Consider the following 57,671-nt stretch of genomic DNA (forward strand, 5'->3'; position numbering starts at 1 on the left):
TTAAAATTTGAGGATAGTATATATATGCAGCAGCCCTTTTCCTCTCTTCAAGGAGAGGATTGAGGTGAGGTGACTTGAAATGGATTATATCGAATTGACCCAATGAACAAAAAATACCTCATTCTATCTTTCTTCCCGATTAATCGGGACAGGCTCTTAAGGAGAAAAGAACACGTGATGTAAAAAAATAGAAATGCATTAGTACAATATAATTAAATTGCCTGAAGGGCATACATCATTCTAGCCCAGGGCAAGGGAGAGAATGCGACCGCCGCCCTGGGTTAATAGCACCGCCATGAAATCGTCGCAACTGCAAATCTTAATAGATCTGGAATAATAACTGCGACGAAATAAAATTGGGATTTAATTTGTCCTCACGCTAAAAAAACACTTCCGCCTTTACCCTTCTCCTTAGTTTGAAAACACTAATGCCTCGCATAGTTGCGAATGGATGTATTTATCTGATAAACAAGCAAAATTAAAATATTACACACGCTTTATTTGGAAATAAAAGAAATAATTCTCTAAATTTATCTAACAATTCAACCAAGTAAGTGCAAGAGTAACAAATACCAAGCAGAGATTGCTCTGCTTCAATCACAAAATACGAGTAAGACCATCTGGTCGAAGTATTTTACATTTGCTGAATGACTCCCTCGATTCCGTTTTGCATCGGAACTTCGCTGTTAGCAATATTTAAGCTCCTATTTATTGGACCTGCATGATCTGCACATTGGTGTAAATGCGCAAGAAATGGAAGAATAAACTTCCAGAGAGCAGGAAAACCAAAAATTATTAGAGGTAAACCCTTTCAGAATGGAAATAGATCCTCCGAGAACAGAAATAGATCCAACGTAAATGGAAATAGACTGTACGGAAATGAAAATAAATCGATCCAGAATGAAAGAAAATCGATTCAGAATGAAGAAAAATTGTTCCAGAATAGAAGATAATCGTTTCAGAATGAAGGAAAATCATTCCAGAATGGAAGAAAATTGATTCTGAATGAAGGAAATTCAATTCAGAACGGAAGGAAATCGATACAGAATGGAAACAAATCCATTCCGATCCTTGGAAAATGGAAGAAGTCAGCTGCTGATTCGAAAAATGTGTAAGGAATTAAAAACGAAATGATAGACTGTTGTTTAATTTGGAGTAAACTACTTAAACTTTATAAAAATGAACAGAGCCAGTAATTTAAAATTAGATTCTTATTTGCAAACACAAGAGGCTTTGAGCCAGAATGTGAGCATTTATGAAAGCAATGTGAACATCAAAGGCCAGGTAGATCAATTTACTTTTGATTTACAAGGCTTGTTGAAATTGAAAGAGGAAGCAGATCAGTCCATAAAGTGGTTGATTGATGAAAAAAATACCATTAAGAAAGCTTTGGAGCTGAAACTCTATTCTTTTTCCAATGCCTTGGTCTGTTATGCCAACTCGGTATGCGATAGCGAGATATTGGAAAAGACATATGTTTCGAAAAAACACCTAATGTGGCTCAGCGAATTGGATCTGATTGATTATTACACGCAGAGTATCGATATAGCCAAAGAGCATGTTACATCTTTGGAATCCTTTGGCATTAACAAAGCAATAATTACAGATGTAGAGAAGGATTGCAAAGCCTTTGAGCAAAAGCGGTTCAAGCTGCTTGCATTAAAAAAGGAGAAGGCCAATGCAAAGAATGAATACAGAATACTACAGAAGAAGATCAATCAGCTTTTGAACAGCAAGCTGGACCATAGCATAGAAAATTTGCGCTCTCTCCATCCCGATTTTGTGAAATACTATTTTGCGACCCGACAAAAGAGCAAAGAGATACAACATCATTTCGATGTGTTGGGCTACTTAAAAGACAAAGCCACCGGCCAACCCATTGCCCTGGGCAAGGTATGGGTGGAAGGTTTGGACCTATCTACCCACATTACCGCAAAAGGAAGCTTTAGATTCAAAGATTTTCCCGAGGGAGAGCACCAACTGATTGTAGAAAATATCAATTACAAAAGCTTGTGCGTGCCCATTCGCCGCTACAAATCGGAACAAAGCAAAATGTATTTGGAAATGGAAGCCATTCCCTTAGAAGCTGAAACTTCGGTATAATCAGCATGCAAATATAGTAGGTGTTTTATCTTCTACTAAGCTTCGATTTGTACCTAAAAGAGAGCAAACAAAGCCAAGTTGTGACAATAGTGCCAAAACTGGGTTGATATTCCATCATAATTATGTAGATTGATTCTAATTTTCTTCCTGAATAGTGCGCAAATACCAGCTTATGGGTAAAATAGATAATTCTCTTAAAATTTGTTACTGTAAAATATTTGCTTTGAAAATGATTGTTTATAAATTTGATTTTCACTACACATGAAAATGATGTGAAAAGAACAGAGAACCGGTTTGCCTGATGTGCAAATGAGTATGAGACATGAAGCTAGTAATGCAACTGAGCGTTATACTCATGTTGCAAAAAGCGAAATTTCAAAGTTTAAAAAACCAATGGGTAATATTTTTAATAACTATACCTAAAGGTTGGGTTAGCCACCCAAACTTAATAGATAAACAAAATGATATAATCAAAATAAACCAACTAGGTTGGGTTAGCCCAACGTTGGGTAGCATACCTTCCTAACAAGAACATCTAGTAAAAAACATGAATTTCGAAATAAAAAAGAATACAGAATTCACCACTATTAATATTAAAAGGGACAAGGTTATATTAGGACTTGTTGCTTTTATTTCTTTATTATTTTTAGGACTTGTTTATATCATTGCTAGAATAGGATTCGAATTGATTTATGCAGAAATCAATCCTATTTTATTGACAATAATAGGAGTTTTCCTATGGGCTGCGTATTATAATTTTTTCAACATTTCTTATCTTCTCATTGGGACTGAAAATATTGAAATACATTCAAATTACATAAAACACACAAAAGTCGTTTGGCTATTTAGACAATCAAAAAAGTATCTAAAAAAAGAAATAATTAATATTGGAATTGGTGATTCATCTAAAGGATTTGGATCAATTGGACTTGATTTTTTGGGTTTATCAACTATAAAAGTTGTTGTGAACCTAAGAAAAAAGAAAAGAATGATTGGAAAACAAATCAACACAGACCAAGCCAAAAGGATAATAAGTGAAATTAATAGTAAAATGTACGCTACCCAACACGCTGGTATAAAGCATGGCTCGGTTAGCTCGTCCTGACACCTTAGTCTACCGTCTTAGTCCCCCTATCGGGTGACACGACACCACGACTAACGCGCCACGACTTCATCCAGCAAACGTTAGGCAACATTAAAGATCAATAAGCAAAATATTAAACCTTATGAGTATAAAAGATAGTAACAATATATTTCTTTCATTTACAGACACATTAGACGATAATGAAAAAAAGAAAAAGATAAAAGAATCCACAAAAAAAGTTTCTTGAAAAGTATCTTGAACTTCAAAATAATATTAAAATAGAATTACCTAAATCTAATAATATAAGTAAACAACAATCGAGTAGGAACATCTATGAAGCTTATCAAAATGATAAACTAGTATTAGTTATTGGTGCTGGAGTATCTATTGAGTTTGGGATTCCTAACTGGAACGATTTACTTCAAAAGATAATGGTGCAAACCATACAAAAAGATAATGATGTATCGGAAGTTCTTTCATCTATGTTTAACAAGATTTTTTCACCAAATCCTTTGATTTCGGGTAGATACCTACAGAGTTATTTCGAAAATAAAAAAGAATCTTTTGAATCTGTTGTAAAAGAAACATTATATACTGGGGTAGACAAGACTAAAGAATCAATTTTGTTTAATGAAATTGTGAAGCTTTGCGTAGCACCCGGTAAAAGCCCCAATTTAGATTCAATTATATCATACAATTTTGATGATATTTTAGAATTCAAACTAGACAATACAAATCTAGATATTCCTTACAAAAGTGTTTATGGTGTGGGCACCGAAATAAAAATTGACGAATTGCCCATATATCATGTACATGGATTTTTAGCCGAAAATAAAAAGAACAATCCTGACGAAAAAATAACCTTTGGTGAAAATAATTATCATCAGCAATATTCAGATTTGTATAGTTGGAATAATATAGTTCAAATAAACAAGTTCAGAGATAACACATGTTTGTTTATTGGAAGTTCTCTAAGTGACCCAAATATTAGACGATTATTAGATATTTCTCTTAAACAAAAAGGTAATAAAAGAAAGCATCATTACATATTTAAAAAGAGAGTATCGACTGACTTTTTAAGAGAAAAAATTAACAATCTATTAGAAAACTCAGAGCTATTAACTCAAAAAAACAATGCAAATCTAAACTTTGACGAAACACTAAAGTTTTTAAGAGATGTACATGAACGTTTTGAGGAAAATGATTCTGCTTCATTAGGTGTTCAAACAATTTGGATTGAGGAATGGAATGAAATACCGAAATTTCTGAAAAAGATGAGGGAAAACGTTGCCTAACAAACCCAGATAGCGCGAGCTTTGCAGCTCGTGCTTTGCGAAAGCAAAAGCTAGCAATTACAACCAAAAATTGTAAACATGAGAACCATATCACAACTCCTACTCCTATTGATGCTAAGTTCATTATTCTCTTGTCAGAATAAAGCTAGTCAGGAAAATGAAGCAGAACCCATGCCTAAATTAATTGACTTTCAGCTTGACAAGTATGAGGGTATCATTGATGAAAAAGTTAGTCAGTATAACGGGCAATCAAGGGTTAAAGAAAATCCATTGATTGTGTTGGATGGTAAGCCGTATCGATATGATGATTTGAAGAAAGAAAAGACACTTAAAGTGTACGCAGATACGATAGTAAGCATTGGTTCTTTGCCATGGGAAACGGGTAAGGCTTTGTATGGTAATCGTGCTGAAGATGGGGTGATCATCATATCGACAACAAGATGACAATTGAATGTGTATTACACACGGTAGCTATATGCTAAGCATGTTTATGGTTTCGATAAGTGGCAACACTTGATGCTCTCACTCAAAGTGAGGGTATCAATATATAATGAATGAGAGCCTCACTTAAAGTGAGACCCTCATGTTACATGCAAGATAAATTCCTCTGCAGATGCGGTAGCAGGGTAAAGGAAGTAATGTTTTGCATTGGGTAAGGACCGACTTGCAGACACGAACCAGCTATGAGAGCATATAAAAACAAATACTAAACCTGATTGAATGACTAAAATAAAAACCATGAAATTAATCTCATTGATATTAATTGCCTTTATTCTTTTTTCTTTTACTCAAGACAAGGAGGAAAAACTAGAAATCAACGTTAAAAATCTTTGTGGTGCTTATGGTGGAGACGAAGAAACAGAAAATGCACATTTTGGAATTTATGAAGATGTGATTTACTATCCTGATGCTGACCTGGAACTAAAATATGAATTAAGAAAGGATACTATAATCACAATTGACAGCGAGAAAAATATAGGAAAGTGGTTAATTTTAAAATTAACAACAGATTCATTGGTATTCTACGATATCAATTATGACCTAAAAACATCATTAAATAGAAGAAAAAAATAGAAAAATCCCGCTGGTGCTCGATTCTATCGCGTTCCATTTTTTTAATAGAACTACAATAGAGGACTCGTGCGGCAGTGATGACAAAATGAATGAAGTTATGGATAGCGAAAAAATAGCCTTGTTTGATATGGACGGAACCATTTGTGACTATGTTGGTTCGATGAAATTGGAGTTGGAAAAATTGAGAGCACCCAATGAGCCAATTGTAGATCCGTTTATGGTGGGTGATGCACCCGAATATCAGTACCTATGGGACAGGATGGAGTTGATCAAATCGGATGAGAAGTGGTGGGCCAATCTACCGAAATATCAACTGGGCTTTGATATTTTTAAGCTGACCAAAGAGTTGGGCTATCACAATGAAATCTTGACCCAGGCACCAAAGAAGAATCCGGCAGCCCTGGCGGGTAAGCTACAATGGATCATCAACAACATAGATGGAGAAATAGAGTTTACCATGACCCGAAACAAAAGCAGGCATTATGGAAAAATATTGGTGGATGATTATCCTGGTTACATCATGCCATGGCTAAAGCACCGCCCAAGAGGTTTGGTTGTAATGCCTTTGAATGAGTACAACAAGGGATTTACCCATGAGAATGTGGTGGTGTATGATGGCAGCAATATTGATGAGGTGAAGGAGATCATCTTGGAGCGAATTGGTTGATTATTACCTGGAAATGAATAAAAATTACATATGAGAAGAATTATTGCTTTTAGCATCTTACTGCTTACATCTTGCTTTGTGAAAGCACAACATGTTGATGTACCTGCATCGTTCAAATATTTGAAATACATAGAGGTTGATGATGGAATGGGGAGCTGTGGTTGGGATCATAACCCAATGGTATTTTATAATGAGAATATAACTACGCTAATACAAAAAACGATTCAAAAAGGGCACCCTTTATACTTTATTGAATCGGAATATTTCGACATCATTGATGTTGCAAGAACTAAAATAGATTATAAAAAGGAGGAGTATTTCAGAATTGTATATGATGGAGGTCCTAGTTGTGATCCAATGTATTCCATCTATAAGGAAGCGGGTGATAGTTTGATTAGAATGGGAACTATTGAATGTTTGGATTTATTTGTTCCTGGCAATGGATATCTGTATACTCGAGGTCATGCCAATACAACATATGACAAGCGAAAGAAATACAAGCTGGTAGGCGATCAGCTGGTAGAGGTAAAACAGCCTTATTATCATGTGGGGATTCGTAGTGAGATCATAGAAAGTATTGTTTTGTATACGGATAAAACACTTGAGGAAGAATTGGCAAAATTGCCCAAGGGAGCAAAGATTGAAGTGCTTTTGAATGAGGATGAAATGTTCCTGTTGAAAACTTCATTTGGTTTGGTTGGCTGGTGGAAACCTGAATCTCTTTATCCTAAAAGTCCGGTGCCTGGTTTGTATTTTCGTGGGGATTAGGAATCTGGCAAATTAAAATCGGCAAAGCGGAATAAAAATTCAAGAGTAATAACTGAATGAGTAGAAGTTTAGAAAATATATTAAGAAAGAATCTGGTTAAAGGAAGAGTTTCGAAGGGGAATAAAAAGCTTGATAACATTATTGTATTCCTATTTATTCTGGGGATAGCTCTGCTGACTTGTGAAATATACATTTACAGAAAGACATTGATTGAATTGAAAATTCCTTTGATGATTTGGTTAACGCCTGGAATTGTTCTAACACCTATTTTTTACAACAAGCTGAATGATATCGATGGAATGAAGGCACATTGGAGTCTTCACTATATTTTACATAGCTGTATGACAGGTGCGTTTGTATTATTTAGCTTTATGGCAGTGAACTATTTTTTTGCCGATAATGAAGTTGTAAGCAAGGAGTTTAAGGTGCAAGAAACAGGGAGCTTGGCTGGTGGAAAAAGAAATAGAAACAAAAGATCACCTTATGTAGTCATAAATTATGAAGGAATGGAAAAGCAACTTGTTTTTTCAAATTCGCAGATGGATAAGGTAATGAACTCAAAGTCGGCAGTGCTCAAAGTAAGGAAAGGAAGGTTAGGGTTTGATGTGTTGGAAAACTACACGGTGAAATAGGCTTATCCAGAATGTATAACTCCTAAGGAGTACCAAGTAGGCGGTTTAAACCTGTCTCACATGAAGACATTATAAATAGATTTGCACATTTAATAACTCATAAAATAGATTTTTAAGAGGTCCTTTTCTGTCCCATAAACTTAAAGCAGACTTCATACTAAGCAAACATTGCAAGAGAAAAGAAAAACCATATTTGCAATGTACTTATGTCTGATTAAAAACAGATGAATCATTAGTTAGGTTATTGTTGTTGCGTGAGCTCTCAAGCGAGAGCTCTTTTTTATGAAAGTTACCAATACCTGAATAAAACAGATAACGGTACTCTGTACCTTTATTATTTGTTAAATTGAAGTATCTACAAATATTACGGTGCCCTGCACCTAGGCATTATACAATTCATAATCATTAGAAAAGCAGCAGAGCTGTGCAGGATTTGTAGTTTAATTATTAACAAGTCAAGCTAGGTGCAGAGCACCGTAACTTTCATTTGTATAGTATCTACCTTATTATCATGAATGTTTTAATATAAAGTCCAATAGTAGAAAAATAAAAAAGTGGAATGGTCTAAATAGGGGAATGATTGAAGAGTTTGGGAGGGAGTGTGCGAATCTGTGTTGAAATGTAAAGAGTGCTGAAAATCGTACAGTTTAGTGTTCGAAGACGAACAGGTTATGAACAGAAATACAATGACTTTATTTTACAATTTGTTGATATTTAATGCTAAGTGAATGCTGGTGTGGTATTTGATACGGCTTACAAATCAAAACCCAAACTTATGATACGAAACTATTTCCTGATTGCCTGGCGCAATTTGTTAAAGAACCGTGTGTTTACCTTGGTAAATATACTTGGACTTGCCATTGGTATAGCCGCTTGTTTGTTTATTTCCTTGTATGTGAATTATCACAACAGTTACGACAATTTTTATGATGATGTAAATGATATTTACCGTGTGAGATGGGAACGACACTCTCAAAAAGGAGATGAGATTCGTTTTGCATCAGCTTGTCCTGCAGTAGGAGAAGCGTTTAAAGAATCATTTCCAGAGGTTGAAGCCCTTGCTCATTGTTACAATGCCCATGGTGTTTTTAGATATGAGGATAAGGTTTTTCAGGAAGACAGAGCTTATTGGGTAAACAATGAGTATTTAAACATGTTTTCCTTCGAGTTTGTGAAAGGAGATCGAGCGACTGCATTGATTGCAGAAAATTCAGTAGTAATTTCGGAAAGTATAGCTCGAAAGTATTTCCAAAATGAAGAGCCTGTTGGTAAATTTCTGAAGATGAATAAGGATTTGGTTTTGGAAGTGAAAGGGGTTTTTAAGGATAGACCTGCGAATGTACACTGTAAAACAGATGTTTTGCTCTCTTACAAAACTTTGGCTCGTCTTTATGGGCCCAGGGTAATGAAATCGTGGCTGTACAGTGGTTTTTATACTTACGTAAGATTAAAAAAAGGAAGCGATCCCAAGCAGGTTGAGGCCAAGGTTCCTGCTTTGCTCGAGAATCAAATCAGTGAGGTGCTAAAGAAATTCCAATTGGAAATGTTTTTCTACTTGCAACCCGTTAAGGATATTCATCTGAGTTCTCACTATATGCAGGAATTGGAAACCAACGGCGATAAAAAAACAGTAAGCTTTCTATACATCATTGCTTACTTTATCATTCTGATTGCCTGGGTTAACTTCCTAAATTTGTCTACCATATCATACATTGGAAGAGCCAAGGAAGTAGGTTTAAGAAAAGTAGTGGGAGCTTCAAGAACCAAAGTGATATTGCAGTTTTTGATGGAGTCTTTGCTCATCAATCTGATCGCTGTTGGTCTGGCTATGATATTCATTGAGCTGTTCATGTCTGGATTTAAAAGCCTGACTGCCATTCCTGTAGAATACAGCATTTGGCATCAGAATTGGTTTTACTGGAATTTACTTGCCATGCTCTTTATTGGGGTATTCATATCAGGAATGTATCCGGTTTGGGGATTGAACTTTACGGATATGAATAAAATGCTGAAAGGAGAATACCAGGGAAGTAAGGCGGGATTGGTACTTCGAAAAGGTCTGGTACTGTTGCAATTTGTCATTTCGATTGTATTGATTGCAGGAACCTTAAGTGTGATGATGCAGTTGAACCATATGCACAAGTTGGATCCGGGTTTTAACAAGAATGATATCATTGTGTTGAGTACGCCAATGGTGGGCGATTCTACTTTAATTCACCGAAGAGATGCCTTTAGGGAAGAGCTTGAACGCCACCCGCAAATTAAATCGGTTTCCTATTCTTCTTATGTGCCGGGAGAGGATATCAAATCGAATTTGGGAAGTATTTACCGCGAAGGCGATGAACCCACAGCCAGTAAAAATTACAGGTTGATCCAGGTAAACGAGGAGTTCTTGGATTTGTACGAAATGCAAATGTTAAAAGGAAGAAATTTCTCTAAGCTTCATCTTTCGGATAGCAAGGCTGTGGTAATAAATGAGAAAGCAGCTTACCATTTGGGTTATAATAATCCATCCGATGCAGTCGGAGATAATATATTTCTGAGTAGGGAAAAGAAAAAAGTGATTGGTGTGATCAGGGACTATGCACATCAAACTCCAAAGGAAGAACATGAGCCGATTATTTTTCTTACTCAACCTGGTGTTTTGGGCAGTCTGTCTGTAAAACTAGAGGCTCCTGTTTCCAAGAAGTTGATCCATTTTATTGAGGATCAATATCAGACTTTGTTTGAGGGAAATCCTTTTAACTATTATGTATTGAATGAGGCTTACGAAGCACAATATCAGGATGATATCAGATTTGGAAAAGTGTTTGGAATATTTGCCTTATTGGGGATTATCATCACCACTCTGGGCTTGTTGAGTTTGTCAGCTTTTACAGCTAATCAGCGCAAAAAAGAAATCGGAGTTCGTAAGGTTTTGGGAGCAAGTGTTAAAACCATATTACTGATGCTCTCAAAGGAATATTTTAGACTTTTAATTATTGCAACAGTCGTAATGTTACCATTGTTCTACTTTGGCATTCACTATTGGTTGAATGGTTTTGCTTCACAAATGGAAATATCAGTATTGCTGTTTATTGTGCCTGTGTTTGTAGTGGGAATCGTTGCCATTTTAACGGTAAGTTACCAGTCCTACAAAACTGCCAATTTAAACCCTGTGGATTCGATAAAATATGAATAAAAGGAACAAAGGTTGAAAAGCAAAATGGTAGAATAGTAGAAAGGTAATGTGATGCAGAGACCGGCCTCAACCACGCAGGTGGGGTCCCATTGGTAGAGAATGTTTTGAAACGGGATTTTCCAGGCATGGGAAGATCAAGCTGCTTATACATAGAAAACTTTCTAGTAAGACGGGGAAGCTTCGAAGAATTGAGAAGATCGTTAGTTTGTATACTATAGATCATTAAGATTTAGATAATAGGAATTCACATTTAATCACCCCATTCACTCCTAAAATACAAATAGAAAGCACAGAAGTTTGCACGATTATTATTGTTTTGTACTTTTGAGGTCTGAAATGAGTATATTCTCATTTAGTAGTACTTAATCAAAAGAAAATAAAACAAATATGAAAATTGCAGTACCAGTTACCAGTAATAAACAAGTTGATGGACATTTCGGACATTGTGAATTTTATAATATCTATACAATTTCAGAGCAGAACGAGATTGTAGGAAGTGAAATCATGGATTCGCCGCAAGGTTGTGGTTGTAAGTCGAACATTGCTCCATTATTGGCAGAAGCTGGCGTAAAAGTAATGCTTGCAGGAGGAATTGGTCAAGGTGCCATTAATGTGCTTTACAGTAATGGTATTCAGGTGGTTCGCGGATGTTCTGGAAGTGCTGATGAATTGGTTCAACAATTTATTGCAGGAATGGTAGAAGATAGCGGAGAAACATGTAATCATCAACATGGAACTGATGGACACTCATGCAATCACTAAAAAAAGAAAAAGCCAAATTTGATGTGTTAATTTGTTTAAATCGAATAGAGGATACATCAAAAAAATTGTATTGTGATTCTCTTTTTTTATTGATTTTGGATGAGAAAATATCAGCGCAAAGCTTTGCGAAAAATAAGTTTGGAGTAATAAAATTGAATTGAAGCTAACATTTTCAGAAAAAACCTATAAAAATAATAAATACAGAAAATCAGCTAGTTATGAATTTTATTTAGAATTAATTTTTCGTAAAAACAGGAATTGGGAATCGTAGGATTTGGAAAAAAAAGATTTTTTCACATACATTTGTCGCATAGATTTGTCAGCGTAATCAGATCGAAAGTGATTGTAAATGTTCGTTGACAAAATTAAAAACAAACAAAAAAAATTACAACATGCGTTTAAGCACAGTCATTATTATTAACGTCATTATTCTTGTCCTTCTAGGACACAGAACGGGGCTTTGCATGTTTAAGTAAACGAATTTAATTGTTACAAAATATCTAAAGCCTCTTCAAAACGAAGGGGCTTTTTTTTGATCTGGTTATTGTATGTTATCATTTAACGTAATCATTATTGTCATTATTATTTCTATCGTCATTATTAGAATGAGGATCAGGGAAGACGTGCATATACAATAACTTCGAAGCAAACGAATTTATGAGCGCTCTTCCCAAAAGGAAGGGCGCTTTTTTTGATCTGTAAGTGAGAACAAACACAAGATAAACGATTTAACTATTAACCGAAATGTATAAGAAACCGTTACGAAGTAATCAAACCACACAGGGCCGAAGAATGGCGGGAGCCAGAAGCCTTTGGCGTGCCAACGGAATGAAGGAAGAGATGTTTGGCAAACCTGTAATTGCTGTAGTAAACTCTTTTACGCAATTTGTACCCGGACACGTTCATTTAAAGGATGTTGGCCAGATGGTAAAGCAGGAGATTGAGAAGTCGGGCTGCTTTGCTGCCGAGTTCAATACCATAGCCGTAGACGATGGGATTGCCATGGGACATGACGGCATGTTGTATTCACTTCCATCAAGAGAAGTAATTGCTGATAGTGTGGAGTATGTGTGTAATGCACACAAGGTAGATGCCATGATCTGTATCTCGAATTGTGATAAAATAACGCCTGGAATGATGATGGCGGCAATGAGGCTGAATATTCCAACTGTATTTGTATCAGGAGGTCCGATGGAGGCTGGAGAATCGAAAGGTGAAAAGCTGGATTTGGTAGATGCCATGGTAAAAGCTGGAGACGACAGTGTAAGTGATGAAAGATTGCAAGAGATTGAAGAATCTGCTTGTCCAACTTGCGGATCGTGTTCAGGAATGTTCACAGCCAATTCGATGAACTGTTTGAATGAAGCATTGGGATTGGCATTGCCAGGAAATGGTACTGTTTTGGCAACTCATGCCAATCGCAAGCGCCTGTTTATGGATGCTGCAAACTGCATTGTCGAGATTACCAATGCTTACTACAAGGATGGGGATGAGAGTGTTTTGCCTAGATCAATTGCAACATTCGAAGCCTTTAAGAATGCAATGACTTTGGATATTGCAATGGGTGGATCGACCAATACTGTACTGCATCTTTTGGCAATTGCAAGTGAGGCAGAGGTTGATTTTACCATGAAGCACATGGATGAGCTATCACGCAAGACACCAAACCTTTGTAAGGTAGCACCAAACTCAGATAAGTACTACATCGAAGATGTGAATCGTGCTGGTGGAATCATGAGTATTCTTGGAGAGTTGGCAGCTGGCGGATTGTTGAATACCAATGTTGGTAGAGTGGATTACTCTACATTGCAGGAAGCCTTGAACGATTACAATCTAAACTCGAAGACGGTAAGCGATAAAGCTTTGTCTACTTACCATTCAAGCCCAGGTAAAAAGGGAAGAAACTTGAGTTTTGCATCTCAGAATGAAGTATATGCCGATTTGGATGCAGATCGTGAAAATGGATGTATCCGAAGCATGGAAAATGCTTACACCAAAGATGGTGGACTGGCTGTATTGTTTGGAAATATTGCACCTGATGGTTGTGTTGTGAAGACAGCAGGAGTTGCCGAAGAGGTATTCAATTTCACGGGCAAGGCAAAAGTTTTTCAATCACAACGTGATGCTTGTGAAGCCATCCTTACCAAAAAAATAGAAGCAGGTGATGTAGTGGTGATTCGTTATGAGGGACCATCGGGAGGACCAGGCATGCAAGAGATGCTGTACCCAACTTCCTATTTGAAATCCATGGGCCTTGGAGCCAAATGTGCACTCATTACCGATGGAAGATTTTCAGGAGGAACCTCAGGCTTATCCATTGGGCATGTTTCTCCGGAAGCAGCAGCGGGAGGATCTATCGCACTCATTAAAGATGGAGATCAAATTGAAATCAGTATCCCAAACAGAAGTATCAATGTTTGTATTTCGGATGAGGAACTACAGGAAAGAAAAGCCGAAGAGGAAGCATTCGGAAAAGAGGCATATCAGCCAAGAGGCCGAGGTCGAGTTGTTTCGAAAGCACTGCAGGCTTATTCAAAACTAGTCTCCTCGGCAGACAAAGGAGCGATACGACAATTGTAATGGAACAGCAAAAAACGAACAAAATGGAAACAGCAACAAAAGCAGAAAATATCAAGGAGATGAATAATACAGGTGAAACCTTATCCGGGGCAGAAATATTGGTTCGTAGTTTAATACAAGAAGGTGTTGATACCATGTTTGGATACATAGGTGGTGCCATTATGCCTGTTTACGATGCTTTGTATGATTATCAGAAAGAACTAAAACATTATATGTCGCGTCATGAGCAAGGTGCAACTCACAGTGCTCAGGCTTATGCCAGATTGACCAAAAAACCAGGCGTTTGCTTTACCACTTCGGGACCAGGAGCTACCAATCTAATAACTGGTTTGGCGGATGCTTATTTGGATTCGACTCCTATGGTTGTAATTACAGGACAGGTTCCTAGTGGTTTATTGGGATCAGATGCCTTTCAGGAAACAAATATGGTTGGACTTTCGATGCCGGTTACCAAATGGAACTTCCAAATCACGAAAGCAGAAGAGATTGCAGAGGTAATGGCGAAGGCATTTTACATTGCTCGCACAGGACGCCCAGGACCTGTATTGATTGATATCACAAAGGATGCACAGGTTCAAAAAGCTGAATACAAGTATGAAAGATGTAAAGGGATTCGTTCGTATCAGCCGGTACCAAAGCTAAATATGGATGAGATATCCGCAGCAGCTGAGCTCATTAATTCTGCCAAGAAACCTATGATACTTGCCGGTCAGGGAATCTTATTGTCGGGAGCAGAGCAGGAGTTGATGGAGTTTGCGGAAAAGACAAATACACCAGTTGCTTGTACTTTATTGGGCTTGTCTTCATTCCCTACTGATCATCCATTGTATGTTGGAATGTTGGGAATGCATGGAAACTATGGTCCTAATATGAACACCAACCAATGTGATGTTTTGATCGCTATTGGGATGCGTTTCGATGATCGTGTAACTGGGGATACATCGAAATATGCCAAGCAAGCAAAAATCATTCACATCGATATTGATAGATCTGAGCATAACAAAAATATTAGAGTTGATGTTCCGGTATTGGCAGATGCCAAGCAGGCATTAACAGAACTGAATAAAGTGGTAAGTGGTTCTGAACGTGAAGAGTGGATGCAGTCTTTCAAAGATTATTACCGATTGGAGTATGAAAAGGTGATTGAAAAACAAACGCACTCATCTCGTGAGAGAATTAATATGGCGGAGGTAATTGATTGTCTGTCGGAAAAAACAAATGGTGAGGCAGTACTTTGTACAGATGTAGGGCAGCACCAAATGACAAGTGCAAGATATTACAAGTTCAAGAATCCAAATACACAGGTTACCTCTGGTGGATTGGGAACCATGGGCTTTGGAATGCCGGCAGCAATTGGAGCTCAAATTGCAGATCCAAATGCAACCGTTGTTTCGGTTTCGGGCGATGGTGGTTTCCAGATGACCATACAGGAATTGGCGGTAATTCGCCAGTACAAGTTGCCGGTGAAGTCGATTGTATTGAACAACTCATTCCTTGGAATGGTACGTCAGTGGCAGGATTTATTCTTCGAACAGCGATTTTCATACACAGAGATGGACAATCCTGATTTTGTGAAAATTGTAGAAGGATACGGCATTAAGGCAAAAAGAGTGAGCAAGCGAGAAGAATTGCAGGATGCGATTCAGGAGATGCTTGACTTTCCGGGAGCTTTCTTCCTTGAAGTGGTTGTAGAAACGGAAAGCAATGTATTGCCAATGATTGCTCCGGGCGCTGCAGTATCTGAAATGAGACTGGAATAATTGGTAATTAAGAATTAATAATGAGTAATAAAAGATTGATTATACAATCTGTAAATAATCTAACTACTTAATACTAGTTACTAAATATCAAAGAATATGAAAGAGTACACAATAACGGTTTTTTCCGAAAATAATATAGGATTGTTGAATGAGGTAACAATAGTTTTCTCTCGTCGCAAAATCAATATTGAAAGTTTAACAGTTTCTGAATCAGAAGTGAAGGGAATTTCTCGATACACCATTGTAGCTTTTATGGATGAGAGCAAAGTAGAGAATGTGGTGTTGCAATTGGAGAAGATCATCGGTGTTTTTAAGGCACTTTATTTTGAAGCAGAAGAGATTGTTCATCAGGAAGTAGCATTGTTTAAAATTGCAAATTCTTCCAAGTTGAATGGTAATTTGGAAGCTTTGGTAAGAAATCAGAATGCAAAAATTTTGACTGTAAATCCTGAATTTCTTGTAATAGAAAAAGTGGGTTATAAAGCCGAAAATCAACAGCTTTTTAACGAATTGGAACAGTATGGAGTGTTACAGTTTGCACGTTCAGGAAGAGTGGCAGTTTCTTGTTTGCAAAAGGATTTTACCAAATATTTAAAAGAGTTTGTTGCTTAGTAATGAGCAATGTAATAATAGAAAAGTACTAAAATAGAATCTAATAAATTAACCATGATTTTGGACTTGGAAAATTTAAACGCAAGACCAATATCTAATAATCTTAAATCAAAATGGCAACAATTAATTTTGGCGGTGTAGAAGAACAAGTAGTAACTCGTGAAGAATTTCCATTGGATAAAGCTCGCGAAGTATTAAAAGAGGAAACCATTGCAATTATTGGTTATGGAGTACAAGGGCCAGGTCAATCATTAAACCTAAAAGATAATGGCTTTAATGTAATCATTGGTCAGCGTAAAGAATCAAAAACTTGGGATAAGGCTGTAGCCGACGGTTGGGTTCCAGGAGAAACGCTTTTCGAAATTGAAGAAGCTTTGGAAAAGGCAACTATCATCCAATACTTGCTTTCGGATGCTGGACAGATTGCTGTTTGGCCAACCGTTAAAAAATATTTGACTCCAGGGAAAGCATTGTATTTTTCTCACGGATTTGGAATCACATACAAAGAACGTACAGGTATTGTTCCTCCAAAGGATGTTGATGTAATTCTGGTTGCACCAAAAGGTTCGGGAACCAGTTTGAGAAGAATGTTCTTGGAAGGTAGAGGTTTAAATTCATCTTATGCAATTTTCCAGGATGCAACCGGAAAAGCTTTTGATAGAGTTGTTGCATTGGGTATTGGTGTTGGTTCAGGATACCTGTTCGAAACTACGTTCAAGAGAGAAGTATACTCTGATCTAACTGGTGAACGTGGAACATTGATGGGATGTATTCAGGGAATTTTTGCAGCTCAGTATGAAGTTCTTCGTGCGAATGGTCACTCTCCATCCGAAGCTTTCAACGAAACTGTTGAGGAATTGACTCAAAGTTTGATGCCATTGGTTGCTGAGAACGGTATGGACTGGATGTATGCAAATACTTCAACTACTGCACAACGAGGAGCTTTGGATTGGTGGAAGCCTTTCCGTGATGCTACCAAACCCGTTTTCGAAAAACTATACAAAGAAGTTGCTGCTGGTAATGAGGCTCAACGTTCTATCGACTCAAATAGTGAAGAAAACTATCGTGTGAAGTTGGAAGAAGAATTGAAGGAATTACGCGAAAGCGAAATGTGGCAAGCAGGAACAGCTGTTCGTAAGCTTCGCCCAGAAAATAACTAGTGCAGTTAGTTAGGTAAAGTAGTTATTGTGTGAATGGAAGGGTGGAATATATTATTTTCTACTTTTTCATTCACATGATTACTCAAAACTCACTTTTTGAAACGGCTTGAATATCCCATATTTAGACTTGTTGAAACAAGATTTAATTTAAAGTAAATGAGGTGGGTATGGCTGAAGATTCAGCGAAAAAAATAAAATTGAATTGCTTTGAATATCGTAGCTTGTTGAGATAAATTGTTTTCTCTCATTCTTAATAGTTCTTAGGTTTGTTGCAGAATAAAAAAATCAACTAAAGCATTAACACAGAAACAAAAACATGATGTACGCAAGTTCATTTATTATTGGTTTAATTCTCATTCTTGATCTCATTATTATTAAAAGATCGAGTAGGAAGACTGTGTTATAATCTGAGAAAGATAAAATGATCATAATGCAAAGTTCTTCCAAGATGGAGGAACTTTTTTTTTTACAACAAAAACTAAGAAACGGTTGAAAGATTATTTATCAGGAGAATTATGAAAGATTTTTTATTTAGATAATACAAAATTGATGCGAATAGCCCAAGCTATTTAAAGAGATTTTGGAGCAGTATAAATGAAAAAGACACATCATTAATTGATAGAATAATTTTTTAACAGTTTCACTATTAACCAAGTTATCAAAAACACGAAAGAAATGAGTGATAAGTTATTTATTTTCGACACAACATTGCGCGATGGTGAGCAAGTGCCAGGTTGCCAATTGAATACTATTGAAAAGATTGAAGTGGCAAAAACACTTGAGGCATTAGGTGTTGATGTAATCGAAGCTGGCTTTCCGGTTTCAAGTCCAGGGGATTTTCAGTCGGTCGTCGAGATCGCTAAAGCAGTAAGTAATCCAACCATTTGTGCATTAACACGTGCGGTTGAAAAAGACATAGACGTTGCTGCTGAGGCGCTCAAGTTTGCAAAACGAGGAAGAATCCACACGGGAATTGGAACTTCACCATATCATATCAAATCAAAATTAAATTCGAATCCAGATGAAATCCTTGAACGTGCAGTTCGTGCGGTAAAATACGCAAAGCGATATGTTGAGGATGTTGAGTTCTATGCAGAAGATGCTGGTAGATCAGACAATGAATATTTGGCAAGAGTGGTTGAAGCGGTAATTGCTGCAGGTGCTACGGTAATTAATATTCCGGATACTACGGGTTATTGTCTTCCAGCTGAGTATGGTGCTAAAATCAAATACCTGATGGAGAATGTTTCAAATGTTCACAAGGCGATTCTATCTACTCACTGTCACAACGACTTGGGAATGGCAACAGCCAACTCATTAAGTGGGGTGATTAATGGAGCTCGTCAGGTTGAAGTTACCATTAATGGGATTGGAGAACGTGCTGGAAATACTTCATTGGAAGAAGTTGTGATGGCTATTAAAACACATCATGATTTGCCATTGCATACTGATATCAATACCAAGGAAATTTATGGAGCAAGTCGTTTGGTATCCTCATTAATGAACATGCCAGTACAGGCCAACAAAGCAATTGTAGGAAGAAATGCATTTGCTCACTCTTCAGGAATCCACCAGGATGGAGTTTTGAAAAACAGAGAGAACTACGAAATTATTGACCCTGTTGAAGTTGGTATCCAGGAGTCAGCAATTGTATTGACAGCACGCAGTGGTCGTGCAGCTTTGAATCACCATTTGGAGCAAATGGGTTATAATTTGTCCAAGGAAGAATTGGATGAAGCCTATTCTAATTTCTTGGTGATGGCTGACCAGCGTAAGAATTTGAGCGAGAAAGATCTTGCTGAGTTAATGGGAGAGAAGGAAAACTTGGCTAAAACTGTAGAGTTGGAGTTGTTACAAGTTGTTTCAGGTAAATCAACCATTCCAATGGCAACGGTTCACCTTAAAATTAAAGGCGAAAGTTGTGCTGCAACTGCCGAAGGTAATGGTCCAATCGATGCTTGTTTCAATGCTGTTAAAAAACTGATCAAGCAAAAATTCACCTTGGGAGAGTTCTTGGTGCAGGCATTAACTCGAGGAAGCGATGATCTTGGAAAAGTTCACGTTCAGCTAGAACACAATGGTAAGATCGTATATGGCTTTGGTGCCAATGTAGATATTATTACTGCTTCGGTTGAGGCCTTGGTAGATGCACTTTCGAAAGTAGTTTACTAAATCAATATTGAATAATTGCTTGTCTCATTTTATTGGGTAAGCAAAATCCAGAATGAAAAAATAATAAATAAGCCTATAGCGATAAGCTAAAGGTTAAGAGCTAAAAAGAAATGGAACCAAAAACATTATTTGATAAAGTATGGGATGCTCATGTGGTTGAGAAGATCGATGGAGGTCCTAGTGTATTGTATATCGATAAACACCTGATACATGAGGTAACAAGTCCGCAGGCATTTGCTGGTCTTGAGGCTCGTGGCTTAAAAGTTTTCCGACCAGAAAAGACCATTGCTACGCCTGACCACAATATTCCAACTGTAAATCAGCATCTGAAAATTGAGGATGATTTATCCAGAAATCAGGTAGAAACTTTAACAACAAACTGTGAGAAAAATGATATTACTCTATACGGATTGAATCATCCAAAGAATGGTATTGTTCACGTGGTTGGTCCTGAATTGGGACACACGCAACCAGGTATGACTATGGTTTGTGGAGATAGCCACACTTCTACTCATGGTGCTTTTGGAGCTGTAGCTTTTGGTATTGGTACTTCGGAAGTTGAAATGGTATTGGCTACCCAGTGTATACTTCAGCCTAAGCCAAAGAAAATGCGAATCACTGTTGATGGTGAATTGCAAAAAGGTGTAACTGCGAAAGATCTTACCCTTTACGTGATTGCTCAACTGGGAACAGGTGGGGCAACCGGGTACTTCGTGGAGTATGCAGGATCTGCAGTAAGCAACTTGACCATGGAAGGCAGAATGACGGTTTGTAACATGAGTATTGAAATGGGTGCTCGTGGTGGAATGATTGCACCAGACGAAACCACTTTCGAATATGTAAAGGGTCGTGAATTTGCTCCTAAAGGCGAAGCTTGGGACAAAGCCATTGCCAAATGGAAAGAATTGAAGACCGATGAAGGTGCTGTGTTCGATAAGGAATACACATACAAAGCAGAGGACATTGAGCCAATGTTGACTTATGGTACAAATCCGGGCATGGGAACAGGAATCACTGGTAACATTCCAACGGCTGAAGAAGTTGAAGCATCGGAATTGCCAACGTTCAAAAAATCATTGGATTACATGGGCTTTGAATTGGGTGATAAACTCTTAGGTAAAAAGGTAGACTATGTATTTGTTGGAAGCTGTACCAATGGTAGAATCGAGGACCTAAGAATGTTGGCATCTCTTGTTAAAGGCAAGAAAAAAGCTGATTCGGTAACCGCATGGATCGTTCCAGGTTCCAAGCAAGTTGAAAGGCAAGCTCAGGAAGAAGGATTGGTTGAAGTATTGGAAGAAGCTGGATTTGAATTGCGTCAGCCAGGATGTTCGGCATGTTTGGCATGAATGATGATAAGGTTCCTGCAGGAAAATACAGTGTTTCTACATCGAACAGAAATTTTGAGGGAAGACAAGGTCCTGGATCAAGAACTCTTTTGGCTAGTCCGCTAACAGCGGCAGCAGCAGCAGTTACAGGTGTAATCACCGATCCTAGAGAATTGTTTTAATAAAATATTTACAAATATTTTTTAGCTGAAGGCGTACAGCTGGAAGCTAATCGCTTAAAAGATAGAAAAATGCCAATAGATAAATTTACCGTATTAGAGTCGAGTTATGTACCTCTTCCAATTGAGAATGTAGATACGGATCAGATAATTCCTGCACGATTTCTTAAAGCAACCAGTCGTGAAGGATTTGGAGAAAACTTGTTTAGAGACTGGAGATTTGATGCTGATGGATCAGAAAACAAAGACTTTGTATTAAATAACCCAAAATATTCAGGACAAATTTTAGTTGCAGGTAAAAACTTCGGAAGTGGATCTTCAAGAGAACACGCAGCCTGGGCTGTTCACGATTATGGATTCAAGGTGGTAGTCAGCAGTTTCTTCGCTGACATTTTCAGAAACAATGCACTAAACAATGGAGTGTTGCCAGTAGTGGTATCTCCTGAGTTCTTAAGCAAAGTGTTTGCAGCTGTTGAAGCAGATAACAGTCAGAAATTGCTTGTAGATCTTGAAAAACAAAGCATATCACTTAATGGTGAGAAAGAGGAGTTTGAAATTAATCCTTACAAGAAAAACTGCTTGTTGAATGGATTCGATGATATCGATTACCTCCTGGATAAAAAAGAAAACATAGAAGAATTTGAACAAGAGTAATTGGCCAAAGGCTGATTGCTCATCAAATAAAAATACACAATCACAGATAAAATGAACGAACTGCGTAGCTTAGAAATAATGGATACCACCCTTAGGGATGGAGAGCAGACTTCGGGAGTTAGTTTTAATGCCGACGAAAAGTTGGGTGTGGCTAAGCTCCTACTGCAATCCGTAAAAGTAGATCGATTGGAAGTTGCTTCCGCGAGAGTATCAGAAGGAGAATTTCAGGCGGTAAAACGAATTACCAAATGGGCCGAAGAAAATGGTATGATTGATAAAATCGAGGTACTTGGATTTATTGATGGGAAAGCTTCGCTGGATTGGATTTACAAGAGTGGTGCACGTGTAGTCAACTTGTTGTCGAAAGGCTCATTAAAGCATTTGCAGGGACAGTTGCGAAAAACTCCCGGGCAGCATGTTCAGGACGTAAAAGATGCCGTTGCTTACGCAGAAGAATTAGGCATAAAGGTGAACCTTTACCTGGAAGACTGGTCGAATGGGATGTTAACTTCGAGAGATTACGTTTGGTACCTTTTGGATGAATTACAGAATGAGAACATACAAAGATTCATGTTGCCTGATACTTTGGGGGTAATGAACCAGGTTCAGGCTTTCGATTTTTGCTATGCTTGTCGCGAAAGGTATCCAAGACTTCATTTCGATTTTCATGCTCATAATGATTATGATTTGGCTTTGGCCAATGTGTATTCGTCGATATTGGCTGGTGTAAATGGAATTCATACCACGGTAAACGGATTGGGGGAGAGAGCTGGAAATGCTCCTCTGGCTTCGGTGGTAGGAGTAATCAAAGATCACTTGTCACGACAAATCAATGTAAATGAAGAGAAAATAAATACGGTGAGTCGTATTGTTGAAACTTTTTCAGGAGTAAGAATTCCAGCCAATAAACCTTTGGTAGGTGAGAATGTGTTTACCCAAACCTGTGGTGTTCATGCCGATGGTGATTCGAAAGACGACTTGTACTTTAACCGATTAATGCCAGAGCGCTTTGGTCGCGAACGAAAGTATGCTTTGGGGAAAACATCCGGTAAGGCAAATATCAAGAAAAACCTGGAAGAGCTGGGAATGACACTGGAAGAGGAAACCATGAGAAAGGTAACTCAAAGGGTGATAGAGCTTGGCGACAAGAAAGAAACCGTTACCACTGAGGATCTTCCTTATATTGTTTCTGATGTTTTGAATCAGAGCATGGAAGAAATGCCAATTTCAATAAAGCATTATTCCCTGTCTTTATCGAAAGGAATGAGACCTTTTGCATCAGTCAATTTGGAAATTAACGGACAAATGCAAGAGGGAACTGCCTCTGGAGATGGACAGTATGATGCTTTTATGAATGCAATATGGTCAGTGTACGAGCAGCTGGGAAAAGATCGACCAGTATTGAAGGATTATTTCGTGAGGATTCCTCCCGGGGGTAAAACCGATGCACTGGTAGAAACCTTAATTACCTGGGATTTTAATGGAAAAGAGTTTAAAACTCGCGGATTGGATCCCGATCAGGTTGAAGCAGCGATTAAAGCAACAGCTCGAATGTTGAACCTTTTGGAGCAACAAAACAATGTAGAAAACAAAAAAATAAAAACAGAATAACTTAAAAACAATGGCTTACAAAATAGCAGTATTACCAGGAGATGGAATTGGTCCTGAAATTGTAGAGCAGGCAAAAAAAGTGTGCGACGCAATCGCAAAGAAATTTGGACACGAATTTGAATACACCGAGGCATTGGTGGGAGCTACCGCGATTGATCAGGTAGGAGATCCTTATCCTGATGAGACTCATGACTTGTGTATGAATTCGGATGCGGTACTTTTTGGTGCAATTGGTCATCCAAAGTTCGATAACGATCCTTCGGCTAAGGTTCGTCCAGAACAGGGACTTTTGAAAATGAGAAAGACCTTGGGATTGTATGCCAATCTTCGTCCGGTAAATACTTTCAAATCATTAATTCACAAATCACCATTGAAAACCGAGTTGGTTGATGGTGCTGATTTTATGTGCATACGTGAGTTGACAGGTGGGATTTACTTTGGTCGTCCGCAGGGAAGAAGCGAAGATGGACAAACTGCTTACGATTCTTGTGTATATACAGCAGAAGAAATCGAGAGAATCATTCGGTTAGGATTCGAATATGCAGGAAAAAGAAGAAAAAAGCTGACCATTGTTGATAAGGCAAATGTATTGGCTACTTCAAGATTATGGAGAGAAATCGGACAGAAGGTTGCTCCTGATTATCCGGATATCGAAGTGGAATACATGTTTGTTGATAATGCAGCCATGCAGATTATTACCTGGCCAAAGCGTTTTGATGTAATGGTTACCGAAAATATGTTTGGAGATATTCTTACCGATGAGGCAAGTGTAATTTCAGGTTCAATGGGAATGCTGCCATCAGCATCGATTGGTGTTCACACTTCTGTATTCGAGCCAATTCACGGATCGTATCCACAAGCAGCAGGCAAGAACATTGCTAATCCATGTGCAACGGTACTTTCTGCAGCCATGATGTTCGAGTATGCATTTGGCATGATGAAAGAAGGAGCTTTGATTCGCGAAGCAGTTGATCAGTCGCTAGAGGCGGGTGTAGTTACCGAAGATATTGCCGATGGAAAGAAAGCTTACTCAACATCCGAAGTAGGTGATTGGTTGGCAGAATATATAGAAAAAGCATAAATAAAAAAGCGATCAGCTAACAGCAGTCAGCTATCAGAATGTAATGGAAGCTGGTTGCTGTTAGCTCTTTAACCAAAGGGGGAAAAGTGACAACAAAAACAGAATATTATTATCCGAAAATGGCAGATATTGTGAAGGCCGGTCGAACGGTACAGGAAGTAGTAGAAAGTACTCCTGTATTGAAAAATATGAACCTGTCTGTAAAATATGATGCCAATATCCGTTTAAAGCGTGAAGATCTTCAGATGGTAAGATCTTATAAAATAAGAGGAGCTTACAATAAGATTGCTGGTTTAAGCAAAGTGCAACTCGAGAAAGGGATTGTATGTGCTAGTGCTGGGAATCATGCACAAGGTGTAGCATACTCATGCAAGAAATTAGGCTGTTCAGGTGTAATTTACATGCCTGAAACAACGCCACGACAAAAAATTAAACAGGTAAAAATGTTTGGTGGCGAAAATGTCGAGGTAATCTTAATTGGTGATACTTTTGATGACGCATCAAATCAGGCTTTGGCTGATGCAGAAGAGCATGGCAAAACCTTTATTCATCCTTTCGATGATCCGAAAATTATTGAAGGACAGGGAACCATTGGTCTTGAGATTCTACAAGATTGTCCCGATCCTATTGATTACATTATTGTACCAATAGGTGGCGGCGGTTTGGCTTCGGGACTTGGTGCATGGATAAAGGAATTCAGTCCACAGACCAAAATTATTGGCGTAGAACCGGAGGGTGCTCCATCGATGAAAACTGCATTCGAAAAAAAGGAGAATGTTTCCCTGGTAAGTATCGATCGATTTGTGGATGGTGCTGCAGTGCAAAAAGTGGGAGACTTAACCTGGCGCATTTGTGAAAAGGTATTGGATGATGTGGTCGTGATTCCTGAAGGATTGATTTGTTCAACAATTTTAAGATTGTACAACGAAGATGCTATTGTTGCTGAACCTGCAGGAGCATTATCCATTGCTGCTTTGGAATTGATATCGGATCAGATAAAGGGCAAGAATGTGGTTTGTATTTTAAGTGGTAGCAATAATGATATCACAAGAATGGAGGAAATCAAGGAACGAAGTCTACTGTATGAAGGTTTGAAACACTACTTCATTGTTCGTTTCCCTCAAAGATCAGGAGCATTAAAGGAGTTCGTTAATGATGTTTTAGATCAGGGTGATGATATTACGCACTTTGAATATTACAAAAAACACAGTAGAGAAAAGGGGCCAGCTGTAATTGGTATCGAAGTCCGTCAACCTGAAGATTTAAAGAGATTACAGGAACGAATGACAGAAAGAAATTTTGTTTTTGAGTACCTGAATGATAAGACTGATTTATTTCAGTTCATAGTTTAATATTCAATGTTTATAACGATCTAAAAAGCGATACCTGTAAATCAGATATCGCTTTTTTATTGCTCTTGTGTAGATAGTTGTATTTTGATTTTATTATGACAATAAAAATTGTTAACTTTTGACTGCCAATAAAATCAAAGAAAACCCTAACCTTAAACACATTTGTATGAATAATGAAGTTTCAAGAAGAGAGTTCATCCGAACAGGATCTGTCTCTCTTGCAGGAATGGCGATTCTTCCTTCCTTTCTAAGCTTTGGATGCAATCGATTAACAGAACAATCAGGACTAAATGAGTATCTGGAACATTTTGGAGTAAGCAAAGAAATGTTACAAAAAGTAATGGCAGAAGCCTTATCGAGAGGTGGAGACTATTGTGACTTGTATTTTGAACATACCCTTTCGAACAATGTTGGCCTGATGGATAACGAAGTAAATCGTGCAGGTTCTAATATTGCTTATGGGGTTGGTGTAAGGGTATTAAAAGGTGATCAAACAGGATATGCTTTTTCTGAAGAGGTAAGTTTGGAAGCAATGCTTAAAGTCGCAAAAACTGCAGCAAGTATTGCTAATGAAAGCAAAGATTTCCCATCTATTAACTTAAGTGAAAAAGTCAATCCGGATTATTACAAGTTTAAGACTGCTTGGGAAGATGTATCCATCAAGCAAAAAATCCCTTATCTACAAAAACTAAACGACAAGATTTTTGCTTTAGATGAAAAAGTGGATAAAGTTCAAGTTTACCTGAATGACGAATCCAGCTATGTTTTGTTTGCCAACTCAGAAGGTATTTTGAGTTGTGATTACAGACCAATGTTTAGTTTATATGCCAGCGTAGTAATGATTGATGGTGACAAGAAAGAAGATTTTGGTTCATCGAGATCAATGCGAGTAGGCTTCGAATATCTTACTGAAGACTTACTGGATGAAGTAGCCAAAGAAGCTGTGGATGGCGCAAAAAGACAATTCTTGGCAGGAAAGCCTAAAGCTGGTGAAATGCCTGTTGTTCTGGCTGCTGGTAGTTCTGGTATCTTATTACATGAAGCTATAGGTCATGCATTCGAAGCGGATTTCAATCGTAAGGAAACTTCAATTTTCTCTGACAAAATGGGTAAGAAGATTGGTAAAGATTTTGTTACCATCGTTGATGATGGAACCAATCCAAATATTCGAGGTTCAGTGAATATTGATGATGAAGGGATTGATACACAAAAAACCAACCTGGTTACAGATGGTGTGTTAACGAGCTACATTCACGATAGAATTAGTGCCAAACATTATGGTGTAGACCCTACTGGAAATGGTAGAAGAGAATCCTTCCGATATGCTCCACTTCCTCGTATGAGAAATACTTATATGGAAAATGGTCCTCATACCCAAGAGGAAATCATTGCCAGCGTTAAAGAAGGTGTATTTGTTGATTCATTCACCAATGGAGAGGTGAAAATTGGAGCTGGAGATTTTACATTCTATGTGAAATCAGGCTATTTAATTGAAAATGGAAAACTGACTCAACCAATTAAGGATATCAACCTGATTGGTAATGGTCCTGAATCATTGGCTGAAATTGAAATGGTAGCCAACGATTTTAAAATGGACTGCAGTACCTGGACATGTGGTAAAGGTGGACAAGGAGTTCCTGTATCACTAGGATTACCAACAATAAAAGTATCGAAACTTACTGTTGGTGGAGTGAATGCATAATTGCATTCCAGTATCATTTATCAATTAAAAAGAAGAATCAATGAAAGACAATAAAAAAATGGAATTGGCCCATTGGGCTTCCAAATATGCAAAGGAAAATGGAGCGAATGAAGTTTCAGTTTCTGTTTATGACTCTAAGCAATCCGAAGTTGAGATTAGAGAACAAAAAATCGATAAAATTCAGGAGTCAATCGAAAGTGGCTTAAGTATTAAACTTTACGTGAATGGCAGATATTCAACGAATTCTACTAACCGATTGAATAAACCTGAATTGGAGAGATTCATTAAAGAAGCAATTTTAGCAACCAATTATCTTGCTGAAGATAAATTCAGATCTTTACCAAATCGTGAACTTTGTTACAATGGCGAAGAGCGTGATTTGAAACTGTCCGACTCGACTTACGATGCAGTTGATCCTAGAGAAAAGATTGAAGCAGCCATGAAAGTTGAAGCCGAAACCATGGGAATGGATGATAGAATCATTACAGTTTCTGGTTCCTATGGCGATGGATCATCACGCGGCTACATGGTTATGAGCAATGGAGTTGAGGGATTCAATGAATCTACTTCTTTCTATGTGAGCGCAAGTGCTTCCATCAATGGAGGCGATAGCAGACCTTCGGCAGGTCATTATATGGCAACTCGTTTTTGGGACAAATTAAATCCTGAAGGAGTTGGAAAATTTGCTGTTGAGAGGGCTTTGCAGAAAATTGGAGCAAAAAAGATCAAATCTGGTAAAATGGATATGCTGATTGAAAATCGTTCTGTTGGTAGAGTATTCAGCTCTTTACTTCAACCATTGTATGGCTACAATTTGCAGCAAAAGCGTTCCTTCATGGAAGGTAAGATTGGACAGAAGGTGGCTTCAGATGTTTTAACCATCATTGATAATCCATTTATTGAATCGGGTCGTAATTCTCGTCTTTTCGACGGCGAAGGATTGGCAGCCAAAGAAATGACTGTGATTGAAAAAGGAATTCTTAAAACCTATTATATTGGCAATTATTACGGAAAAAAATTAGAGATGCAACCAACCACTGGTTCTCCATCTAATTTAATTTTCGAAAAAGGGAGTAAGGATTTAAACGACTTAACCAGGGAAATGAAAGAAGGTATTTTGGTTACTGGTTTTAATGGAGGTAACTCTAATCCTGCTACTGGTGATTTCTCGGTAGGAGTTGAAGGTTTCTATGTGAAAAATGGGGAAATTCTTCATCCTATTGCTGGAATGAACATTACAGGGAATCACAAAGAGATTTGGAATCAGCTGGTAGCTGTTGGAAATGATCCATTAACCGATCGTTCATGGCAAACTCCAAGTATGCTATTTGAAGGAATTGATTTTAGCGGATTGTAAAATAATGATCTAAAATTTTAAAAAATTGGGTCTGTTGGGATTTTGTTCCGAACAGACCTATTTTTGTAATGCGAAATGATCAAACAGAATTAAACTGATTTAATTTTAAAATATGTACTCAAAGCAATTCATCTCACTATTTCTGATTCTATTATCATTTACATCCTATTCCAATTCGATATTTCAAAGTGATAAAGAAAAGAATGTAAATTATTATCTGAAGCTAAAGGATAGTATTGATGATGCAAAATGGAGGAAAATAAACTCACTTACTGATTCCATAAACCGATTGGATAAGAATGTCAATTTAGAACATCAATATCAGTTGCTTTCAGGTTTAAGCAAAGAGTATGAGTATTTCGTTTATGATTCAGCTTTTTATTATGGCAATAAGACTTTGCAAATGGCTTATCAGTTAAAAGAGGTAGAGAAAGTTGCAGAATCGAAATCAAATCTGGCACTGGTTTTACTATTAAAAGGTTTATACAAAGAAACCATTGATACCATACAAACCATAAGAGGGCAGGATTTGCCTAATGAAAAAAGAATTGAATTTTATGCCGTTGCATATCGTGCATATTATGATTTGGCAAACTCTCGTTGGGGATTTTATTCTCCCAAGTATCGAAAGATAGGAGATCAGTATGTTGATAAAATTGAAGAGGAGGGAAAAGCAAACTTTTTTCATTATAACTTGGCTTTGGCTCTTAAAAGTCTGAATCATCAAAAGGATAAGAGTGCAGTAAAATATTACACTAAAATAATAGAAGGTTTAAATCTCGATCCCCACCAAATGGCAATATGTCAGAGTGGTATGGGGGTTGCTTTAGCGCGGTTAGGAAAAAAAGATGAGGCAAAAAAAGCGATTGAAAAAGCAGTAATTGGAGATGTGCTATCGGCTACGAAAGAAACATTAGCTTCCAAAATTTTAGCCGAGATACTATTTCACGAAGGGGATCTCGAGACAGCTAATAAACTTATAGAACAGGCAAGAGAAGATGCTGAATTTTATGGTAGTGATGCACGCAGGTTGGAAATATCTTTCATCCAACCGGATATTGATGCAGCTGTTGTTGGAGAGCTGGAAAAAGAGAAAAGACTAGTTGTACTCATTGGCATTGTAATTTCTGTATTACTGATTGTAATTATCGTTTTGGCGATTGTATTCTTTAAACAATTGCAAGAATTAAAAAAGGTTAGAAAGGAAATTGGTGAGCGTAACGAAAATCTTAGAATAGTAAATGAAAGTTTAAGAGAGGTAAGTCGAATTAAGGAGGAATATGTTGGGTATTATTTTAATTTCAGTTCACAGTTTATTGAGAAAATGGAAGGCATGAAAAAGGCCATATCCCGGCAGTTAATGACAAAACAATACGAAGCAATTCAATCGGAATTAAAAAATTACAATCCTAAAAAAGAACGACAATTACTATTCGAAGATTTTGACAGAATCTTCTTAAAACTTTTCCCTGATTTTGTGAAGCGATTTAATTTGTTGTTTGAGGAATCTGAAAGGATAAGCTTAAAAGATTCTCAAAGCCTAAATACAGATTTAAGAATATTCGCTTTAATTAGATTGGGTGTAAACGATAAATGAAAAAATTGCAAGTATTTTGAATTTCTCCGTAAATACAATTTATACCTATAAGACGAGAATTAAGAATCGATCTCTCATATCAAATGATGAATTTGAAGCAAAAATAATGGAAATTAAGTCGGTTTAAATGGATATTTGATCTATATGTCATCTATATTTTGCCTCGCTATTTTTGTTTGTAAGTATCATTAAATTAAGGCTTAATATTTCTTAAGATATCTTTGATTTCTATATTTTGGGTTTGTTTTTAGATATTGACTAACTTCTATTGTTATTTTGAAGTTGAGGAATACAAATAACTAAATCAATAAACTCAGCAATGAAAATTAAATCAATTCAAAGTTTGTTAATTGGTTGCTTGATGATTTTTGCATCATGTACCAATGAGAAAATAACAACCAAAGTTTCATCGCCAGATGGCAAAATAGGTATTGAAGTGAGTATGGTAGAAGGTCAGGCTACTTATCAGGTTTCTTTTAAAGGTAAGCCAGTAATTGAACCTTCATCAATGGGATTTGACTTGAAGAACATGCCAGCCATTGAAAAAGGTTGGAAAATTGTGGATTCTGAAAGTTCATCGAGCGATTCTAGCTGGGAAATGCAATGGGGAGAGAAACGAGTTGTAGTTGATAATTTTAATCAATTAAAATTGAGCTTGGAAGAACAGCAAGCTCCAAACAGAAAAATGAATATCGTTTTCAAGCTTTATAATGATGGCTTGGGATTTCGTTATGAGTTCCCTGAACAAGATGCGATGAAAGAGGTTTTGATTACTGAAGAAAATACTCAATTTAATTTGACAGGAGATCATAAAACATGGTGGATTCCTGGAGATTGGGATATTTATGAGCATTTGTACAATACAACAATGTTTTCGGAAATTGATGCTACAAAATTAAGGAATCATGCAAGTTTAGCACAAACATCTATTCCAAATAACGCAGTAAATACTCCTGTTTCGATGAAAACGGATGATGGCGTTTACCTAAGTTTCCACGAAGCAAACTTGACAGATTACTCCGGAATGACCTTGAAAGTAAACAAGGAAGACTTAATGTGGGAATCTTGTTTGGTTGGATCATTAAATAATGATTACAAAGTAAAGCGTAGTGTTCCATTTAATACACCTTGGAGAACCATTCAGATTGCTGAGAAAGCAGGTGATTTAATTGAATCGGATCTGATTGTAAATTTGAATGAACCAAATAAAATTGGTAAGGTTGATTACTTCAAACCAATGAAATATGTAGGTATCTGGTGGGATATGCACTTGGGAACCAAGACCTGGGATAAAGCAAGTGGACGCCATGGTGCTACTACCGAATATGCAAAAGAATTAATCGATTTTGCCTCAGAAAATAATATTGGAGGTATTTTGGTTGAAGGTTGGAATACCGGATGGGAACATTGGATTGGATTTGAAGATCGAGAAGGTGTTTTTGATTTTGTAACTCCTTATCCTGATTACGATTTGGCCGAGGTGGTTCGCTATGGAAAATCAAAAGGTGTTGAGTTAATCATGCACCACGAAACATCTGCAGCTCCACGTACCTACGATCAGCAAATGGATACTGCATACCATTTAATGAACTCATTGGGAATTCACTCTGTGAAAACCGGTTATGTTGGAAAAATTATTCCTAAAGGAGAGTTCCATCACGGACAATGGATGGTGAATCACTACAGAAGAGCTTTGGTAAAAGGAGCAGAGAACAAGATTGCAATTAATGCTCACGAACCAATTAAAGCTACAGGTTTACGTCGTACTTATCCAAATGCGATTGCAAGAGAAGGTCTTCGTGGACAGGAATTTAATGCATGGTCTTCTGATGGAGGAAATCCGGCAGAACACTTGCCAATCGTAGCGTTTACACGTATGTTAGCTGGTCCTATTGATTACACACCAGGTATTTTCAATATCAAATTGGAACCATATAAGAAAGATAACCAGGTAAATACAACTTTGGCTCACCAGTTGGCTTTGTATGTTGTGATTAACAGTCCTATTCAAATGGTGCCAGACTTGATTGAAAGTTATAAAGGAAATGATGCATTCCAATTTATTCGTGATGTTGCTGTAAACTGGGAGCAAACAAAAGTATTGAATGGTGAGATTGGTGATTTTGTTACCATTGCTCGTCAGGATCGTGAATCGAATAATTGGTTTGTTGGTGCAATTACCGATGAAAATGCTCGTGACCTGAAAGTTGCACTAGACTTCTTGCCAGCAAGTAAGAAATACATGGCAACGATCTATATGGATGGAGATAGTGCACATTGGGACAAAAACCCTACTGAATACAAGATTGAAAAAATGGAAGTTGATAACACTTCTGAATTACAACTAAAATTAGCTGCAGGTGGTGGAGTAGCAATTAGTTTGATTGAAATGAAGTAGAGTTAATACTTTAACAATATTTTAAGTGGCATTCTTCTCGGAGGATGCCACTTTTTTTGTAGCTTCACTTCATCAATTTTTAAAATTGATAAGCTTAATTCACAAATACTAGTAACATGCTAAAAATCAGATTGAGAATTGGTGTATTGTTCATCGTTCTTTTGAGCATTATTGGAAGTGCTCATGCAAAAGAGGATGTTCGTTTAATACGATATCCTGATATTAATAACAATTTAATCGCATTTGTGTATGCTGGCGATATTTGGACTGTAGATTCAAATGGTGGTGATGCAACACGTTTAACTTCTCATATGGGAATGGAATTATTTCCTAAAATTTCTCCAGATGGAAAGTGGATAGCCTTTTCAGGTGAATACTCTGGAAGTCGTCAGGTTTATGTAATGCCTGCTACAGGAGGCACTCCAAAACAGTTGACGTATTACAATTCGGTTGGTTTAATGCCACCACGTGGAGGTTTTGATAATGTTGTTCTAGACTGGACACCAGATAGCAAATCGATCCTGGTACGTATGAATCGCACAGCTTTTGGAGAGAGAAATGGTAAATATTTTAAAGTTGGTATTGATGGAGGAATGGAAGAGGAGCTTCAAATTCCTGAAGGTGGATTTGGAGTATTCTCGCCTGATGCCACTAAAATGTGTTTTGCTCCAATTAGTCGTGAATTTCGTACTTGGAAAAGATACAAGGGAGGGCGTGCAGCTGATCTTTGGATCTACGATTTAGAGAATGATCAATCCGAAAGAATTACAAAATTTGTTGGTTCCGACCAGATTCCTTCGTGGTACAAGAATGCCATTTATTTTGCTTCAGATCGTGACTTGAAACTGAATATCTACAAATATGATGTAGACAGCAAGGAATTGTCTCAAATGACGCATCACAAGAATTTTGATGTGATGTGGCCATCGGGTGAGAATGGACAAATTGCGTATGAAAACGGAGGACAACTATACAAGTTAAATCTGGAAACAGGAAAAGAGGAACGCGTAATTGTTAATATCAATTTTGATAATCCAAACACATTGCCATTCTATAAAAATGTGAAAGGATTCATTGAGAATTGGGCTGTTTCTCCTTCAGGAAAACGTGCGTTGTTCGATGCTCGTGGTGATATTTTTTCGGTTCCGGCTGAAAATGGATCTACAATTAATTTAACGCAAACACAAGGCGTTAGAGAAATGTCACCAAGATGGTCCCCAAATGGGAAATACATTTCATATTACTCTGATGCTACAGGTGAGTATGAAATCTATTTACTGGAAAACAAGAAGGGAGCTAAGGCAAAACAACTTACCAAAGGATCTTCTTCTTGGATGTATCAACCAAAGTGGACTCCAGATAGTAAGTATCTGATTTTCTTCGATCGCAGTTTAAAATTGAAGTTGATCAATGTTGAAACTGGCGAATTAAAAGTGATTGATAAAGCAGAGAGAAATGAAATTAGAGATTTTTCTCTTTCACCAGATTCAGATTGGATCGCTTACGTAAAAGATAGTTCGAACGGGCAAGGTGCAATTTGGGTTTACCAACTTTCAACAGGTAAGAAACATGCTTTAACCAATGATACATTTGGTGATTCTTCTCCTGTATTCTCCAAAGATGGAAACTTTATGTATTTCCTATCGAATAGAGATTTTAACCTTGATTTTTCAAGTTTCGAGTTCAATTACTTGTATAATAATGCAACTCGCATTTATGCAATGGCTTTAAATGCCGATGGACCAAAATTATTTCCACTAAAAACTGATGTTGAAGAATATAAGGAAGAGGTGAAAGAATCATCAAAGTCAAAGAAAAAAGCCAAAGGTGATGCTACAAAAGTGCAGAAACTAAAGGTGAAAATTGATTTGGATGGCATAAACAATCGTATCATTGCATTCCCTGTATCATCAGGAAATTACAGCGGACTACAGGCTGTTGAAGATGGTATTTTATACAGAACCAATGGTAGTTTGCATCACTACATTCTTAAAAAAGAAAAGGATGAGGTGGTACTTGAGTCTGTTTCAGATTACGAATTGGCTGACGATGGAAATAAAATAATGTACCGTTCGGGTTCAACTTATGGCATTACAGATTTATCAAAAGGTCAGGCAGCAAAGGCTGGAGCATTGGATCTTGAAGATATGGAAATGAAGATTGATCCTGTTAAGGAATGGAATCAGATCTATACCGATGGCTGGAGAATCTTTAGAGATTATTTCTATGTGGAAAACATTCATGGTGTTGATTGGGCTAAAATTAAAGCCGATTATGAACCGATGGTGAAAGACCTTGGACATCGTGCGGATTTGGATTACATTTTAGGTGAAATCATTTCGGAGACGAATACAGGCCATGCTTACGTGAACTATGGTGATTTTGAGAAAGTAAAATCAGTGCAAACAGGTTTACTGGGTGCAAAACTAAAAGCTGATTTGAAAAACAACAGATACATCATTTCAAAAATCTACGATGGAGAAAACTGGAATCCAGCACGTCGTTCTCCTTTAACTGAACAAGGTGTAAATATAAAAGAAGGTCAGTACTTGATTAGCATTAATGGACATGATGTTACTACCAAGGTAAATCCATACTTGTATCTTGAGAATATGGTTGGCAAGAGAGTTGAAATTGCAGTAAACTCTACTCCAAGTACTGAGGGCGCTAAGACTTATACCATTAAACCAATTGCTAGTGAACTGGAGATAATTTACCTGGATTGGGTGAATGAACGAAGAGCAATGGTTGAAAAATTATCAAGTGGAAAAATTGGGTACATTCATGTTCCAAACACGGCAGTAGAAGGTAATCGTGAATTGCACAGGGGAATGTATGCATATCACGATAAAGAAGCATTGATTATTGATGACCGTTACAATGGTGGTGGATTCATTCCTGATCATATGGCTGATTTATTAGATCGAGATGTACTTTCATACTGGCACTTACGTGGATTGGAACCATGGAAAACACCTGGTGTGGCTCACGATGGACCTAAAGCGATGTTGATCAACCATTATTCTTCTTCAGGTGGAGATGCATTCCCATATTTCTTCCGTAAAAAAGGATTGGGTAAATTGATTGGTACTCGTACCTGGGGCGGATTAGTTGGTATGTCGGGGAACGCCGGATTAGTTGATGGCGGCTATATTGCAGTTCCTCGTTTTGGTATCTTCGATGAAAACCAAAACTGGATTATTGAAGGTGTGGGTGTATATCCGGATATCGAAGTTTACGATGAACCACACTTGGTGGCAAAAGGAATTGATCCTTGTGTTAAAAGAGCTGTGGAAGAGTTGTTAAAGGAACTGGAAAATAAGCCAGCAAAGAAAAAAGTTATTCCACCTGCTAACCCTAACCGATCAGAGTGGATTGAAGAAGATATTAAATAATATATATCAATATAAACAGAAGGAGCATCAGATTGGATGCTCCTTTTTTTTTTGGACTCTATGAGTAATTTAGATTAAATCTATATTGAAAGCTAAAAGAAGTTAGAAGTTTATGAAAAAATATGCGACTTTATTTGAAGAAAAGTGAACGTTTTAGAGGGTTTGGCGAATAATTTACAGTCAATTTTATATGGTAAATATTAAATTGTCCAATCGTTAAAAAATGTAAATGGGATTGTTAAATAACTATTTCTTTCGTTAATTTATATAGAACTTGCATTTATGTTGTGTAGGTTTTAAAATCAAATCACCAAAACAGATATCAAATGATTAAAAATTTTATTGGTAAAGTTAGCCTTTGTGGGACTTTATTATTTGCTGGGGCAGGAATGCTAACGGCTCAAAATCAAATGGATTCCAAACTTCCGATGGATCCTAATGTAAGAACTGGAAAGTTAAAAAATGGATTAACTTATTATGTGCGACACAATGAGGAGCCTAAAGATCGTGCTAGCTTCTATATTGTTCAGAATGTTGGAGCTGTTCTTGAAAATGACAATCAGAATGGATTGGCCCACTTCTTAGAGCATATGGCTTTTAATGGAACTGAACATTTCCCTGGAAAAGGAGTGCTAAATTATCTGGAGAAATATGGAGTTGCATTTGGACGTAATATTAATGCTTATACTAATGTGGATGAAACGGTTTACAATTTGAGTAATATTCCTACCTCAAATGAAAATCTTTTGGATTCAGCATTATTGGTTTTACATGATTGGTCGAATTACCTAAGTCTTGAAGGTAAAGAAATAGATAGCGAGCGTGGTGTTATTCACGAAGAGTGGAGAACCAGAAGATCAGGTGGTATGAGAGCTTACTTGGAAAAGAATAAAGTAATCTACAAAGGATCTAAGTATGCTGAGCGTGATGTAATTGGAGACTTGGATGTAATTGACAACTTTGATCATCAGGTTATTCGCGATTTTTATCATGATTGGTACCGTACCGACCTACAGGCTATTGTAATTGTGGGGGATATTGATGCTGAAAAGTTTGAAAACAAGATCAAAGAAATGTTTGCTCACATTCCAGCTGTTAAAAATCCTAAAGAACGAATTTATTATGATGTTCCAGATAATAAAGAGCCAATTGTTGGTATTATTACCGATCCAGAGGTAAGCAATTATTCTTTTGAGGTGTTTTACAAGCATAAAGCAACCCCTTTTGAAGAAAAGAACATGAAATACTATCGTAATTCTCTTATAGAGAATTTACATTCAAGTATTTTGGGAAATCGTTTAAATGAATTGCTTCAGAAAGGTAATGCTCCTTTTATTAATGCATGGGCTGCATATTATAATAAAGCACGTAAAATGGATGTTTACCACAACAGTGTTACTTTGAAGGAAGATAATTTACTTGGAGGTGCAGAAACGTTCTTAAAGGAAATTGAAAGAGCAAACAGATATGGTGTTGTTGCTACGGAATTAGAAAGAGCAAAAACAGAAATGTTGAGCAGTATTGAAAAGCAATTTAAAGATCGTAATAAGCAACATAACGATAGATTGGTAAGAGGTTACCAGAGACACTTTTTGGTAAATGAACCTGTTCCAGGAATAGAATTTGAATTCGAAGCAATTAAAAAACTATTGCCAGGCATTTCAGCGGAAGAGGTTAATGCATTTTCGAAGAAATGGATGACAAAAGAAAATGTAATCATCACATTTACAGCTCCTGAAAAAGAAAATGTTGAATTACCAACAGAACAGCAATTATTAGCTTTATTAGAGAAGGTTAGAAAATCAGATTTAAAACCTTATGTAGATAAGGTAATAACCGAGCCTTTAATTGCAGAAATGCCAAAAGCAGGAAAGGTTAAAAAAGAAGCAGAACTTAATGGTTTTGATGCTACAGAGTGGACTTTAGCTAATGGAGCAAAAGTAGTAGTAAAGAAGACTGATTTTAAAGAAAATGAAATTCGTTTACAAGCATTCAGCAAAGGAGGAAATTCATTATATGGAGTGGAAGATCTAGCTTCAGCTGAAATGGCAGGTGGATTTATTGCTAATTTCGGTTTAGGTAAGTTTGATCAGACTAGTTTGCAAAAATTATTGACAGGAAAATCAGTTCAAGTTTCTCCATATATCAGTGAATTATCTGAAGGATTTAGCGGAAACTCGTCAGTTAAGGATTTTGAAACCATGTTGCAATTGGTACACATGTATTTTGTTGCTCCACGTTTCGATGAAGAAGCTTTTACCGCATTAAAGGGTAGATATATGGCTTATGTATCCAATATGGGTGCTGATGTTAACAAGGCTTTCAGAGATTCTGTTTCGCTTACTACAACTGATCACAATCCTAGAACAATCTTATTCAATACAGATATGATTGCCAGTTTGAATCTTGAAACAATGAAACAAGTGTATCAAGAGAGATTTGTGGATGCAAGTGATTTTACTTTTGTATTTGTTGGTAATATCGATATTGAAAAAGCGAAGCCATTGATCGAAACATATTTGGGAAGTATCAAGGACATCGATCGAGAGGAAACTTGGAAAGACAATGGAGTAGACTATCCTAAAAAAGATACTTACAACCATTTCAAAAGAGAAATGGAAACTCCAAAAACAACTATTCATATCGACTTGCATGGTAATATCAAATATTCAAGAGAGAATAAACTCATGATGAATTTTGTATCTAGTTTATTGAATAAGAGATATCTTGATGTGATTCGTGAAAAAGAGGGTGGATCATATGGAGTTGGAGTTAGAGCCTATGTAGATAAGTTCCCTCGTGAAGAATATAATTTAATTATTCGTTTTGATACTGACCCAGCTAAATCTGATAAGTTAAAAGGGATTGTTTATGACGAAATTCAAGGATTATTTACAAATGGGGTAAAAGAGGATGATTTGATTGAGACGAAGAAAAACTTCATTAAAGAATACCAAGAAAATCTTCGTAAGAATGGTTATTGGATTAATGCAATCAATCGTTATTATACTTATGGTGAAAGCGTGGATTCAATTGAAGATTATGAAAATATGATTAACGCAATTACCAAAGAAAAGGTGGAGAAATTTGCGAAAAAGTACTTTGCTAAAACAGGAAAAGTAGAAGTTGTAATGTCTCCAAAAGAAAATTAAATAAGATTCATTAAAAAATAGTAGAAGGAGCATCAAGTTTGGTGTTCCTTTTTTATCTGTGAAAAATCCATCAAAATCATGTAAAATTTAGAATACAACTAAAAAGAAAAAAACAGCTAAGCATAATCACTGTTAGGTCAAGAATTCTTACTACTTTAGATCAAATCAAAATCAATTATTATGATACTACAAATTTCTGACTGGTGGAGTGCCATGGATATCGTTGAAAAGATATTCTGGGGAATTTCTATACCATTTTCAGTTCTGTTTCTCATTCAAATGGTGATAACTTTTCTTGGAGGAGATGTGGACGATGTTGCTGCTGATGGTGATGCAGATGTTTCTGGAGATACGGGGATCGATTTCCAATTTCTTACTTTAAAGAACCTGATCGCCTTTTTTACCATTTTTGGTTGGACTGGAATTATTTGTTTGCACATGGGATTTGGTGCTGGATTGGCAACATTTATTGCAACCATTGCAGGTTTAATCATGATGGTTATTATGGCTTCTATCATGTATTTTATGGGGAAACTGACAGAAGAGGGAACCTTAAATCTGAACAATGCAATTGGTAAAGCTGGTAGTGTATACCTTACCATTCCTGCCAGCCGAAAAGGTGTGGGAAAAGTGCAGATTCAGGTGCAAGGCCTACAAACTTTAGATGCCATTACCGATGCAGAAAAAGATATTAAAACCGGTGCTGTCGTGGAAGTTGTCGAGATCCTAAACGATCAAATTCTTGTTGTATATCCAATAGGTTAATCTATTAATAATCATTAAATCCAATTAATTAACAAAACATTATGGGAGAATATATTGTTCTTTTGATTACTGCTGCAGTAATATTCGTTTTCGTCCTAATTGTATCCTTCTTTAAAAGGTACAAGCGTTGTCCATCCGACCGAGTTTTGGTTGTGTATGGTAAGGTAGGTAAAGGTGGTGGTGCCGAGTCGCGTTCAGCCAAGTGTATTCATGGTGGTGCCGCATTTGTATGGCCAATTATTCAAGATTATGCATTTCTTGATCTAACACCAATTTCAATTGAAATTAACCTGACCAATGCCTTAAGTAAGCAGAACATTCGTGTTGATGTTCCTTCGCGATTTACTGTTGGGATTTCGACCGAATCTGGTGTAATGACTAATGCCGCAGAGCGTCTTCTAGGATTATCGCAAGTAGATATCAGCAATTTGGCAAAGGATATCATCTTTGGACAATTGCGTTTGGTAGTGGCTACCATGGATATCGAGGAGATCAACAGCAACCGTGATAAGTTCCTTGCTGCTGTATCATCAAACGTAGAAGCGGAATTGAAGAAGATTGGTTTGAAACTGATCAACGTGAACGTTACGGATATTAACGATGAATCGGGTTATATCGAAGCTCTTGGTAAGGAAGCAGCTGCAAAAGCGATAAATGATGCGAAAAAGAGTGTAGCTGAGAAAAATAGAGATGGTTCTATTGGTGAGGCGAATGCATTACAGGAACAACGTGTTCAGGTAGCTGCGGCGGATGCAACAGCTGTTGAAGGGGAGAATACAGCGAAGATTACCATTGCCAATTCGGATGCCGGAAGACGTGAAAAAGAGGCCGAGGCTGAACGTTTGGCTACAGCAGCAGAGAAAGTTGCTACGGCACGTGCATTAGAGGAAGCATATTCGGCAGAGCAGAAAGCAGAAGCTGCTCGTGCAATTCGTGATAAAGCATCGCAGACTGCAGATATCGTTGTACCTGCACAAATTGATAAGGAAAAGATTGAGATTGCAGCGGAAGCAATCGCTGAGCAAACCCGTCGTCATGCGAAAGGGGAAGCTGATGCAATTTACATGAAGATGGAAGCGGAAGCAAAAGGTATCTATGAGATCTTGAGTAAGCAAGCTGAAGGTTTCGATAAGATTGTAAATGCTGCTGGTAGCGACGCTAAGGATGCTGTAATGTTAATGATTGCAGATAAGTTACCAGAATTGGTTGCTACACAGGTTGAAGCCATCAAGAACATCAAGATTGATAAGGTTACTGTTTGGGAAAATGGCAACGGCAAGGATGGTAAAACATCTACTGCTAACTTTATGCAAGGCATGATGGGATCGATTCCTCCAATGGAAGAACTGTTTAAAATGGCTGGAATGGAGCTACCAACTTATCTTGGCAAAAAAGTAGAAGAAAATAATGAGACTGTAGACTTCGAAGATGTTTCTGAACAAGAAAACAAAGAAGAGGAATAAACAGTTGATCGGATAGAAGTGAAAAGGAGCATCGTTTGGTGCTCCTTTTTGTTTGTATGTGTTTACCCCCTTAGGGGAAAATTATTACTCTTGAGGTAAGCCACCCATTTTATGGGTGATTATTTATGGTTTTGTTACGAAGTGACATATAGGTAGTTCACTCTTTGAGTATTGTTCTATTAAATGGGATATTTTTCAACCATATATTATTTTTTTTGGCAGCATAAAATTTAATTTCTTCAGATAAATCAAAGAGTGATTTCCCATTTAATGAAAAGTTAGGTCCGAAGTAAATATTAGAGATTCTAATTTTAGGAAAATAATTGTACGGAATAAACTCTGAATTTTGCACTTGAGGATCTAAATACTGATCATACTTGTCACAAAGAGGTAATTTAAAGTATGAGATGTTTTTCTCAGCTTTACCTTCTCGAAAATCTTTAAAAATATGTTTATCCCAAAGAGTATGCTCAACTTGTGGAATTTGAGTGTATATTCTTATTTCTTCTTCTTCTTTATTCCATGAAGGGTTTTTGTGCAAACTTAGCAATTGATTGAGTTCTATTTGATAATTGTGTAAGGGATTTTCAAGTTGATGACTATGCCAGTTTTTGGCAAGTTCTTCGACTTTATCTAATTTTCCATATCGCACCTTGGAAAAGTAGAATAAACGCCAATCCTCTGGATTATTTACAATTTCAAGCTCTATTGCAATACCTTTTCCTTGCTTGGCATATTTTTCCCAAAAGAATGGGGTGTGAAGTTCAGATATATCAGTGGTTGAAAGAATAAATGAATTCTGTTTTACTTGAGAAATAAAAGGATCGTATACTTCTCTTCCATGTTGGAGCTGATAAATTGGCTTTAAACACTCAGAAGCATATTCATATTCCGTTGGATCATTACTATTATGAAGATTATATAAACGTATCGCTCCTTCATTAATTATCGAAAAGAAGACTTCAAGCGATGTAAAGTGCAGTAGTTTCTTTTTACCTTCCAAAAAATAGGGCGTATTTTTAAGATCTTTATTGTGTTCTGGAAATCTCGCAGTAAAACGAATCGGTGTTCCAGGAATAGAACTACCACCAAAGCCTATACTATTAATATTAATCTTAGTACTATCTTCAATTAATTTTTTGAATACACTTTCTAAATCATACATTTCTTGTATTCTGTCTTCTGTTCCCATTTTATGCTGTTTGGATTTATAATCAGAACATCCCAACCTCTCGATTGGGATGTTCATATCGGTTTTATTTAGTTGTATGTAGTAATTATAGAATTCTCCGTTTGTATTAGGCCTTTCACCGCCTTCTTAAGCCATTCACCAGCTAATTGAGTGAATTCTCCAGCAGATTGAGGTGTTCTCCAACTCAATGAAGCAGTTCTCCAGCTATTTCACCCAATTCTCCAGCGTACAGGCCCGTTCTCCAGATAAAAATCCGTTCTCCACGCGGGTTTTAGCGATTTATACTTCAGGAGTTGTTTCTTGTTTTTCACGTTTTTTTCTGTGGTATTCGCTGGTATATAATTTCATTTTGGCTTCATCTTCCCAGAAAGTATACTTTCCAAAATCACGAATTTCGTCCACAATATTCTTCAAATAGGTATAGGCTCTATCTCTCATCTCTTTTTCCTCCTTATCACTATTTTTTCGAATACCATTAACTTTTCCCAATAGTGTTCTAAGACTATGTGAGTATTCATCGGCCTTATCCAGTTTGGTCAAGTCGAATTTTACAAGATTTAGAGGTTCAGGATTGGCTTTTCCTATTACCGCATAATCGCTCAAGTCTTGCACCATATCAGCATGTCCGCTGCCATCGGCAATTCGATTAACTTGAGTGAGGATTTTTGCATCTTTGCGATAGGCAAATTTGAACACATGTTGCAATTCTCGTTGTAGATTGTAACCATCTTGCGAGGCAATAGCCCATTCTTCCAGAGTGATACTTTTTCCATTAAAAACTTGCATCCATTCCGACTGCTTATCTTGCAAAAAGGCAATGGCAGGCGGAAGTTCATCAATTAAGCTTGCATCTAAACCATTTGCCACCAACTTATCTTTATCCTGCGAGGCATAATTGAATAGATTTTCAACTTCAATAACATAAGAGTCTACTGGCATAGGAGGGTGAGTGATTTGATCCTCTAATAATTCAGCTACTTTTTCTTCAATGGTTTTAGGGGTTGTTGTTTCGGTCATGATTTTGTTTTTTTGATTTGGTTAGAAATAATAAAATAGTTTAAAAATTTATTCTGATAATAAATTTAATTGAAGTATGTTAAATATCAAAAATAATTGGAATAAATTATGGGGATAAATTTGATCTGAGGTTTTATATAAGTGCTGGCAATTTAAGTGTGTTGATTGTTAGGGTTATGTGTTGTTAGGACTCAATTCGATGAAAAAGGGAAAGTTTATTTTGTATTGTAAACTTATAGGTTCATGTTTTTCTGAGTAAATATGAGTCAACAAACAATAAAAAATGTTAGTCAAATGAAAGTATGACATACAAAAACACCTCAACCTCCCATAGGAAGTCAAGGTGTTCAACTATTAACTAATGAAAAACTAGATGTGCTCAAAAAATGAGCAGTGTTTGTTGTTGTTGAATTTTAAATTTCGTCTGTTAGCAATAGTAAATAATGTGCTGCCGACCATGAAAAGTGATTGGCATTTAATCCTTTACCGGTAATTGGATGGTAGTTTTCACGGATTGGAGCATCCTGCAATAAGCCCTCTGCATTCTTAATCAATTTTTGAGTCAATGCATCTGCTTCTTGTTGGTAGCCATAGTTTTTCAAAGCTTGTACTCCAAAATAGGCCTGATCTAACCACACCGGACCTCGCCAGTATCCCTTCAAAGGATTGAATTTGTGATGATCTGCAACCAGGGTAGGAAAGGGCACTTTAGTTGCGAATTTTGTACTATCTGTTAGTAAGTTTTTAACACCCTTTGCCTGCTCCTGGTTTGCGATATTCGTATACAAAGGAATCCATCCTTCAGGTCCTTGTTGTACGGTTAGCAGTTTTCCTGATTTAATTGCTCTGTCGTAAAAGAATCCCTCTTTGGCATCGTAGAAGTCTTTTACGATTCTTTCTTTTAGTGCTTTAGCAGCCTTGGTAAATGCTTTGGTATCTTCGGTTTTTCCTAAAAGATCAGCCAGTTCAGCCAACTGTTCTTTTTCTGCAAACAAGTAGGCATTCAAATCCACTGATTCCTGATCCATCGACCATCCATTATCGTTATTTTTTAGCATTTTTGCATCATCGAAACGAACGGCATTGTCCATTCCGCTTTCCCATTTTGCAGCAATCAATGTTCCATCGGTCGAACCATATTCACACAAACCATTCTGGTCGTGATCGCGATATTGGTACCACCACTCATGATACTTCACCAATTTAGGATACATTTCACGCACAAAATCCAGATCATTGGTACGCTTGTAGATTTCCAATACAGCCCAAGCCGCTAGTGGTGCTTTGGTATCGCGCCAATTGTTATCCTTAGGATCGAAATAAACACAATCGGCAACCATTCCCATCTCATCCTGATACTGGAACATGGATAGGATATTGCTCTTGGCCAATTCTGGATTGAAACGAACCAATGCTACCGCCTGTTTCCAGCTATCCCACGACCAGAAACCATAAAATCCTTGGTATGCAGCTGATGGAAATACACCATCATGTTGCAAATCGCCAGCAGGAGAACGCCAGTTGGTCAGTAAGGTTTGTACACATTTAACTGCAAGTCGCTTGTTTTCATCTTTATCAAGTAATGGATTCTTACTATCCAATGCTTTGCTTAAATATCCGTTCCAACGCGATTTGTTTTGTGAGAAAACATCTTGTGGATTTTTAAGCCATAAGCTAAGGAATTTTCCTTCTGCCATGGCTTCCTTCTCATTAAAGTAATGGGAGTGAAGCATGCTAATTTTAGTTTGCAGACCAGCTTTCACCAATTGATTATTTGTAAGATTCATTTGGTATGAAAGATTGTTTTTGGCAATGCTAACTTCATTTGGCAGGTGAGTTTGCATTAGGAAGATTTCATCACTCTTATTGTAATTTACCTGAACACCGTTGGTGCTTTTTACCAATTGCAATTCCTTCTCGAATAATTCTCCTTTCCAACCCACTTTAAGCTGCATATCCTTATTGGAATTATTGCTTATGGATGTTTGAATAAGAGAAGTTCTGTTGCTGGCAAATACAAGCTGAATGTCAATTGTAATATCCTGCAATTGCAATTTTTGCTGCAACTTACCAGGTTTGTAAATCATTTCGGCCTTTGCTTTGCTCAAATCAATTTCCTGATTCGTATTGGCATCAGTCAATACCAATTGACATAGATTCTTACCCAACCATTGTCCCCACATTTTCATGCTTAATGGTCCTGCAAAACCACCATAGTAGGTAGTACTATCCTGATGAGGCAAAGCGTAGCCATGCCATGCACCCATATCGGAGAATCCGAATGGTTTTAAATCGTATTGTTTTGCAGGTACACCTTGTATGTTGAGTATGTTGGTATATTTTTCTTGAAGATCTATTGCGGCATCACCATTCTTCTCTTGCTTTTTTTGAGTGCAGGAAGAGAACGAAAGTATTGCTGCAATTAAACTAATGTGTATGAATTTCATAGTAATTTTTGTTTACCCCCTTTTGGGGATTTAATTTTTAGCTTGTGTTTTACATCCCCCTTAATCCCCCTTCAAAGGGGGACTTGTGACTACCAAGATTTGTAGTTCCAATTCCCCTCTTGAGAGGGGATTAAGGGGAGTGTTATTTATCTTACTCTAATCTTACTCAATTCATTTAAATCCTTTTCCCCATTAATCGGACGAAGGATAAAGCTGTACTGATATGGTTGAGAAGGAATACAATATTCTGCATGAACAGGAGCGCCCCAAGAGTTATCGCCACCAACACCCATTTGCTTGTAGTCAATCTGGAAACTTATTACATCTCCTTGTTTAATTGCATTACCATGTTTGTTTGGTTTATCCTTTCCACCATGATACAACTCTTTGTAATCGAATCCTAGAGCGGAACCCGATAGTAATGGAGCTCCAATAGCCATCAAACCTTTACCATCTTTGTTGGTAAGTGCTATCCAGCGAAGATTGGTTTTGTTACCTGTTTCCTGCGGACGAACATATGGGTGATATTGCTCCCAAACCGTTCCTTTGTAGTGATCAACCATCGCACCTGACTGTCTGTCCCACATGCTTTCCTGTGGTCCGCGTCCAAACCATTCGATGTTCGAAAACTCTTTTGGCAATTGCATTTGCATTCCCAAACGTGGCAACATAGGAAGCTCATTTGATTGAGGAACGAAAGTGTTTTCGATTTCGATATCGCCATTACCTGATACCAGGTACTTCGTTTTGTAGCTGCTAGAAGCTGTTGGTAAATTATATTTTACCATTACCTCGATTTGTTGTGGCGAAATTTGATTGGTTTCAATGGAAAGCAACTCTCGTTTTTCACCAGCTGTCTTCCAAACCTTGCATCTGGCTGGGGTACCATTCCCTAAGTCATTATCGGTAACCGCACGCCAGAAGAAAGGTTTCAAATCATTTTCAATTAATTCTGTTCCATCTATTTTATAAGAGTTTAAACTTCCATTTGATTTAGAAATACGAAGTTTAAATTCTTTTGCATCGATCTTAATTTCATTCTGATCTTCATACAGACTAAGTGCAGGCAATTGTTTTGCTGCAATGGCTTTCACCTTCTTATGAATTGGCAACTGGAATTGTTCCCATGCAATTCGGTGTCCTTTAGGAATCATTGGTTGTTCAAGCGTGTTATGCGCTTCGAACAGCAAGAAATATTCCTTGCCTGGCTTGGCTTTGATATCAGGCATTTCGATACTGAACTTTCTGCTTTGATGAGCAGACAAGCCTTTAGAATCAACCGTTCCATTTGCAATTTCTGTAGCATCTTCTTTCAAAGTCCAGGTGATTTCTACATCATCCAGATCGATAAAATCATATCTGTTGATCAGTTCAAACTGGTTTGCAGAATGATCTACTTTTTTTATTGCAATGGGTTGGTATATCTTCTTCACTTCCCAAATGTGAGGATGAAGTTTTCTGTCGGCACTTACCAATCCATTGGCACAAAAGTTAGAGTCGTTTTGAACTTTGTATACTCCCATATCGCCACCATAGCCAAAAATGGTATCACCTTTTTCATTAGTTTTTCTAAAGGTTTGATCAACCCAATCCCAAATGAATCCACCTTGTAATTGGCGGTGCTTGTAAATTAAATCCCAGTAATCTTTCAGGTTCCCAACGCTATTTCCCATGGCATGGGCATACTCACATTGAATTAAAGGTCGTTTCTGTACATACTCCACATATTTAATCATTTCCCACATGCGATCGTACATTGGGCAAAAGATGTCAGTATTAAACTCTCTACCTGAATCTTCCGATTGAACAGGACGGCTTTTATCTCTCTCTTTAATCCATTTGTATGTGGCATGGAAGTTACGACCTCTTCCGGTTTCATTTCCTAAGGACCAAATGATAATGGATGCATGGTTCTTATCACGTTCCACCATTGAAACGGTTCTGTCCATGAATGCTTTTTTCCAATGTGGCTTATCGGCTAGTGTTTTTTCTTTGTTGTATGGTTCGCAACCGTGAGCCTCAATATTTGCTTCGTCAATCATGTACAATCCGTACTCATCACATAGCTCGTACCAACGTTCACGATTTGGATAGTGAGAGTTACGAACAGAGTTGATATTGAATTGTTTCATCAATAGAATGTCCTGAATCATGGATTCTTCAGTAATCACTCTACCATTATCCATATCATGCTCATGGCGATTTACACCGCGAACTGTAATCGGCACACCATTAATTTGTAGCAATCCATCTTTGATTTCACTGGTGCGGAAACCAATTTTTCTACGAATTACCTCAATGGTTTTATTGCCTGATTTTAATTCGATCTGAAGAGTATAAAGATTAGGTGTCTCAGCAGTCCACTTGCGAACATTTGGAATCGTTTTTGAGAAAATAAAATCATTATCACCTTGAACTAGCATACTGCGTGATTTCAAATTGACAACTTCTTTTTTTCCATCCAAAACTTTTACCAATACAGTTCTGTCAGCTCCTTTATTTGCAATCTGGTTTACTTTAACATTCAAAGAAAATTCTCCATCAGTATAGGTTTCATCCAAATTTGCATGAACAAAGAAATCTCTGATGTGAGTTTTAGGTCTTGCATATAGGTATACATCACGTTCAAAACCACTTACTTTCCAATAATCCTGATCTTCAAGGTAACTTCCATCGCTAAAGCGGTAAATTTCAACAGCCAATTGGTTTTTGCCTGGTTTTACGTATTTGGTCAGATTAAATTCTGCAGGTGTTTTACTTCCTTGTGTATATCCAACTTTTTTTCCATTTACCCATACATATGCTGCAGAGCGAACACCACCAAAGTGAATATAAACCTCCTGACCTTTCCAGTTTTTCGGAATGCTAAAGTTTCTTTTGTATGATCCTACTGGATTGTAATCGTGAGGAATGTATGGTTCGTTGTTTGGAAAAGGATAGGAAACATCAGTGTAGATTGGTACTCCATATCCTTCCAGCTCCCAATGTGCAGGAACTTTAATATCATCCCATTTTGATACGTCGTAGTTGGTTTTGTAAAAATCTACCGGACGATCGGCAGGTTTTCTTACCCAATTAAATTTCCATGTGCCATTTAAATTGATAAAATAGTTCGAATTGGCTTTGCTATTTTGAATGGCTTTGTTTTCAGTTCTGTAAGCAAAGAAAGACGCTCTTGCTTGCTCTTTGTTGATACCAACAATCTCTGGATTTTCCCAGTCGTTCTGTTTGCCGTTCTCTTGAGCATAAATGCCCTGGTAGAAGAGAAGAAGCATAATCGTTAAAAGTGTTCTCATGATTAATTCAAAAATCAAGTCAAATTTAGAATTGCTAATTGTTTAGTTTAAATGTTCGTGTACGTTTTCCCGGTTAAAAAGAGAGTCCGGCAAACAATCTCCACAACCCTGCCGGATTTCTCTTTTCTTTCGCTTTGGATCATTTACGATCCTTGTTTGTTGTTTGTGTATTTGGTAATTAATGTATTCCTGATTTGATTGTATACATCCAACACTTTCTGCATGTTTTCATGACACTTTTTAGTCAGGAATTCTTTTGCCTTTTTAGGGCTTTTATCGTATAGTTTCTGTGCTTGTTTGTCGTTTTCTTCAATCTGATTGAAAAAATCAGATTGCAAAGGCTCTCTCATTTTAAACAGATCTTCAACCGCATCCTGCCATCTTAAATAAAGCAGGTTGTCTACAAAATCAATTGCCCAACGTGCTGATCTTGGATCATACTGATTCGGATCATAAATTTTGTAAGATTCATGAATCTCTTGTGTACCACAGTAAATTGGAATGTAAGGAGAAGTGTACTGATTGTCCTGAAATACCCAGTAAATTCCACCAATTGGATCTGGCAACCAGGATCTCAACTGACAAATCATACCATAATTTCCTTTCGATACATTTCTTCGATTGGTAATATCCAACAATTCACGCATGGCTTTAGTTGGGAAAGGAGTAGTTAATGGACTTTTAACCAACTTACCATCCTTGCTTGGAACATACCAATCAGGATCTGATGTTTTATCGTAAATTGTCCCCTCAAATGTTGAACGTTGAAATTCCATGATATCCTGAACAGAAATCTTTTTCTCTGGTTTAACCGAGAAAGGATACATAGAAATGTCTTCTACATATTGGTGGTAAGCATCTTGTCCTTTAAAAGGATCGCTTAATTTTCTGTCAGGCCATTCTTTATAATTTGGAGCATATTTAGAGTAGAACAACCAAAATCTTCCGCTTGACCATTCACGTAAGGTAGGGCTGTATGCCTCTTGCCAAATAAATGGTTTTCCCGATTTAGGATTGTACCAACCATGATCGATAGCAACTTGCTTGTAATTTTTTGAAGCCATGAACAATTCAGGTTTGCTCAAATCGACCTCTTTAATGATACTCCAGTTAGGAACAATGGCAATGTGATCATCTGGAACTCTTTGTGCAGCCCAAATTGCTCCTGATTTGCCTGAGTTTGGTTCCCAGTTTTTGCCTACAGCCACAATTTCGAGTACCCAAACTTCATTTGGATCAGCGATACACAATGCTTCAGATTCAGGTCCACATGATGGTAAGAATCCATATTCTTCCATTAGTGAAGTTATTAGTTTGATTGCTTCGCGCGCAGTTTTACATCTTTGTAGAGCAAAAATTTGAGCTTGCTCAACAGTCATGATTTGTTTGCCAGATTCTCTATCAACTTGTAATTCTTTTTTCTGACTTAAAGTACTTTCCGCAATAGCCAACTGAAACTCATTCATATGAGAGTAAGCAGAATGAAAGTAAGTATAGGTTTGTCTAACTTGTGGAATATAGCCTAGTATTTCTCCATACTCTTCCAATCCACCATTTATTTCCTGTAATCCATAATAAACAGGAACTTTTGATCCTGCAGGAAACTTACGACCATGAACCACTCTAATTCTGGTATCATTTCCACCATAGGTGTGAGATGTTATTACAGAACCATCAACTGTAGCTTTTTTACCTGCTACAATATCGGTGCAAGCATGACTCTTTGGTAAAGTCAGGCAAGCCAGGATTGTTAGTAAGATTAGTTTTTTCATATGAACAGAGTTTTTGTTTTTTTACCTTCCCCTTTCCCCTCTTCAATGGGGATGAAAGGAGAGTGTCTTAATTACTCATTACTAATTATTCATTGTTAATTGTCGATTGGCATTTCCAACCACTCTTCTAGAGTCTTGATAATTTTAGTTTTTATTTCAGCCGGGAAATTACGGATTCGAGTTCCATGAGATCCTTCTGGATTTACAAACTTTTTACACTTTGTATTGTCTTTTAGATCAACTGCCGTAGCCGACCATGTATCCCATTCACCATAAATGAAAAGCATTTTCTCAGCATCTGTTTGCAACCATTTGTTCACTTTAATCATCGATTCTGGATTGAATTTTCTGATCGGTTCATTAGGAAATACATGATCGAATGTTAAGTCCTTTTCATAGCTAATGTATGGTTTGAATGGTTCTACCTCATAGCTGTACATTCCAATTTCAGTAAGTGCCTGGTGGTAGAAAGCCAAGCTTGGTTTCAAACTAATCTCGTCGAAGAAATCCATACCAGAAACACGAACCAAATGTTTGAATAAAACTGAAGATTCGGAGTCTGAAGAAGGAATATCTTCACATTTGGTTCCTCCCCATTGCCAGAAAGCAAAAGAGTATTCCAAAATGGAAAGATCAAGAGCCTTTTTTAATCCCATAGAAAAGGAATATCCTTTCTCTTCAGCATGAGTTTTTGCCAAAGGAAGAAGCTCTTTTTTGTTTTTGAAACAAGCCAATTGGAACTGATAGATCTTATCGCGGCACTCCTTACTTCCAACTGTTGCCAGGTGCTTGTGTATTCTCTTGTCTTCTCGTGCTAAATTTTGAGGAGCTACGTAAGGAACACTTACATCAACATCATTTGGATAAAAGAAACGGTGATAAATAGTTGTTTGTCCACCTTTACTAATACCTGTAGTAATCCATTTGTTCTTGTAAATTTTCTTTAATGCTTGTATTACTTTGTGCTGATCTGCCGCGGCTTGTCTGATATTTAAATATTTCCAATCCAGGCTATCAGGCATTGAATTCTTAAAATATCTATGCTCAATTGTCAATTGATTGGCGTTTAAAAGTTTACTCAATTCACCAGCTTTTTCCGTCCAGATGTTATAACCCTGTATCTCAACAACCATTGGTTTATCAGTTGCGTGATGCCCCAATAGCACTCTTTGCTTAAAAGTTCCAACTTCAGGATTTTCATGATCCAAAGGTTGAGTGAAATACAATTCATAGTATTCGGCATATGTTGTATCGCCGATAATTTTATGAACAGTTACATCAGGAATTTGATTTAGTTTCTCTTCCAGTGTTAAAGGTTGAGTACAAGCAGCAAGACCAATGCTTAGTACAAAAAGAAGAGAGAAAATTTTAGTGCTTAGTTTATTCATGATTAGGTTTTGTTTTTTTATCTGAAAATAAATCCATCCTTTAAAGGATCATTTGGATCGAAATAGAATTCATTTTGTCCGGTAATGGAAGCAGTACCACTTACTTCAGGAATGATTGCATCAATTCCTTCATAATCGCAGCTTTCAACCACTTTTACACTCATGCAAGTGCCTAAAATACTTTCGATGATAATTTCTTCATCTTGTTTTAGTTCACCTTTTGCATAATGTATGGCAGCGCGTCCGCTAACACCCGATCCTGTGGATGATCGATCAACTTCACCTTCAGCAAAAATGCATACATTGCGTGTATGATGATTAGGATTATGAGCTTCTCCAATGAAAATTGTTCCATACAAGAAACTTAGATCTTCTTCGATTGGATGTTTGATTTCGAACTGATCCATTACGGCATATTTGATTTTTCTGCCATAATCAATTAGTCGGTTATAATCGGTTTCGTCTAATTTTAGTCCTAAGTCTTCGGCTTGTACATAGGCATAAAATGCACCTCCATATCCCAAATCGAATTTCACTTTCCCAATTTCCGGAACATCAACAATTTGATCTTTTAAAGGCATGAAAGAAGGAACATTCTGAAAACTTACTTTTTCAACTTTTCCATTTTTCCGGAATGCTTTACAGGTAATTCTTCCTGGAGGAGCATCGATTTTAATCGTTGGATTTTGTTCTTCACGAACAATCATGCCTGTATCCAAAACCAATGTTACCAAGGCAATCATAGCGTGACCACACATGGTGCTGTAACCTTCGTTGTGCAAAAAGAAAGTTCCAAAATCACCATCTTCAGTAGTTGGTTCAGTAATAATCGCTCCATACATATCAGCATGACCACGAGGTTCCCACATGGTACCAGTTCTGATGTAATCAAACTTATCTCTAAAATATCTTCTCTTTTCCAGTATGGTATTTCCTTTAATTTCAGGGAGTCCACTTGTATAAACTCGTAAAGGTTCACCTCCGGTATGAAGATCAATGGTTTTGATCTTTAACCAGTCTTTTGGAGGATGCCAGTTCCAGTTATCTGTAATATTCATACTTATGAGTTTGGGTTAGTTAATTTTATATTCCTTAGGAGTTTCTTTATGAATAAGGTGTCTTACAAAGAAATCCCAACGCTTGCGAATAAAATATTTGTCATAGTAGCAAGTACCATGATCCTTACCAGGAAGTAGAATTAATTCAAAATCCTTATTAGCTTTAATGAATTCATCAGCCATACGGATTGAAGCTGCAGGGTTCACATTATTGTCCATATTCCCATGCACCAACAGCAGTTTTCCTTCTAACTTATCAGCCAAAAAGAAATTTGATTGTTCGTCATAGTGCTTTTCAGCCGGGAATCCCATGTACAATTCAGGCCACCAAGCTTTAGCACTTCTGTGGTCGTGATTTCCAGCTGAGGAAACTCCAACTTTGTAAAAATCAGGATGTTTTAGTAGTGCATGTGTAGCATCATAACCTCCTGCTGAGTGTCCGTAAATTCCAACATTATTTACATCCATGTATGGATATTTTTTAGCAAGATCTTTGATTGCCTTGATATGGTCTGGAGCACCGATATCACCCAGGTTTTTATAGGAAAAATCGTGGAATTTTTTCGATCTAAAGGCAGAACCCAATCCATCAACTGTAAATACAACAAAACCAATTTGTGCCATTGGAACATCCATGTTGATCAATCCACGACGGAAAGTTTTGGGTGTTCGAATGGTTTGTGGTCCAGAATAGGTGCCATCAATAACCGGATAAGATTTTGAAGCATCTAATTTGAATGGTCTAAAAATTACACCGTAAATATCGGTTTCATTGTCTCTGCCTTTTACGGTGTACATTTCCGGAGCTTTCCAACCCATTTTAATAATGTCCTCAATGTCCGTTTTGGCAACATCCATTATAGTTTTGCCATTTTTAGCGCTTCTAATCACAAAGTGATCAGGAAGATCAACACGAGAGTAATTGTCGAATACGTATTTGCCATTAGGGCTTATGTTACAAGTATGGTAGGCATTTTCAGGTGATAACAATTTCATGCCATTTCCATCAAAATTGATAGAGTAGAGGTAGGTGTAGTAAGGATCTCCTTTTTCATTTCCATTTGCTCTGAAGTAGATTTTCTTCTTTTTATAGTCTACTCTGCAGATTTCCCTTACAACAAATTCACCCTTCGTGATTTGGTTTTTTAACTCACCACTTGCATAATTATATCGGTAAATATGGTGCCAACCATCTTTCTCGGATGACCAAATTACATCATCCGTATCTTTATTTACTTTATAGATGTTCATGTTTGGATCGACATAGGTATCAGCTGTTTCTGAAACAATTGTTCTGCTTTTACCAGTTTCCACATCTACCTCTATCAATTCTCTTTTTTGATATCCACGATAGTATCTTAAAGTATAGGCTTTTGTGTTCGATTTCCATTGAAAGCCATACTCCAGAAAATTTGCATTTTCAGGCAGGTCGCAATCAATTGTTTTACCTGTTTCTGTATCAAAAATTACATATGATACTCTGGTAAGATCTTTGTCTCCTGCAATTGGTCTTTCATAAGAATAAACTTCAGCTCTAAAACCATCTTTTGGTTTAGACTTGTACATGAAAAGCTTTTGCGTATGCTTGCGATTGTACTTTGTGCATATCAGGTATCTTGAATCTGGAGACCAATAGGCATCAATCTCGTATTCCATTGGTTGATTCTTGCTCTCATTTCGAACAAAGTACCAGGAAATTGAGGTTCCATAACTCAATTCTTCATTGCCATCTGTGGTCAACTGCTTTTTCTCATCGCCTGATTTAAGAAATAGATTGTAATCTTTAATAAATGCTATTTTTTCCTTGTCTGGTGATACCAATTCCTGACTGGTGTATTTCTTTGGTTTATCTCGTTTCGAAACATTGTAGGATACCAAATCAACTGATAATAAGATGGTATCCAATTCAAAATCAAGCTCTTTTTGATTTTTGAATTTGATGTTTTTTAATTTTAAATCGTAGGTTTCTAATTCTTTACTAGTATATGAGCTTAGGACTTCGCTCATTCTTTTGTGATCGAAAAGTTCTTGTTGTTTTTTATTTTTAATATCAACAAGAAAGTACTCGGTTCCTTTTCGGGTTTTTGTGCTGTACCATAGGGAATCACCCTTTCCAATCCAATTGGAATTTATATTACTATTGTAGATTTTGCTTTCGATGTTGTTCCAAAGCCATTTTTCAGCTTCCTGATAATCTTTTAGCTCCCCTTGGGCAAATAATTTGCAGGAGCTAAGAATTAGAACAAATAGGAGTATGTAAGGAGTTCGTGTCATTTTATAAGTCTGCTTGGGTTCCGATGTTTTCTTTAATTGCTTTTTTGTACAAATATTCAGCTACAACGACATCAAACAGTGCCATTCCTACTGATTTAAAAAAGGTAGTTCCGGTTTGATCGTATTGCTTGTTAGCAACCAAATTACTAATGGTGCTTACCTGGTTTTCTTGCAAGAGATTATTTTCAAGTGGCGTTGCGATATCGCCACTTTCTTTTGCTGCAAAAGGTGTATCCACCCATACCTTTGTGATTTGTGAAAACAAAGCATCAGGGAATTCTCTCATGTTTGGTTTGTATGATCCAATCCCAATAAAGCATTTGTCTTTTAGTAGATTCGGATCATTTGGAATTACAGGATTCTCCGAGCTTGTTGCACAAACAATGATATCAGATTCTTTGACTAACTCTTCTGAAGAATTCATAGCATGAATTTCAACCTTAGGTAATTTATCTTGAAGTTTATTAATGAACTCTGTTAGCTTTTGTTCATCCAAATCAAATACATTGATTCTTCTTACCGGGCGCACAACACAAGCAAATAAAGCTTGGGTAAATCCTTGAATCCCTGTTCCAATAATTCCAATACTTTCAGAGGTCTCTTTGCTGATATACTTCATGCCAGTTGCACCAACAGCACCAGTTCTTATTGCTGTTAAAGTTGCCCCGTTTAATAGAGCCAAAGGTTCACCTGTTTCGGAATCATTCAAAATCATGTTTCCATAAATCGAAGGTTTTCCAATTGCTTGATTTTTGGGATTTACACTAACCAATTTTGTGCCGAAATATTGACTTGTGAAGCATGGCATCAACAGTAGGGTGATGTCATTATAGTGGGCGTGCATTCTATCTGGCATATCAAAGTTGCTTCATGAAATACATTAAAAGCCTTTTCTACTGCTTCCAGAACCTCACTTCTTGAGAGTAGGCTTTCTATTTGTTTTTGGTTGAGAATTAGCATGGATTCAAAAATGGAGGAGGGGAGTTTTTAAAGTTCTCACCCTCCTGATGGAAACAAAAACTAACTATGATCTTTGAGATTCTACATCTTCAATGGTTTTTGGAATAGGCTTACCTAAAGGACGAGCTCCATCATTGGTAATTAAGAAATCTTCCTCATTTCTAAGGCCTCCAAAATCTTTATATTGTTCTACTTTATCGTAGTTGATAAAATCGGTGAATTTCTTTTCAGCCTTCCATCTATCAATCAATTCAGGAATAAAATAGATTCCCGGTTCAATTGTTAAAACGAATCCAGGTTCCAGTTCTCTTCCCAGTCTCAATGATTTTAAGCCAAACTGTGTGCTTTTAGCTTCACCATTGTAACCTACATACACTTCTCCA

39 protein-coding genes and 1 pseudogene (1 of these 40 running past the window's edge) are annotated in these 57,671 nt (G+C 37.1%); 30 read left to right on the forward strand and 10 right to left on the reverse strand.

Annotated elements, in window-relative coordinates:
- Positions 1 to 1,005 precede the first annotated feature (1,005 nt).
- From JCM15579_RS21875 to JCM15579_RS08250, 30 genes and pseudogenes are all read left to right on the forward strand, one after another.
- Entirely contained in the window at positions 1,006 to 1,134 is a 129-nt protein-coding gene (locus tag JCM15579_RS21875; protein ID WP_262493501.1) for a hypothetical protein, read from the forward strand.
- A gap of 45 nt (positions 1,135 to 1,179) precedes the next feature.
- Positions 1,180 to 2,103, forward strand: a complete 924-nt coding sequence (locus tag JCM15579_RS08110; protein WP_054718384.1) for a carboxypeptidase-like regulatory domain-containing protein — start codon at positions 1,180 to 1,182, stop codon at positions 2,101 to 2,103.
- 547 nt (positions 2,104 to 2,650) lie between these two features.
- Entirely contained in the window at positions 2,651 to 3,208 is a 558-nt protein-coding gene (locus tag JCM15579_RS08120) for a hypothetical protein (protein WP_054718389.1), read from the forward strand.
- A 410-nt stretch (positions 3,209 to 3,618) separates the two neighbouring features.
- On the forward strand, positions 3,619 to 4,482 hold the full coding sequence (locus JCM15579_RS08125; protein WP_054718392.1) for an SIR2 family protein: 864 nt from the start codon (positions 3,619 to 3,621) through the stop codon (positions 4,480 to 4,482).
- Between the two features lie 78 nt (positions 4,483 to 4,560).
- Complete coding sequence (locus JCM15579_RS08130; RefSeq protein WP_054718395.1) at positions 4,561 to 4,926, forward strand: hypothetical protein; 366 nt, start codon at positions 4,561 to 4,563, stop codon at positions 4,924 to 4,926.
- A gap of 276 nt (positions 4,927 to 5,202) precedes the next feature.
- Positions 5,203 to 5,556, forward strand: coding sequence for a hypothetical protein (locus JCM15579_RS08135; protein WP_054718398.1), 354 nt, complete (start codon positions 5,203 to 5,205; stop codon positions 5,554 to 5,556).
- A gap of 97 nt (positions 5,557 to 5,653) precedes the next feature.
- The gene (locus JCM15579_RS08140; protein ID WP_157471396.1) at positions 5,654 to 6,223 is read left to right on the forward strand and encodes a hypothetical protein; all 570 of its coding nucleotides are present in this window, start codon (positions 5,654 to 5,656) and stop codon (positions 6,221 to 6,223) included.
- A gap of 30 nt (positions 6,224 to 6,253) precedes the next feature.
- Positions 6,254 to 6,991, forward strand: coding sequence for a hypothetical protein (locus JCM15579_RS08145; protein WP_054718405.1), 738 nt, complete (start codon positions 6,254 to 6,256; stop codon positions 6,989 to 6,991).
- A gap of 56 nt (positions 6,992 to 7,047) precedes the next feature.
- Positions 7,048 to 7,623: a hypothetical protein gene (locus JCM15579_RS08150; protein WP_054718408.1), complete on the forward strand. Its 576-nt coding sequence runs from the start codon at positions 7,048 to 7,050 to the stop codon at positions 7,621 to 7,623.
- A 775-nt stretch (positions 7,624 to 8,398) separates the two neighbouring features.
- Entirely contained in the window at positions 8,399 to 10,804 is a 2,406-nt protein-coding gene (locus tag JCM15579_RS08155) for an ABC transporter permease (protein WP_157471397.1), read from the forward strand.
- A gap of 387 nt (positions 10,805 to 11,191) precedes the next feature.
- Positions 11,192 to 11,566, forward strand: a complete 375-nt coding sequence (locus JCM15579_RS08160) for a NifB/NifX family molybdenum-iron cluster-binding protein (RefSeq protein WP_054718412.1) — start codon at positions 11,192 to 11,194, stop codon at positions 11,564 to 11,566.
- A 744-nt stretch (positions 11,567 to 12,310) separates the two neighbouring features.
- The gene (ilvD, locus tag JCM15579_RS08165) at positions 12,311 to 14,146 is read left to right on the forward strand and encodes a dihydroxy-acid dehydratase (protein WP_083464597.1); all 1,836 of its coding nucleotides are present in this window, start codon (positions 12,311 to 12,313) and stop codon (positions 14,144 to 14,146) included.
- Between the two features lie 23 nt (positions 14,147 to 14,169).
- On the forward strand, positions 14,170 to 15,906 hold the full coding sequence (gene ilvB, locus JCM15579_RS08170) for a biosynthetic-type acetolactate synthase large subunit (protein WP_083464607.1): 1,737 nt from the start codon (positions 14,170 to 14,172) through the stop codon (positions 15,904 to 15,906).
- 96 nt (positions 15,907 to 16,002) lie between these two features.
- Entirely contained in the window at positions 16,003 to 16,518 is a 516-nt protein-coding gene (ilvN, locus tag JCM15579_RS08175; RefSeq protein WP_054718418.1) for an acetolactate synthase small subunit, read from the forward strand.
- 113 nt (positions 16,519 to 16,631) lie between these two features.
- Complete coding sequence (gene ilvC, locus JCM15579_RS08180) at positions 16,632 to 17,678, forward strand: ketol-acid reductoisomerase (RefSeq protein WP_054718421.1); 1,047 nt, start codon at positions 16,632 to 16,634, stop codon at positions 17,676 to 17,678.
- Between the two features lie 675 nt (positions 17,679 to 18,353).
- Positions 18,354 to 19,850: a 2-isopropylmalate synthase gene (locus JCM15579_RS08185; RefSeq protein WP_054718422.1), complete on the forward strand. Its 1,497-nt coding sequence runs from the start codon at positions 18,354 to 18,356 to the stop codon at positions 19,848 to 19,850.
- Positions 19,851 to 19,960: 110 nt separating this feature from the next.
- Positions 19,961 to 21,360: pseudogene (gene leuC, locus JCM15579_RS08190) on the forward strand (3-isopropylmalate dehydratase large subunit).
- Between the two features lie 69 nt (positions 21,361 to 21,429).
- Positions 21,430 to 22,011 (forward strand): 3-isopropylmalate dehydratase small subunit, encoded by a 582-nt coding sequence (gene leuD / locus JCM15579_RS08195; protein WP_054718423.1) that lies wholly within the window; start codon positions 21,430 to 21,432, stop codon positions 22,009 to 22,011.
- A gap of 51 nt (positions 22,012 to 22,062) precedes the next feature.
- Entirely contained in the window at positions 22,063 to 23,622 is a 1,560-nt protein-coding gene (locus JCM15579_RS08200; RefSeq protein WP_054718426.1) for a hydroxymethylglutaryl-CoA lyase-like TIM-barrel protein, read from the forward strand.
- Positions 23,623 to 23,632: 10 nt separating this feature from the next.
- The gene (gene leuB, locus JCM15579_RS08205) at positions 23,633 to 24,703 is read left to right on the forward strand and encodes a 3-isopropylmalate dehydrogenase (protein ID WP_054718431.1); all 1,071 of its coding nucleotides are present in this window, start codon (positions 23,633 to 23,635) and stop codon (positions 24,701 to 24,703) included.
- A gap of 86 nt (positions 24,704 to 24,789) precedes the next feature.
- On the forward strand, positions 24,790 to 26,055 hold the full coding sequence (ilvA, locus tag JCM15579_RS08210; RefSeq protein WP_218186110.1) for a threonine ammonia-lyase IlvA: 1,266 nt from the start codon (positions 24,790 to 24,792) through the stop codon (positions 26,053 to 26,055).
- 166 nt (positions 26,056 to 26,221) lie between these two features.
- Positions 26,222 to 27,757, forward strand: coding sequence for a TldD/PmbA family protein (locus JCM15579_RS08215; protein WP_054718437.1), 1,536 nt, complete (start codon positions 26,222 to 26,224; stop codon positions 27,755 to 27,757).
- A gap of 40 nt (positions 27,758 to 27,797) precedes the next feature.
- Positions 27,798 to 29,114 carry a TldD/PmbA family protein gene (locus tag JCM15579_RS08220; RefSeq protein WP_054718440.1) on the forward strand — a complete coding sequence of 439 codons (1,317 nt, stop codon included), beginning with the start codon at positions 27,798 to 27,800 and terminating at the stop codon, positions 29,112 to 29,114.
- Between the two features lie 112 nt (positions 29,115 to 29,226).
- Positions 29,227 to 30,711: a SusR-related protein gene (locus JCM15579_RS08225; RefSeq protein WP_054718443.1), complete on the forward strand. Its 1,485-nt coding sequence runs from the start codon at positions 29,227 to 29,229 to the stop codon at positions 30,709 to 30,711.
- Positions 30,712 to 30,727: 16 nt separating this feature from the next.
- Positions 30,728 to 30,838, forward strand: a complete 111-nt coding sequence (locus JCM15579_RS22465; RefSeq protein ID WP_506256066.1) for a DUF6377 domain-containing protein — start codon at positions 30,728 to 30,730, stop codon at positions 30,836 to 30,838.
- A 192-nt stretch (positions 30,839 to 31,030) separates the two neighbouring features.
- Positions 31,031 to 33,109 carry a glycoside hydrolase family 97 protein gene (locus JCM15579_RS08230; RefSeq protein WP_054718447.1) on the forward strand — a complete coding sequence of 693 codons (2,079 nt, stop codon included), beginning with the start codon at positions 31,031 to 31,033 and terminating at the stop codon, positions 33,107 to 33,109.
- 116 nt (positions 33,110 to 33,225) lie between these two features.
- Entirely contained in the window at positions 33,226 to 36,504 is a 3,279-nt protein-coding gene (locus JCM15579_RS08235; protein ID WP_083464598.1) for a S41 family peptidase, read from the forward strand.
- A gap of 326 nt (positions 36,505 to 36,830) precedes the next feature.
- Positions 36,831 to 39,656, forward strand: a complete 2,826-nt coding sequence (locus JCM15579_RS08240; RefSeq protein WP_054718450.1) for a M16 family metallopeptidase — start codon at positions 36,831 to 36,833, stop codon at positions 39,654 to 39,656.
- Positions 39,657 to 39,836: 180 nt separating this feature from the next.
- Positions 39,837 to 40,421 carry a hypothetical protein gene (locus JCM15579_RS08245; protein ID WP_054718453.1) on the forward strand — a complete coding sequence of 195 codons (585 nt, stop codon included), beginning with the start codon at positions 39,837 to 39,839 and terminating at the stop codon, positions 40,419 to 40,421.
- Positions 40,422 to 40,462: 41 nt separating this feature from the next.
- The gene (locus tag JCM15579_RS08250) at positions 40,463 to 41,884 is read left to right on the forward strand and encodes a flotillin family protein (protein WP_054718456.1); all 1,422 of its coding nucleotides are present in this window, start codon (positions 40,463 to 40,465) and stop codon (positions 41,882 to 41,884) included.
- 157 nt (positions 41,885 to 42,041) lie between these two features.
- On the opposite strand, the gene JCM15579_RS08255 is transcribed toward JCM15579_RS08250, so the two are convergent.
- The 10 genes from JCM15579_RS08255 to JCM15579_RS08300 all read right to left on the reverse strand — a co-directional run.
- Positions 42,042 to 43,076, reverse strand: coding sequence for a DUF2971 domain-containing protein (locus JCM15579_RS08255; RefSeq protein WP_157471398.1), 1,035 nt, complete (start codon positions 43,074 to 43,076; stop codon positions 42,042 to 42,044).
- 279 nt (positions 43,077 to 43,355) lie between these two features.
- Positions 43,356 to 44,093 carry a hypothetical protein gene (locus JCM15579_RS08260; protein WP_054718462.1) on the reverse strand — a complete coding sequence of 246 codons (738 nt, stop codon included), beginning with the start codon at positions 44,091 to 44,093 and terminating at the stop codon, positions 43,356 to 43,358.
- Between the two features lie 413 nt (positions 44,094 to 44,506).
- Complete coding sequence (locus tag JCM15579_RS08265) at positions 44,507 to 46,540, reverse strand: MGH1-like glycoside hydrolase domain-containing protein (RefSeq protein ID WP_083464599.1); 2,034 nt, start codon at positions 46,538 to 46,540, stop codon at positions 44,507 to 44,509.
- Between the two features lie 146 nt (positions 46,541 to 46,686).
- Positions 46,687 to 49,836 (reverse strand): beta-galactosidase, LacZ type, encoded by a 3,150-nt coding sequence (gene lacZ / locus JCM15579_RS08270; protein WP_054718465.1) that lies wholly within the window; start codon positions 49,834 to 49,836, stop codon positions 46,687 to 46,689.
- Between the two features lie 143 nt (positions 49,837 to 49,979).
- Positions 49,980 to 51,608 carry a dipeptidase gene (locus JCM15579_RS08275; RefSeq protein WP_054718468.1) on the reverse strand — a complete coding sequence of 543 codons (1,629 nt, stop codon included), beginning with the start codon at positions 51,606 to 51,608 and terminating at the stop codon, positions 49,980 to 49,982.
- Positions 51,609 to 51,703: 95 nt separating this feature from the next.
- Positions 51,704 to 52,996, reverse strand: a complete 1,293-nt coding sequence (locus JCM15579_RS08280; protein ID WP_054718471.1) for a S28 family serine protease — start codon at positions 52,994 to 52,996, stop codon at positions 51,704 to 51,706.
- 17 nt (positions 52,997 to 53,013) lie between these two features.
- The gene (locus JCM15579_RS08285; RefSeq protein WP_054718473.1) at positions 53,014 to 54,054 is read right to left on the reverse strand and encodes a proline racemase family protein; all 1,041 of its coding nucleotides are present in this window, start codon (positions 54,052 to 54,054) and stop codon (positions 53,014 to 53,016) included.
- A gap of 15 nt (positions 54,055 to 54,069) precedes the next feature.
- Positions 54,070 to 56,328 carry a S9 family peptidase gene (locus JCM15579_RS08290; protein ID WP_054718476.1) on the reverse strand — a complete coding sequence of 753 codons (2,259 nt, stop codon included), beginning with the start codon at positions 56,326 to 56,328 and terminating at the stop codon, positions 54,070 to 54,072.
- Between the two features lies 1 nt (position 56,329).
- Positions 56,330 to 57,184, reverse strand: a complete 855-nt coding sequence (locus JCM15579_RS08295; RefSeq protein ID WP_083464600.1) for an ornithine cyclodeaminase family protein — start codon at positions 57,182 to 57,184, stop codon at positions 56,330 to 56,332.
- Positions 57,185 to 57,352: 168 nt separating this feature from the next.
- Positions 57,353 to 57,671, reverse strand: the 3' portion of a protein-coding gene (locus tag JCM15579_RS08300) for an aminopeptidase P family protein (protein WP_054718482.1). 1,064 nt of this gene lie beyond the right edge of the window; the window shows 319 of its 1,383 coding nt (coding positions 1,065–1,383); the start codon falls outside the window, past its right edge; its stop codon occupies positions 57,353 to 57,355.

Origin of the sequence: Marinifilum fragile JCM 15579, from assembly GCF_001310955.1 — a bacterium.
GTDB lineage: Bacteria > Bacteroidota > Bacteroidia > Bacteroidales > Marinifilaceae > Marinifilum > Marinifilum fragile.

What these genes read in the sequence shown, in the direction of transcription:
- JCM15579_RS21875 (WP_262493501.1), top strand. Translation starts at nt 1,006, where the DNA reads ATGAAGGAAATTCAATTCAGAACGGAAGGAAATCGATACAGAATGGAA.
- JCM15579_RS08110 (WP_054718384.1), top strand. Translation starts at nt 1,180, where the DNA reads ATGAACAGAGCCAGTAATTTAAAATTAGATTCTTATTTGCAAACACAA.
- JCM15579_RS08120 (WP_054718389.1), top strand. Translation starts at nt 2,651, where the DNA reads ATGAATTTCGAAATAAAAAAGAATACAGAATTCACCACTATTAATATT.
- JCM15579_RS08125 (WP_054718392.1), top strand. Translation starts at nt 3,619, where the DNA reads ATGGTGCAAACCATACAAAAAGATAATGATGTATCGGAAGTTCTTTCA.
- JCM15579_RS08130 (WP_054718395.1), top strand. Translation starts at nt 4,561, where the DNA reads ATGAGAACCATATCACAACTCCTACTCCTATTGATGCTAAGTTCATTA.
- JCM15579_RS08135 (WP_054718398.1), top strand. Translation starts at nt 5,203, where the DNA reads ATGACTAAAATAAAAACCATGAAATTAATCTCATTGATATTAATTGCC.
- JCM15579_RS08140 (WP_157471396.1), top strand. Translation starts at nt 5,654, where the DNA reads ATGGATAGCGAAAAAATAGCCTTGTTTGATATGGACGGAACCATTTGT.
- JCM15579_RS08145 (WP_054718405.1), top strand. Translation starts at nt 6,254, where the DNA reads ATGAGAAGAATTATTGCTTTTAGCATCTTACTGCTTACATCTTGCTTT.
- JCM15579_RS08150 (WP_054718408.1), top strand. Translation starts at nt 7,048, where the DNA reads ATGAGTAGAAGTTTAGAAAATATATTAAGAAAGAATCTGGTTAAAGGA.
- JCM15579_RS08155 (WP_157471397.1), top strand. Translation starts at nt 8,399, where the DNA reads ATGATACGAAACTATTTCCTGATTGCCTGGCGCAATTTGTTAAAGAAC.
- JCM15579_RS08160 (WP_054718412.1), top strand. Translation starts at nt 11,192, where the DNA reads ATGAAAATTGCAGTACCAGTTACCAGTAATAAACAAGTTGATGGACAT.
- ilvD (WP_083464597.1), top strand. Translation starts at nt 12,311, where the DNA reads ATGTATAAGAAACCGTTACGAAGTAATCAAACCACACAGGGCCGAAGA.
- ilvB (WP_083464607.1), top strand. Translation starts at nt 14,170, where the DNA reads ATGGAAACAGCAACAAAAGCAGAAAATATCAAGGAGATGAATAATACA.
- ilvN (WP_054718418.1), top strand. Translation starts at nt 16,003, where the DNA reads ATGAAAGAGTACACAATAACGGTTTTTTCCGAAAATAATATAGGATTG.
- ilvC (WP_054718421.1), top strand. Translation starts at nt 16,632, where the DNA reads ATGGCAACAATTAATTTTGGCGGTGTAGAAGAACAAGTAGTAACTCGT.
- JCM15579_RS08185 (WP_054718422.1), top strand. Translation starts at nt 18,354, where the DNA reads ATGAGTGATAAGTTATTTATTTTCGACACAACATTGCGCGATGGTGAG.
- leuD (WP_054718423.1), top strand. Translation starts at nt 21,430, where the DNA reads ATGCCAATAGATAAATTTACCGTATTAGAGTCGAGTTATGTACCTCTT.
- JCM15579_RS08200 (WP_054718426.1), top strand. Translation starts at nt 22,063, where the DNA reads ATGAACGAACTGCGTAGCTTAGAAATAATGGATACCACCCTTAGGGAT.
- leuB (WP_054718431.1), top strand. Translation starts at nt 23,633, where the DNA reads ATGGCTTACAAAATAGCAGTATTACCAGGAGATGGAATTGGTCCTGAA.
- JCM15579_RS08215 (WP_054718437.1), top strand. Translation starts at nt 26,222, where the DNA reads ATGAATAATGAAGTTTCAAGAAGAGAGTTCATCCGAACAGGATCTGTC.
- JCM15579_RS08220 (WP_054718440.1), top strand. Translation starts at nt 27,798, where the DNA reads ATGAAAGACAATAAAAAAATGGAATTGGCCCATTGGGCTTCCAAATAT.
- JCM15579_RS08225 (WP_054718443.1), top strand. Translation starts at nt 29,227, where the DNA reads ATGTACTCAAAGCAATTCATCTCACTATTTCTGATTCTATTATCATTT.
- JCM15579_RS08230 (WP_054718447.1), top strand. Translation starts at nt 31,031, where the DNA reads ATGAAAATTAAATCAATTCAAAGTTTGTTAATTGGTTGCTTGATGATT.
- JCM15579_RS08235 (WP_083464598.1), top strand. Translation starts at nt 33,226, where the DNA reads ATGCTAAAAATCAGATTGAGAATTGGTGTATTGTTCATCGTTCTTTTG.
- JCM15579_RS08240 (WP_054718450.1), top strand. Translation starts at nt 36,831, where the DNA reads ATGATTAAAAATTTTATTGGTAAAGTTAGCCTTTGTGGGACTTTATTA.
- JCM15579_RS08245 (WP_054718453.1), top strand. Translation starts at nt 39,837, where the DNA reads ATGATACTACAAATTTCTGACTGGTGGAGTGCCATGGATATCGTTGAA.
- JCM15579_RS08250 (WP_054718456.1), top strand. Translation starts at nt 40,463, where the DNA reads ATGGGAGAATATATTGTTCTTTTGATTACTGCTGCAGTAATATTCGTT.
- JCM15579_RS08255 (WP_157471398.1), bottom strand. Translation starts at nt 43,076, where the DNA reads ATGGGAACAGAAGACAGAATACAAGAAATGTATGATTTAGAAAGTGTA.
- JCM15579_RS08260 (WP_054718462.1), bottom strand. Translation starts at nt 44,093, where the DNA reads ATGACCGAAACAACAACCCCTAAAACCATTGAAGAAAAAGTAGCTGAA.
- JCM15579_RS08265 (WP_083464599.1), bottom strand. Translation starts at nt 46,540, where the DNA reads ATGAAATTCATACACATTAGTTTAATTGCAGCAATACTTTCGTTCTCT.
- lacZ (WP_054718465.1), bottom strand. Translation starts at nt 49,836, where the DNA reads ATGAGAACACTTTTAACGATTATGCTTCTTCTCTTCTACCAGGGCATT.
- JCM15579_RS08275 (WP_054718468.1), bottom strand. Translation starts at nt 51,608, where the DNA reads ATGAAAAAACTAATCTTACTAACAATCCTGGCTTGCCTGACTTTACCA.
- JCM15579_RS08280 (WP_054718471.1), bottom strand. Translation starts at nt 52,996, where the DNA reads ATGAATAAACTAAGCACTAAAATTTTCTCTCTTCTTTTTGTACTAAGC.
- JCM15579_RS08285 (WP_054718473.1), bottom strand. Translation starts at nt 54,054, where the DNA reads ATGAATATTACAGATAACTGGAACTGGCATCCTCCAAAAGACTGGTTA.
- JCM15579_RS08290 (WP_054718476.1), bottom strand. Translation starts at nt 56,328, where the DNA reads ATGACACGAACTCCTTACATACTCCTATTTGTTCTAATTCTTAGCTCC.
- JCM15579_RS08295 (WP_083464600.1), bottom strand. Translation starts at nt 57,184, where the DNA reads ATGCCAGATAGAATGCACGCCCACTATAATGACATCACCCTACTGTTG.